This window comes from Coleofasciculus sp. G1-WW12-02 (genome assembly GCF_040219735.1).
In the GTDB taxonomy this organism is placed as follows: domain Bacteria; phylum Cyanobacteriota; class Cyanobacteriia; order Cyanobacteriales; family Coleofasciculaceae; genus Coleofasciculus.
Window position 1 is genome coordinate 1 of the sequence record NZ_JAVJRX010000019.1, and the last position, 57,671, is coordinate 57,671.

The 57,671-nt window shown below is 45.4% G+C and carries 46 protein-coding genes and 1 pseudogene (1 of these 47 running past the window's edge); 25 read left to right on the forward strand and 22 right to left on the reverse strand.

Features of this window, described 5'->3' with window-relative positions:
* Positions 1 to 501 precede the first annotated feature (501 nt).
* Entirely contained in the window at positions 502 to 1,269 is a 768-nt protein-coding gene (locus RID09_RS02595) for a DUF928 domain-containing protein (RefSeq protein ID WP_446334393.1), read from the forward strand.
* Positions 1,270 to 1,323: 54 nt separating this feature from the next.
* On the opposite strand, the gene RID09_RS02600 is transcribed toward RID09_RS02595, so the two are convergent.
* Positions 1,324 to 2,799: an anthranilate synthase component I gene (locus RID09_RS02600; RefSeq protein ID WP_446334446.1), complete on the reverse strand. Its 1,476-nt coding sequence runs from the start codon at positions 2,797 to 2,799 to the stop codon at positions 1,324 to 1,326.
* Positions 2,800 to 3,021: 222 nt separating this feature from the next.
* Here RID09_RS02600 and RID09_RS02605 point away from each other — a divergent pair, with 222 nt between their 5' ends.
* On the forward strand, positions 3,022 to 5,106 hold the full coding sequence (locus RID09_RS02605; RefSeq protein ID WP_446334394.1) for a cation:proton antiporter: 2,085 nt from the start codon (positions 3,022 to 3,024) through the stop codon (positions 5,104 to 5,106).
* 76 nt (positions 5,107 to 5,182) lie between these two features.
* Here the strand turns inward: RID09_RS02605 and RID09_RS02610 are convergent, their stop codons facing one another.
* From RID09_RS02610 to RID09_RS02620, 3 genes are all read right to left on the reverse strand, one after another.
* On the reverse strand, positions 5,183 to 5,764 hold the full coding sequence (locus tag RID09_RS02610) for a PEP-CTERM sorting domain-containing protein (protein WP_446334395.1): 582 nt from the start codon (positions 5,762 to 5,764) through the stop codon (positions 5,183 to 5,185).
* A 461-nt stretch (positions 5,765 to 6,225) separates the two neighbouring features.
* On the reverse strand, positions 6,226 to 6,807 hold the full coding sequence (locus RID09_RS02615; protein ID WP_446334396.1) for a PEP-CTERM sorting domain-containing protein: 582 nt from the start codon (positions 6,805 to 6,807) through the stop codon (positions 6,226 to 6,228).
* Positions 6,808 to 6,941: 134 nt separating this feature from the next.
* A complete protein-coding gene (locus tag RID09_RS02620) occupies positions 6,942 to 7,067 on the reverse strand; it encodes a hypothetical protein (RefSeq protein WP_446334397.1) in 126 nt (41 codons plus the stop codon).
* Positions 7,068 to 7,387: 320 nt separating this feature from the next.
* Here RID09_RS02620 and RID09_RS02625 point away from each other — a divergent pair, with 320 nt between their 5' ends.
* The 10 genes from RID09_RS02625 (at position 7,388) to RID09_RS02670 (ending at position 21,043) form a co-directional block, all read left to right on the forward strand.
* Positions 7,388 to 8,161 (forward strand): peroxiredoxin-like family protein, encoded by a 774-nt coding sequence (locus RID09_RS02625; RefSeq protein ID WP_446334398.1) that lies wholly within the window; start codon positions 7,388 to 7,390, stop codon positions 8,159 to 8,161.
* A gap of 202 nt (positions 8,162 to 8,363) precedes the next feature.
* A complete protein-coding gene (locus RID09_RS02630) occupies positions 8,364 to 11,192 on the forward strand; it encodes a two-partner secretion domain-containing protein (protein WP_446334399.1) in 2,829 nt (942 codons plus the stop codon).
* Between the two features lie 24 nt (positions 11,193 to 11,216).
* Positions 11,217 to 14,012, forward strand: a complete 2,796-nt coding sequence (locus tag RID09_RS02635; protein WP_446334400.1) for a two-partner secretion domain-containing protein — start codon at positions 11,217 to 11,219, stop codon at positions 14,010 to 14,012.
* Complete coding sequence (locus tag RID09_RS02640) at positions 14,005 to 14,238, forward strand: hypothetical protein (protein WP_446334401.1); 234 nt, start codon at positions 14,005 to 14,007, stop codon at positions 14,236 to 14,238. The genes RID09_RS02635 and RID09_RS02640 overlap by 8 nt, the downstream gene beginning before the upstream one ends.
* A gap of 22 nt (positions 14,239 to 14,260) precedes the next feature.
* A complete protein-coding gene (locus tag RID09_RS02645) occupies positions 14,261 to 17,107 on the forward strand; it encodes a CHAT domain-containing protein (protein WP_446334402.1) in 2,847 nt (948 codons plus the stop codon).
* Positions 17,108 to 17,453: 346 nt separating this feature from the next.
* Positions 17,454 to 18,077 carry a DUF928 domain-containing protein gene (locus RID09_RS02650; RefSeq protein ID WP_446334403.1) on the forward strand — a complete coding sequence of 208 codons (624 nt, stop codon included), beginning with the start codon at positions 17,454 to 17,456 and terminating at the stop codon, positions 18,075 to 18,077.
* Positions 18,078 to 18,088: 11 nt separating this feature from the next.
* Positions 18,089 to 18,307, forward strand: a complete 219-nt coding sequence (locus RID09_RS02655; RefSeq protein WP_446334404.1) for a hypothetical protein — start codon at positions 18,089 to 18,091, stop codon at positions 18,305 to 18,307.
* A gap of 223 nt (positions 18,308 to 18,530) precedes the next feature.
* Positions 18,531 to 19,265, forward strand: a complete 735-nt coding sequence (locus RID09_RS02660; RefSeq protein ID WP_446334405.1) for a sterol desaturase family protein — start codon at positions 18,531 to 18,533, stop codon at positions 19,263 to 19,265.
* Between the two features lie 159 nt (positions 19,266 to 19,424).
* The gene (locus RID09_RS02665) at positions 19,425 to 20,561 is read left to right on the forward strand and encodes an AAA family ATPase (protein WP_446334406.1); all 1,137 of its coding nucleotides are present in this window, start codon (positions 19,425 to 19,427) and stop codon (positions 20,559 to 20,561) included.
* Complete coding sequence (locus RID09_RS02670) at positions 20,558 to 21,043, forward strand: hypothetical protein (protein ID WP_446334407.1); 486 nt, start codon at positions 20,558 to 20,560, stop codon at positions 21,041 to 21,043. The genes RID09_RS02665 and RID09_RS02670 overlap by 4 nt, the downstream gene beginning before the upstream one ends.
* Before the next feature lie 178 nt (positions 21,044 to 21,221).
* Here the strand turns inward: RID09_RS02670 and RID09_RS02675 are convergent, their stop codons facing one another.
* The 4 genes from RID09_RS02675 to RID09_RS02690 all read right to left on the reverse strand — a co-directional run bounded on the left by RID09_RS02675 (position 21,222) and on the right by RID09_RS02690 (position 29,056).
* The gene (locus RID09_RS02675) at positions 21,222 to 23,276 is read right to left on the reverse strand and encodes a response regulator (protein WP_446334408.1); all 2,055 of its coding nucleotides are present in this window, start codon (positions 23,274 to 23,276) and stop codon (positions 21,222 to 21,224) included.
* The gene (locus RID09_RS02680; RefSeq protein WP_446334409.1) at positions 23,269 to 27,201 is read right to left on the reverse strand and encodes a GAF domain-containing protein; all 3,933 of its coding nucleotides are present in this window, start codon (positions 27,199 to 27,201) and stop codon (positions 23,269 to 23,271) included. Before RID09_RS02680 ends, RID09_RS02675 begins: the two co-directional genes overlap by 8 nt.
* A 71-nt stretch (positions 27,202 to 27,272) precedes the next feature.
* Positions 27,273 to 28,034: a tetratricopeptide repeat protein gene (locus RID09_RS02685; RefSeq protein ID WP_446334410.1), complete on the reverse strand. Its 762-nt coding sequence runs from the start codon at positions 28,032 to 28,034 to the stop codon at positions 27,273 to 27,275.
* Positions 28,035 to 28,087: 53 nt separating this feature from the next.
* The gene (locus RID09_RS02690; RefSeq protein ID WP_446334411.1) at positions 28,088 to 29,056 is read right to left on the reverse strand and encodes a homogentisate phytyltransferase; all 969 of its coding nucleotides are present in this window, start codon (positions 29,054 to 29,056) and stop codon (positions 28,088 to 28,090) included.
* 155 nt (positions 29,057 to 29,211) lie between these two features.
* On the opposite strand from RID09_RS02690, the gene RID09_RS02695 reads away from it, so the two are divergent.
* Positions 29,212 to 29,889 (forward strand): lecithin retinol acyltransferase family protein, encoded by a 678-nt coding sequence (locus tag RID09_RS02695; protein WP_446334412.1) that lies wholly within the window; start codon positions 29,212 to 29,214, stop codon positions 29,887 to 29,889.
* Between the two features lie 76 nt (positions 29,890 to 29,965).
* Here RID09_RS02695 and RID09_RS02700 read toward each other — a convergent pair whose 3' ends face one another.
* From RID09_RS02700 to RID09_RS02725, 6 genes are all read right to left on the reverse strand, one after another.
* On the reverse strand, positions 29,966 to 30,655 hold the full coding sequence (locus RID09_RS02700; protein ID WP_446334413.1) for a Bax inhibitor-1/YccA family protein: 690 nt from the start codon (positions 30,653 to 30,655) through the stop codon (positions 29,966 to 29,968).
* Positions 30,656 to 30,929: 274 nt separating this feature from the next.
* Positions 30,930 to 31,523: a hypothetical protein gene (locus tag RID09_RS02705; RefSeq protein WP_446334414.1), complete on the reverse strand. Its 594-nt coding sequence runs from the start codon at positions 31,521 to 31,523 to the stop codon at positions 30,930 to 30,932.
* 498 nt (positions 31,524 to 32,021) lie between these two features.
* The gene (locus RID09_RS02710) at positions 32,022 to 32,618 is read right to left on the reverse strand and encodes a reverse transcriptase-like protein (RefSeq protein ID WP_446334415.1); all 597 of its coding nucleotides are present in this window, start codon (positions 32,616 to 32,618) and stop codon (positions 32,022 to 32,024) included.
* Positions 32,619 to 32,902: 284 nt separating this feature from the next.
* Complete coding sequence (locus tag RID09_RS02715; RefSeq protein WP_446334447.1) at positions 32,903 to 33,610, reverse strand: ROK family protein; 708 nt, start codon at positions 33,608 to 33,610, stop codon at positions 32,903 to 32,905.
* Positions 33,611 to 33,697: 87 nt separating this feature from the next.
* Positions 33,698 to 34,597, reverse strand: a complete 900-nt coding sequence (locus RID09_RS02720; protein WP_446334416.1) for a S1 RNA-binding domain-containing protein — start codon at positions 34,595 to 34,597, stop codon at positions 33,698 to 33,700.
* A gap of 85 nt (positions 34,598 to 34,682) precedes the next feature.
* Entirely contained in the window at positions 34,683 to 35,423 is a 741-nt protein-coding gene (locus tag RID09_RS02725) for a dienelactone hydrolase family protein (RefSeq protein WP_446334417.1), read from the reverse strand.
* 597 nt (positions 35,424 to 36,020) lie between these two features.
* On the opposite strand from RID09_RS02725, the gene RID09_RS02730 reads away from it, so the two are divergent.
* Positions 36,021 to 37,004, forward strand: a complete 984-nt coding sequence (locus RID09_RS02730; protein ID WP_446334418.1) for a GntR family transcriptional regulator — start codon at positions 36,021 to 36,023, stop codon at positions 37,002 to 37,004.
* A gap of 273 nt (positions 37,005 to 37,277) precedes the next feature.
* Here the strand turns inward: RID09_RS02730 and RID09_RS02735 are convergent, their stop codons facing one another.
* Positions 37,278 to 37,625 (reverse strand): DUF4870 domain-containing protein, encoded by a 348-nt coding sequence (locus RID09_RS02735; RefSeq protein WP_446334419.1) that lies wholly within the window; start codon positions 37,623 to 37,625, stop codon positions 37,278 to 37,280.
* 330 nt (positions 37,626 to 37,955) lie between these two features.
* Complete coding sequence (locus tag RID09_RS02740) at positions 37,956 to 39,347, reverse strand: sensor histidine kinase (RefSeq protein ID WP_446334420.1); 1,392 nt, start codon at positions 39,345 to 39,347, stop codon at positions 37,956 to 37,958.
* A gap of 91 nt (positions 39,348 to 39,438) precedes the next feature.
* On the opposite strand from RID09_RS02740, the gene RID09_RS02745 reads away from it, so the two are divergent.
* From RID09_RS02745 to RID09_RS02770, 6 genes are all read left to right on the forward strand, one after another.
* Positions 39,439 to 39,591: a hypothetical protein gene (locus RID09_RS02745; protein ID WP_446334421.1), complete on the forward strand. Its 153-nt coding sequence runs from the start codon at positions 39,439 to 39,441 to the stop codon at positions 39,589 to 39,591.
* Between the two features lie 145 nt (positions 39,592 to 39,736).
* Entirely contained in the window at positions 39,737 to 41,365 is a 1,629-nt protein-coding gene (locus RID09_RS02750) for a peptide chain release factor 3 (RefSeq protein WP_446334422.1), read from the forward strand.
* 339 nt (positions 41,366 to 41,704) lie between these two features.
* A complete protein-coding gene (locus RID09_RS02755; RefSeq protein ID WP_446334448.1) occupies positions 41,705 to 42,502 on the forward strand; it encodes a TIGR04255 family protein in 798 nt (265 codons plus the stop codon).
* A gap of 91 nt (positions 42,503 to 42,593) precedes the next feature.
* Positions 42,594 to 42,857, forward strand: a complete 264-nt coding sequence (locus tag RID09_RS02760) for a hypothetical protein (protein ID WP_446334423.1) — start codon at positions 42,594 to 42,596, stop codon at positions 42,855 to 42,857.
* 18 nt (positions 42,858 to 42,875) lie between these two features.
* The gene (locus tag RID09_RS02765; RefSeq protein WP_446334424.1) at positions 42,876 to 43,262 is read left to right on the forward strand and encodes a hypothetical protein; all 387 of its coding nucleotides are present in this window, start codon (positions 42,876 to 42,878) and stop codon (positions 43,260 to 43,262) included.
* Between the two features lie 131 nt (positions 43,263 to 43,393).
* On the forward strand, positions 43,394 to 44,194 hold the full coding sequence (locus tag RID09_RS02770; RefSeq protein WP_446334425.1) for a DUF4058 family protein: 801 nt from the start codon (positions 43,394 to 43,396) through the stop codon (positions 44,192 to 44,194).
* Positions 44,195 to 44,258: 64 nt separating this feature from the next.
* Here the strand turns inward: RID09_RS02770 and RID09_RS02775 are convergent.
* Positions 44,259 to 45,558: pseudogene (locus tag RID09_RS02775) on the reverse strand (RNA-guided endonuclease InsQ/TnpB family protein).
* A 728-nt stretch (positions 45,559 to 46,286) separates the two neighbouring features.
* Between RID09_RS02775 and RID09_RS02780 the strand changes: the two are divergent.
* Positions 46,287 to 46,853, forward strand: coding sequence for a hypothetical protein (locus tag RID09_RS02780; RefSeq protein ID WP_446334426.1), 567 nt, complete (start codon positions 46,287 to 46,289; stop codon positions 46,851 to 46,853).
* 51 nt (positions 46,854 to 46,904) lie between these two features.
* Here RID09_RS02780 and aroB read toward each other — a convergent pair whose 3' ends face one another.
* Positions 46,905 to 47,999 carry a 3-dehydroquinate synthase gene (aroB, locus tag RID09_RS02785; RefSeq protein WP_446334427.1) on the reverse strand — a complete coding sequence of 365 codons (1,095 nt, stop codon included), beginning with the start codon at positions 47,997 to 47,999 and terminating at the stop codon, positions 46,905 to 46,907.
* 88 nt (positions 48,000 to 48,087) lie between these two features.
* On the opposite strand from aroB, the gene petL reads away from it, so the two are divergent.
* Positions 48,088 to 48,189, forward strand: coding sequence for a cytochrome b6-f complex subunit PetL (gene petL / locus RID09_RS02790; protein WP_446334428.1), 102 nt, complete (start codon positions 48,088 to 48,090; stop codon positions 48,187 to 48,189).
* Positions 48,190 to 48,265: 76 nt separating this feature from the next.
* Here the strand turns inward: petL and RID09_RS02795 are convergent, their stop codons facing one another.
* Positions 48,266 to 49,492, reverse strand: a complete 1,227-nt coding sequence (locus tag RID09_RS02795; RefSeq protein WP_446334429.1) for a DUF1501 domain-containing protein — start codon at positions 49,490 to 49,492, stop codon at positions 48,266 to 48,268.
* Between the two features lie 190 nt (positions 49,493 to 49,682).
* Here RID09_RS02795 and RID09_RS02800 point away from each other — a divergent pair, with 190 nt between their 5' ends.
* Together RID09_RS02800 and RID09_RS02805 are read left to right on the forward strand one after the other, a co-directional pair.
* Positions 49,683 to 50,315 carry a hypothetical protein gene (locus RID09_RS02800; RefSeq protein ID WP_446334430.1) on the forward strand — a complete coding sequence of 211 codons (633 nt, stop codon included), beginning with the start codon at positions 49,683 to 49,685 and terminating at the stop codon, positions 50,313 to 50,315.
* Positions 50,316 to 50,446: 131 nt separating this feature from the next.
* Complete coding sequence (locus tag RID09_RS02805) at positions 50,447 to 51,634, forward strand: TIGR03032 family protein (protein ID WP_446334431.1); 1,188 nt, start codon at positions 50,447 to 50,449, stop codon at positions 51,632 to 51,634.
* Positions 51,635 to 51,679: 45 nt separating this feature from the next.
* On the opposite strand, the gene RID09_RS02810 is transcribed toward RID09_RS02805, so the two are convergent.
* From RID09_RS02810 to RID09_RS02820, 3 genes are all read right to left on the reverse strand, one after another.
* Positions 51,680 to 53,545, reverse strand: coding sequence for a choice-of-anchor Q domain-containing protein (locus tag RID09_RS02810; protein WP_446334432.1), 1,866 nt, complete (start codon positions 53,543 to 53,545; stop codon positions 51,680 to 51,682).
* Positions 53,546 to 54,295: 750 nt separating this feature from the next.
* Complete coding sequence (locus tag RID09_RS02815; RefSeq protein WP_446334433.1) at positions 54,296 to 55,618, reverse strand: peptidoglycan-binding protein; 1,323 nt, start codon at positions 55,616 to 55,618, stop codon at positions 54,296 to 54,298.
* 380 nt (positions 55,619 to 55,998) lie between these two features.
* On the reverse strand, positions 55,999 to 57,099 hold the full coding sequence (locus RID09_RS02820) for a DMT family transporter (protein ID WP_446334434.1): 1,101 nt from the start codon (positions 57,097 to 57,099) through the stop codon (positions 55,999 to 56,001).
* A 337-nt stretch (positions 57,100 to 57,436) separates the two neighbouring features.
* Between RID09_RS02820 and sppA the strand changes: the two genes are divergently transcribed.
* A protein-coding gene (gene sppA, locus RID09_RS02825) for a signal peptide peptidase SppA (RefSeq protein ID WP_446334435.1) crosses the window boundary here: on the forward strand, positions 57,437 to 57,671 show its beginning. It continues 590 nt past the right edge of the window; the window shows 235 of its 825 coding nt (coding positions 1-235); it begins with the start codon at positions 57,437 to 57,439; the stop codon falls past the right edge of the window.

Consider the following 57,671-nt stretch of genomic DNA (forward strand, 5'->3'; position numbering starts at 1 on the left):
ACCGGAGGGGCAACCATACCCCTCCACCCCGAAAGGGGTATGCTTCTTAAACCGCTACCGCGTGTTCCTCCCTGGTCTAAAGCTTGCCCGATAAGCGAAGCGAAGGGACACAGGGTTTCCCACAACGAAGGATTTTTATGAGGAATTTCATTGGGGGGCAAGTTAAACTGAAATTTTGCACTCCAGCGAGCAATGGGGATTATTGGGAATAATCCAATGGAAAAACCCGGCTTTTTCACGAATACCCTGGTTTTTATTGAGAATCGTGCCAGATGGGAGCTAAGGTTCATCAAAAACCCTTTCTGGGGTTCATCCCACGACAAGATATGTCTTTTTGTGAGCAATCCTACATAGAAAGACTTATTCCCAAATAATTATTCTTAATTTTTAATACTATGGGTTGAGTGAAATCTGCCAGTGAAGACTGGATATTATAAACAAAATTGTTTAAGATAATAGTGTCACTCGCCAAGGCATTCACTGTTGAAGAGGATTATTATCGTGACTTGGCAACGTTACTACATTTATATAAGCTTATTTCTCCTCAGTCTGTTGTTGAACATCCTGCCGATTGAGGGGTTATCCGTGCAGGCGCAAGAGATTGCGCCGAGTAGAAGCCTATCTAGTCGTTCGATAGTGACGGTAAGATTCTCACCGCCACCGACAAGTGAGCAACCCTTACCCGGTAATCGGGAGGGGGGAGGGACTCGTGATGGCGGATGTCCTCAAGATGCTAAAGGACTCAATCTGGCGATTACTTCTGTAATGCCCGCGACTCACCAAGGATTGACCGTGGCTGAACGCCCGACCTTTTTTGTTTACGTTCCTAAAACCACGGCGAAGCAGGCACTCTTTGTGCTTAAGGATAAAAATGAAGATTATTATTACGAAACAACCTTGCCCATGCCCAAACAAGCAGGGATTCTCCGCGTAAACCTCCCGGATGAGGCATCAGGGCTAGAAGTTGGTAAAACGTATCATTGGTCATTTCTGATGATTTGTGGCGAGCAAGTCATGCCAGATAGTCCCGGAGTTCAAGGAGTGATTAGACGGATTAAGCCGAATGGAACATTAAATCAGCTAGACGGAGAACCTCTGCTGGAACAGGCTCTCCGGTATGGGGAAAATGGTATTTGGTTCGATACTCTGACAACCCTGGCTCAACTTAGACAATCTAATTCAGAGGATTCCTCCTTTCAAGTGGCTTGGGCAGACTTGTTAAAATCGGTAGGACTCGACGCGATCGCGACTCAACCCCTGGTTAATTAATAGGATGTAATGATGAAAATATCCCATCTGTAGGGGCGCACCGACGTGCGCCCTTTATCCAATGGTGTTTTTGCTGCCCCGATTCAACGCATTGAGTTGAGCTTGGGCTTTCTGTAGAGATTCATACCATTCCTTTTGCGGATCACTGTCGGCAACAATCCCCGCACCAACTTGTCCCCAAACCGTTGCCCCAGGTTGAGAATTGCCCGATTTACGATACAACAACGTGCGAATCAAAATATTTAAGTCCAGGTTTCCCCGCCAATCTAAATAACCGCAAGAACCATAAAATAAGTTGCGCTTGACAGGTTCAAGCTCTTCAATAATTTCCATACAGCGAACTTTCGGACAACCCGTAATGGTTCCCCCAGGAAATACACCGCGAATCAAGTCTATCGGGTCACACTTGGGGCTGAGTGTACCAATAATATTACTAACCAAGTGCATGACGTGGCTGTAGCGTTCAATACTAAGAAGTTCATTCACTTGTACAGTCCCCCATTCACAAACTCTGCCGATATCATTGCGCTCTAAGTCAACTAACATGATATGTTCGGCTCTTTCCTTAGTATTGGCAATTAACTCTTGGGCTAACTGTTCATCCTGAGTTGAATTAGCGCCCCGTTTTCGCGTTCCAGCAATCGGTCTAGTCTCAACTTTTTTGCCTGATAATTGAATCAATCGTTCAGGTGAACAGCTAATCATTGCCCCCCACGGAGTTTGCCAATAACTGGCAAAAGGGGAAGGATTGATCTGTTGCAACGCTCGATAGATTGACCAGCTATTCAAAGCAGTATACGCTTCAAACCGTAACGACAAATTTGCCTGAAAGATATCGCCAGCTTGAATATAGTTTTTCGCTTGCTGCACCGCTGCTATATAATCGTGCTGAGAGATTTGGAAAATAGGAGTAATGGGATTACTTTTGCCCGGTTTTGGTAAATCCTGTACTCCTATCTCTCTATCAGCTTGTTTTAGCTGACGTTGCAAGGAGTCAAGTTGAGCCGAATCTGTCGTCGCTAACCAGAGAACTTGCTGGTGATGATCTAGCACAGCAAAGGATTCCGGTTCATACCAGTAGGCGATGGGGAAAGGAAGGGAATCGGTGTTTAGTTGGGGGAGTTGCTCAATCTCCCAGGCTAAATCATATCCCAGCCATCCTAACCAACCCCCTGTAAAGGGAAGGAGAGCAGGAACCAGTGATTGAGCCTTTTGCACTTGAAGCAGGCGGCGTAGGAAGGGTAGAATGTCTCCCACAGACGGTGTCCAGAGCTGAGGTTGATGCTCAATAAAGCGAGGAAAACCCGCACAAATAGAATATCGAGCTAGATGGGTATTATTTGGCGTCACGGGGCTTTCTAGGAGAGTAGCAATGTGATAATTTTCAGCCAAGTTTCTTTCTAGAGCTGAATCTCCTGTGGGATGAAGAAATAGCGCCTCGAAGACGTGGGAACCACTACGCTTAGCCAAAGGAAGCTTGCGCCAATGCCAAGGTTGTATGGGTTTGAGGGAGGATGGGCTAGGGAGCATGTCAGGGGCGATGTCGGACAAGTTTTTTCCTTATTTTGCGCCTTTTGGTTACAATATTTTTATACATCAATCCTCTATAGACAATAACAATTTAGCAGTTTCCTGGGCGAGTCAATATACCTATACGTCTTTACGCTAATAATTCGGAAGCAATAGGTTAAACAGAACTTGATTGAAGAACCTGTGTCTATAAAATAGCGGCGATTTTTAAGCCAAAAGGTGATGAATGAATCGATAGCATTTTTCCAAACAGGGCTACCCGAAGGTCCAATTGTAGCGTTTACTATTCTGCTGTTAGTCAGTTTAACCATTCCGCCGTTGTTCGAGCGTCTGGGATTGCCTGGGTTAGTCGGATTGCTGTTGGCAGGAGTCATTCTGGGTTCCAATGGTTTGCAGCTATTGGATGGTGACAGCGAAACCATGAAGCTGCTATCAGATATCGGCAAAATTTACCTAATGTTTGTGGCTGGGCTAGAAATTGACTTGGTGCAGTTCCGCAAGAAAAAACATCGCTCCTTAGTTTTTGGATTAATGACCTTTATCGTACCACTTGTCACCAGTATGATGATTGGACGATTATTTGGTTTTGGGTGGAATACATCCCTGCTGATGGGTTCTTTATTTGCCTCCCATACTCTATTAGGGTATCCCATCGTCCAGCGCTTGGGTTTAGTTGAGAAAGAATCAGTCATTGTTACCATTGGCGCGACAATCTTTACCGATATTAGTGCGCTGCTTGTCCTAGCACTATGCGTTTCGATTAATGCGGGAGAGTTTTCTCTCTATAGTTTGATTCAGCAATTGGTTTCATTAGCCATTTACACAGCCATCGTTTTATTTGGCTTTGACTGGGTGGGGAAGGAACACTTTCGGCGGACGGGAGATGATGAGGGTAATCAGTTTTTGTTCGTACTTCTGGCGGTGTTTCTAGCGTCAGTGGGGGCGGAGATTATTCAGATTGATCAGATTGTTGGTGCATTTATGGCGGGTTTGGCGGTTAATGATGTGGTGGGAAACTCACCCGTTAAAGAAAAAGTGGAGTTTGTGGGCAGTGTTTTATTTATCCCCTTTTTCTTTGTAGACATGGGTTTACTCCTAGACATTCCCGTGTTTGTCGAAAGCCTCACCACCAGTTTTTGGCTAACCCTGGCAATTGTCGTGGGATTGCTGGGGAGCAAATTTTTCGCTGCCGCGATCGCGAAATTCCTCTATCATTACAGTTTTGACGAGATGATGGTAATGTGGTCTCTGTCTGTACCCCAAGTCGCCGCCACACTAGCCGCCGCCTTGGTTGGTTTGCAGGTGGGGTTAATCACGGAAACCGTATTTAACAGCATCATTGTTTTAATGCTGATCACCTCTATCCTCGGTCCCCTACTCACCGGAAAATTTGCCCCGAAACTTCCTTTACCCAAACCCAGCCCGAAAACTAACCAGTCTAAACTGTGGTGGGAAAATCATCGCTTTGAACGTTTAGAGGAACAAGAACCGGTTCCGTTTACGATAGTTGTGCCTGTTAGCAAAAGTCAAACCAAGGGGTATTTGATGGAAATGGCAGCACTGCTAGCGCATCACCAATCCGGTCAAATTATACCTCTATCTATCTCTCCATCTCATACCTACATGGATGAACCCCAGATGCAGGTTAACCTGCGCCAAAGTCGGCGACTCCTGAACAAAGCGCTAACAGTTAGTTCTGAGTTTGAAGCCGAGGCGAAACCTGTACTGCGAATTGAGAATGACATCGCCTCTGGAATTGTTCACACCGCCCGGGAACAAGATGCCAGTTTAATTGTCATGAGTTGGCGCAAAAATACAGGATTGCGGGCACGTTTGTTTGGTACGATTATTAACCGGGTATTTTGGGCATCTCACTGTCCAGTTGCGGTGATGCGACTCTTAGATGAGCCAGTCAACCTGCGTAAAATCTTGGTACCCGCGAAAAACTTCTCGCCGCAGACAATCCGCACGGTGAGGTTTGCTCAACTCCTGGCTGATACCCATCAAGGGGAGGTGAAACTGCTACATGTTTGTCCGGTTAAAACAGCATCCTCCGAAATGGCGGCGATTGAAGACGAGTATATTAATGTGCTGAATGTTACTGGAGATCATGTAAAACCAACAGTGCAAGTGATTCAAAGTGACGATGTGGCGCTGGCGATTCTGAAGGTGGCTCAGTTAGCGGATATGGTAATTTTGCGCTCTTTGCGTCGCCGTACTATTGCTGGGTTAGCGGTGAGCGATATTACCACACAATTGATAAAGGAACTCACCTGCTCATTGGTGTTGTTTGGGGAACCGTATTGAACAGGTATGTTCTTGTTGCGATCGCCTCCTCCTAATCAAGATTTATGAGAAGAGCGATCGCATTCATTTTATCGCTCTACGCCTGCTTTTTCTTCAGGATTGAACCGACTCCCATTGCACCGAATGCCAATACACCCAAAACAGAAGCAGGCTCTGGTACTGATGTTTTGGCACTAACTGTAATCTCCCCAGAATTTCGATCTAATTCAATTGAAGTTCCCATTTGATCGACATTCTCACGCAATCGCAAGAGGCTACCAATCTCTCCAGATAAGAATTGTTCTCCGGTTACGCCCGTACCCCCTCCGACGTTAAAATTACCAAACAGGGTTTGAGTCGAAGTATCAAAATTAAATTGGAAAAAAGGAGATTCAGATACTCCGTCAGTCACCGTATTAAACGACTGGAGCGGATTGTTGTTTGGATCGAAGAAAGAAACCATTAAGGATTGTAGGTTGTTCGTCGCTCCAGCACCACTTTCGGAAATAATGGTTGGAGCTGTGGTTTCGTCGTAGCTGAACATCCCCGTTGCTGAATAACCCGTATCCCCCTGCCAATTAAAGTTGAACGAGATCGCTTGGGCTTGTTGAGCGATCGCCATCGATAAAGCCGCCGAAGTCGCAGCGGTAACGGCAATTTTTGTGAAAATGTTTTGCATGACTTTAATTCAAATGGTGCTGTAAACGGAAAAATATACTATGGATTACTTTACTTCGCCAACGCCAAGGAGTCAAATAAAGATTTGATGAAGTTGCGGTCAAACTAGGAAGTTTTGTGAATCGATAATTAATCTTAAGTTAACCTGGCGGGTTCGATGGGCTGGAAGGGTAAACGCATATTGTCAATAAGCAGGGTTTCTAGCACAATAACTCGGCACCCATCTGTAACTAGGGTCTGCTGAATAAGTCTGGTGGAGGGAGCATGTAGAGACGTGCCATGGCACGTCTGGAAGCCGGGGCTCTCGTATTTACGGATAAAAGTTATGGAACTTATTGCGATCCTTGCTCCGTAAATGCGAGAGTCCGTATACCTGATAATACAAGCCGGGTATGTTCTTGTAGCGATCGCCTCCTCCTAATCAAGATTTATGAAAAGAGCGATCGCATTCATTTTATCGCTCTACGCTTGCTTTTTCTTCAGGATTGAACCGACACCCATTGCACCGAATGCCAATACACCCAAAACAGAAGCAGGCTCTGGTACTGATGTTTTGGCACTAACTGTAATCTCCCCAGAATTTCGATCTAATTGAATTGAAGTTGCTATTTGATCGACATCCTGACGCAATTCCAAGAAGCTACCAATATCTCCAGATAAGAATTGTTCTCCGATTACACCCGTACCCCCTCCTACATCGAAAGCACCAAACAGGGTTTGAGTCGAAGTATCAAAATTAAATTGGAAAAAAGGAGATTCAGAGACTCCGTCAGTCACCGTATTAAGCGACTGGAGCGGATTGTTGTTTGGATCGAAGAAAGAAACCATTAAGGATTGTAGGTTGTTCGTCGCTCCAGCACCACTCTCGGAAATAATGGTTGGAGCTGTGGTTTCGTCGTAGCTAAACATCCCCGTTGCTGAATAACCCGTATCCCCCTGCCAATTAAAGTTGAACGAGATCGCTTGGGCTTGTTGAGCGATCGCCATCGATAAAGCCGCCGAAGTCGCAGCGGTAACGGCAATTTTCTTGAAAATGTTTTGCATGACTCTCATTAAAATGGTGCTGTAAACCAAAGAATATACCATGGATTACTTTACTTCGCCAATGCTAATGAGTCAAATAAAGATTTGATGAAGTTGCGGTCAAACTAGGAAGTTTTGTGAATCGATAATTAATCTTAAGTTAACCTGGCGGGTTCGATGGGCTGGCAGGGTAAACGCATATTGTCAATAAGCAGGGTTTCTAGCACAACAACTCGGCATCCATCTGTAACTAAACCCGCCCCGATGTAGAGACGTAGCATGCTACGTCTCTACTGTTTGGTTTATCCGTAGACTCCCGGCTACGAACTCAACATCAAACACCCGACCTTTTATTTGCAAATTTTATATCCCGATGACCCGCTTATTTGTATTTCCTGCTTCGTGGATTACAGAGGCTTGAGGTTGAAGAACCAATACTAGCAAAAAACCTAATGCAGCAAGAGGAACTAATTTCTCTAGAATTTTTTTCATATTTGTGGCGGTTTACCTGAAAAGGAAGCAGTCAAGCCCGATTATATATCAGTCATTGTTATCATTAGCACAACAATCTTTACTCATCACAGTACAGTTTTAGCCTAATATGAATCCCTACGCTATTATTCATCAAACTCAACGCCAACGAGTCAGCGATGGTATGACGCGATCGCTCCTGGAAGACTGCGAGAATACCCCCCGCATCCTGGTACTCGTTTGGTCTCAACTGGGTGACTTTGACAGCCTCGAATACGCCTTCTGGTTACAGCGAGAGGCTGAACAGTTGCGGGCGAAGGGAATCGCCATTCGCGCTGTGGGGATTGGCAATCTCGATTCAGGAAAACAGTTTTGTCACTATACCGGATTTCCGGCGGAGTGGTTGTTTGTTGATCCAAATGCCCAATTGCATCGCCAGCTTAACCTTTATCCGGGGTTGAATTTTAAACTTCCTGGACTTTCTACCACTCAAACGGCTTGGCTCAACTTATTATTGATGTGTGCGGGTATTGGTAGCCCAGGTACACTGGCTGAAGTGTTTCGCGGTTATCGGGGCGATCGCAACGCACCTCAGCTGATTGGCGATGAGGAAATCATCAAGGCGAAACCCTTACCCCCTCTCAAAGGCTCATTTTTTCAATTCGCTGGGGGAAGTGGATATCAGCGCCCCTTTGAATTAGCTACCTTGAGACTACGGAATATGGTGGAAGTTTTGGGCAATTGGAAAACTTATGTTCCTAATCCCGCCTATATGACACAGCGAGGTGCCACATTCCTATTTGATGCAGACGGTAACGTATTGTATGAACATCGCGATCGCGCAATTCTCGGCTTTGCTGCAAATATGAGTCGCCCCTTATCATTTTTATATGAAAAAGGGTAGGAGGGTAGAAGGGTAGCGATCGCATCGATTCCGGAATAAAAGTGCAGACAATTGGTGATTGAGTAAGAAAGAAAGTTTTATGTAGGGGCGGGTTTTACTATTATCATTTTTTACCTCACCCAGATGTAACGAAACCCGCCCCGATGTAGAGACGTAGCATGCTACGTCTGGAACAGTTCCTCTTCACAGATATACCCTAATCATGAACTATTCTTTTCCCAAACAAAAATACCATATCCTCTGGATTCCTAGCAATATTATCCTCACCCTTCTCACCCTCATCAGCGCAACCAATGCCGAAATAATCCCTGACACAGATAATTTTTCAACCAATACCAACGTTACCAATGGTGTAATTCAAGGAGGAATCAGAGTCGGGAATTCTCTCTTCCACAGTTTTGATGAATTTTCTATTCCGACAAATTCACAAGCCGTCTTTCAACTAAACACCCCAAACCTGGACATAGAAACTATTATCAGCCGCATCACGGGTGACAAGATATCCCTTATTGATGGCATCATTGGTGCGGATGGCACAGCTAACCTAGTGCTGATTAATCCCAACGGAATTATATTTGGTGCCAATGCTCAACTCAATATCGGTGGCTCTTTCTTAGCCAGTACCGCCAACAGTGTTATCTTTCCTGATGGCAGTGAATTCAGCACCACCAATCCCCAATCACCGCCCCTTTTAACCATTAATGTACCAATTGGCTTGCAGTTTGGTTCCAATCCGTCGCCGATTATTCATCAAACAAATAGTAACTTATCAGTAAACCCCGGTCAAACCTTGGCACTTGTGGGCGGAAATTTATTATTAAATGGAGCAAATCTAACAGCAGCGCAAGGGCGAATTGAATTGGGGAGTGTGGCGAGTTCGGGACGAGTTAATCTGACTCCTCTAACCACAGGTTTTGCCTTGGACTATTCAGATATACAACAGTTTGGCACCATTGACTTAACCAATGGAACCGCTGTCAATACCAGTGGTTTAGGTGGTGGCAAAATTCGGGTTCGGGGAGGAGAAGTCACCCTGACTCAAAACTCAAACCTAGTGGCGGAAACCCTCGGTAATGTGAACGGCGGCGGGATTGATATTCAGGCGAATCAGGTGAAACTGCAACAAGGTGCGTTTGCTTCTACCTCTACATTTGGTGCAGGTACAGGAGGAAATCTTACCATTCAGGCTGAGCGAGTGGACGTGACTGGTACAACCCCTCTAGAACCCTCACAGCAGTTTCTATCCGGAACCTTTGACCCATTTAATTTAAGTAATGGTTTATTTAGTTTTAGTGGTGGACAGGGTGATGCTGGACATTTAACCCTTGAAACCAATCAATTGATTGTACAAAATGGCGCGACTCTCATCACCACAGCCTTTGCAGAGGGGAATGGTGGTGACTTAACCTTAAACGTCTCAGAGTTCGCAGATTTAACCCGTGGGTCTCTCTTACTAACCGGAACTACGGCGAAAGGAAACGCCGGGGATTTCCAAATTACCGCGAATCAGTTGCGAGTGCTAGAGGGTACATCATTAAGCACCACACCTAGCGCGATGAGTCAAGGTCAAGGGGGGAATTTAACTGTAACGGCTGAATTCGTGGAACTCAGAGGAACCCCAGCCAACGCCGTTGTTCCAGGAGGGTTGTTCACAGCTACCCTGGGTGCAGGGGATGCGGGTGATTTTACCCTAAATACAGGTCAACTCATTGTTGCTGATGGGTCACAAATCTCAGCCGCTGCGGCGGGTGGAGGACGGGGAGGAAATCTCCGGGTTAACGCCGATACGGTGGAATTGAGGGGTGTTTCTGCTGATGGTCAGTTTTTGAGTGGTTTGTTTACCTCGTCATCGCTGTTAACCGTAGCAGGACAAAGGGGAACAGCACCCGCCGGAGATTTAATGATTACCACGCGACGCTTAAGTGTGCGGGATGGCGCTCAAATTTCCGCCGCTACAGGGAGTGCAGGTACAGCCGGAACCTTAAATATCAATGCTTCTGAATCGGTAACGGTGGCGGGTGTGGCGACGGGTGTTGCTCCCTCTGTCGAAGGAGTCTCCTTTGGCATTATTGGTGATGGTATCGTACCGAGTGCAATTGAAGCCAACACCAGTGGTGCAGGCGGTGCTGGGGATTTGCAGATTCAAACGGGACGGTTAAATGTGTGGGATGGCGCGGAAGTTGGCGTCAGGGGGACAGCATCGGGTGCTGCAGGTAATTTAGATATAATAGCCGATTCGATTTGGCTGGACAATCAAGGGGCAATTAGTGCAGCTACAGTGGCGGGGACAGGGGGAAATATTCGACTCGAAGCATCGAATGTGCTACTGCGGCGCAATAGTCGGATTACGACGAATACAGAGAACAGTGATGGGGGTAATATAACAATCGATACCAATACTCTAGTCGCGATCGATAATAGTGATATCACGGCTAATGCTCGTCAAGGTCGAGGCGGTCGTGTTAGTATTACGGCTCAGGGTATTTTTGGCATTCAGTTTCGGGATGAACTTACCCCAGATAGCGATATCACCGCCACATCAGATTTAGGACCACAATTTAATGGTCTGGTGACTTTAAATATTCAGGGGATTGACCCGAATCGGGGATTAGTTCAGTTACCGGAAAATTTTACTCAACCCAGTAATCAAATTGCCACAGGTTGTGTCGCTGAAACAGGAAATTCCCTTGTCATGACTGGACGAGGTGGACTACCCGAAGACCCCAGCCAAATTTTACGCGGTCGAACCCTTTGGCAAGATTTGCGTTCTCTTGATTTGGATGAAGAAAATCTGGGGGAGACGGGACGTGCAGAGAATCGACAGCAATTCCCATCGATAGGTTTTTTGGGAATCGAATCCTCACTTTTAACGACCTCACCAAGAAAGAAAATACATCCAGAGAAAAACTTGACCCCTGTGGAAGCTCAAGGATGGGTGATTGATGCAGATGGCAATGTCGAACTGGTGGCTAATATGCCCAATGATAGACTGGGTGTTGTTGATTTGCCCAGAATGTCTAATTGTTATTAAATAAGACGGTAGGTTGGCACTTTTATGCAGCAAAGACTATTTATCTGGTTAACAGGGAATCTGTTTGTGGGTCTGCTGGCTTCGACTAGTATGGCTCAATCCCAGGTTATACCCGATGATACATTGCCCCAAAATACAGTTGTCACTAAGAATGGTAATATTACTGAGATTCAAAGTGGGACAAGAGTAGGGGATAATCTCTTCCACAGCTTTGAGGAGTTTTCTGTTCCTGAACGTTCAACAGCATTTTTTAATCTGGAAACGATAAATCAGGATGTACAAAATATTATTAACCGGGTTACAGAAACTAAGCTATCAGAAATTAATGGCACAATCCAGATTAACAATACAGCTAATTTATTTTTAATTAATCCTCAAGGCATTCTCTTTGGCGCGAATGCGAAACTCGATATTAGCGGCTCATTTTTAGCCAGTACTGCCAATAGTATCCAATTTCCAGATGGGCGTGAATTTAGCGCCACTAATTACTCAACCCCACCCTTATTATCAATTAATGTTCCCATTGGCTTGCAATTTGGTTCAAATCCGGCTCCTATTGAGAATCAATCGACTGGTGGCTTACAAGTTAAACTGGGTCAAACCTTAGCCCTAGTCGGTGGTGAACTGCGGTTTCCGGGAGGGCATTTGACAGCCCCCCAAGGGCGAATTGAATTAGGTAGCGTTGGTGAGAATAGTTTCGTCCAGATTACGCCAACTATTAATGGCTTCACTCTGGGATATGAGGGGGTAGAGAATTTCCAAGATATTCACCTTTCCCAACAATCTGTCGTAGACGCCAGTGGTACAGGTGGCGGTTTTATTCAAGTCCAAGGCGCTCAAGTGAACCTGACACAAGGGTCACAAATTCGTGCAGATACACGGGGTAATATTAACGGTGGTGATATTACGATTCAAGCTGAACAATTGAACCTCCAAGAGGGCGCTTTTGTTTCCGCGTCTACCTTTGGTGATGGCGCGGCTGGTTCGTTGATGGTGAATGCTTCATCTGTGGAAATTATTGGGACGAGAAATCTACAAGAGGTGTTGGATAAGCTTTTTAAGACAAGAACCATTACTCTAGATGAGTTGGGTAGTGGTCTATTTTCTCTAAGTTTCGGTTCTGGTGCTGCGAATCACTTAATTATTAATACTGAAATATTGAATGTGCGGGAGGGAGGTTTTATTTCCACTTCTTCCTTTAGCACGGGTTCGGGCGGCGATATGATAGTGAGGGCATCTGAATCGGTGGAACTGGTGAGTTCAGAACTGTTTGCTGATAGTTATGGGCAGGGAAATGCGGGTAAATTGACCGTACAAACCCGACAGTTAATAACTAGAGACGGGGGTGGAATATTTAACTCTACGTTTGATACAGGGCGTGGCGGAAATGTGTTGATTCAAGCATCGGATTCTATTGAACTGATTGGTACAACACCAGATGGTCGATTCAAAAGTGCTATTGCTTCTAATGCTTTTGAGGATGCGACTCAAGCCACGGGAAATGTGAGCATTGAAACTCGACGCTTAATCATTCGCGAGGGGGCGGGAATTGGCGCGGCTACATTCGGTACAGCTCAAGGCGGAACGGTGAAGATTCAGGCGTCAGATAGTGTGGAACTGATTGGTACTTCAGCGAATGGTCGAGAATTGAGTAGTTTGAATACACAAAGTTTTGGCAAAGGCGCTGCGGGTGATATTGAAGTCTATACTAGACAATTAGTGCTGCGGGATGGCGGAGTTATCTCAACCACGACGCAAAATGCTGGGCGGGCGGGACGATTGGTGGTTAGAGCATCGGAGTTTGTGGAACTGAGTGGTATTTCCGCCGATGGTCAGTTTTCCAGTAGTATGCGCTCAGATGCGTCTTCTGATTCTGTTCCCAGTGGCTTTATTCCGCCACCTCGGACTGAGGTATTGGGGAAAGCGGGGGATGTGACGATTGAGACAGGACGTTTAATTATCCGAGATGGAGCCGAAGTCACGGTTAATGGGGAGAAGTTAGCCGCCGCAGGGAATTTGAGAGTTGATGCTGACTTGATTTGGTTAATGAACGGTGGTGCAATTTCAGCGACTACGCGGGCGGGGACAGAGGGAAATATCATTCTGCAAACGCAGAATTTGTTGCTACAGAATCAGAGTCAAATCAGCACGAATGCTGAGAATGCTAATGGTGGTAATATTACAATTGATACAGGTAATTTAGTGGCACTTAATAATAGCGATATTAGTGCGAATGCTCAAGCGGGAGCAGGGGGTCGGGTTACGGTTAATGCGTTTGGTATTTTTGGTACGCAATTTCGAGAAGCGTTAACTCCAGAGAGTGATATCACGGCGACATCAGCACTTGGAGCTGAGTTTAAAGGTAGGGTCAATATCAATATAGAGGAGATTGATCCCAATCAAGGATTAGTCCGCTTACCCGAAAACTTTACTGAACCCAGGAACCAAATTGTCACAGGTTGTGCTGCGGATCAAGGCAATTCTTTTGTGGTGACTGGACGGGGGGGTTTACCTGAAGATCCCACTCAAACTCTGCGAGGTCGAACCATTTGGCGGGATTTGCGGACGCTGGTGTTAAATGAAGATGAAGGAGATCAGGTAGAGACGTTCTCTGGAACCTCTGGGAGCGGGGCTAGTAGAGACGTGACCGTGGAACCTCTGGGAGATAGGGGAGAATCTCCTTCTGAGCGTCGCTCGTCTATTGTAGAAGCTCAAGGATGGATCATTAATGCTCAAGGTCAGGTTGAGTTAGTGGCTCATGTCCCTGAGGTTAATCCCCACAGTCCCTGGTATAAATCAGCAACATGCTTAAATGAGTAATCACCATGTTGTCATGGCGATTAAAATCGCTGCTACACAAACAAAGTCCGCCTGCGCGGACTGGATTAGAAAGGGGATAGTTAAACCGGATTTGGTATTACTCAAAACTTTTTCATCCTTTCCCTCAGATCATGTCCAGCTTTATTGTTCGCCTATCATACCCATAGTTATTGGTACAGCAGCATTAAAAGCATTACCCTTCTACCCCCTCACCAAGATGCAATGACAATGCTATTGGATTTGATATTATGACATTGTTGCCCCGCATCAGACTGAAAACAGTTATTATAAGGCGATCGCGAACTCAAACAATAGCGTCAGTCTCCTCACGGCTCAAGGCTTTCAGTCGCTGTATCGGGTTAGGATTACTCACATTGTTCCTGATAACGTGGGTTTTTCCCACCCAAGCGCAGTATCCGCCGATACCGCTTACAGAACTAACTCAGACTCAATTCTTGAGTAGGGAACAGGGAATAGGAAACAAACAACAGGGGGATTTGAACTCAGTTCAAGAGAATGACAATGCTTTAACTCAACTTGAACAAGGCAAAGCTCTCTACTCGGCGGGGCGTTTTTGGCAAGCGATTACGGTTTGGCAACAGACGATGCAAGCTTATCAAGATCGAGGCGATCGCATCCACTATGCCCTTAGTTTAAGTTATCTCTCCTTAGCCTATCAAGAGTTGGGACAATGGCAGGAGGCGGAACAAGCGATTACCCAAAGCTTAAATCTAGTCGCTAATCTCCTCAAACCCACCCGCAATCATCAACGCCTTCTCGCTCAACTTCTGAATACTCAAGCCAGTCTCCATTATGCTCAAGGACAAATGGAAGCGGCTTTAGAAACGTGGAAACAGGCAGAACAGGCGTATCAAGAGGCGGGTGATCAAACGGGTGTATTCGGGAGCCAAATTAACCAAGCGCAAGTCTTACAAGCATTGGGACTCTATCGGCGATCGCAGATTACCTTAGAGCGAGTGAAAACCCAGCTCCAAACTCAACCCGATTCCTTACTCAAAGCCGCCGGATTACGAAGTCTGGGCGTTGCGTTGCAAGTGGTGGGTAATCTAGAGGAATCACAACAGGTTTTGCAACAAAGTTTGGCAATAACTCAGGGTTTCGATGCAATAGCTGACCAAAGTGCGACGCTATTTAGCCTGGGAAATACAGCGAGAGCGCAACAAGACTTTGAAGATGCGATCGCCTATTATCAACAAGCCGCCTCAACAGCAACCACCCCTCTGACTCAAGTTGAAGCCCAACTCAACCAACTCAGCCTGCTGATTGAAACCCAAAATTGGACAGACGCCCAAACCTTAGTCCCCCAAATTCAAGCTGAATTATCTAATTTACCCCTAAATCGGGCGGCGGTTTATGCTCAAGTGAATTTCGCCGAAAGCTTGATGAAAATGGGAAGCCATGTAGAGACGTTGCATGCAACGTCTGGGAGCCAATCTGTAGGGGCGGGTTTGACTGATAACGTTACCCAAGAAACCGCTAACTTGACTAAACCCGCCCTACCTAGGGAACAGGGTATAGTATCTCAATCTCCACCCAATTTTACCGGCGCTAAAGCGCAACTACAAACGATCGCACAATTATTAGCCAGAGCGATTCAACAAGCCAGACAGCTTAATGATAAGAGATCTGAATCTTACGCCCTCGGTCAATTGGGACATCTTTATATGCAGACACAGCAGTGGTTAGAGGCGCAAAGGTTAACTGAGGAAGCATTAAGTTTGGCGCAAGGAATACAAGCCACTGAAATCACCTATCGTTGGCAATGGCAATTGAGTCAGATACTCCAATACCAAGGTAATCTGACAGGCGCGATCGCGGCAAATCGGGACGCGGTTTATACCCTGCAATCCTTACGCAGTGATTTGATGGCGATTAATCCTGATGTGCAATTTTCTTTTCGGGAAACCGTTGAACCCATTTATCGGAATTTAGTGGAATTGCTCTTAAGCAATCAGCCCACACCAGAACAGCTTCAACAAGGGCGTGAAACCATTGAATCCCTAAGATTGGCGGAATTGGAGAACTTCTTCCGGGAAGCTTGTTGGCAAGTTCAACGCCAAACCATTGACCAGATTGATCCCCAAGCTTCAGTCATTTACCCGATTATTTTACCGAATCATTTTGCCGTTATTGTCTCCCTACCCGGAAAACCCCTGCGCTATTTCCAAACGGAGTTAGCTCAAACTCAAATAGATAGTACCATTGAGCAACTCCTACAAGCCTTAAATCCAGCTTGGTCAAACAAAGAACGGTTACGCCTTTCCCAACAACTTTATGATTGGTTAATCCGACCGATTGAGACTGAGTTAAGGGAGAATGAGATTAAAACCCTCGTCTTTGTTTTGGATGGTGCTTTACGGAATTTGCCCATGGCGGCGCTTTACGATGGACAGCAGTATCTGATCGAGAACTATAATATTGCTTTATCCCTAGGATTACAACTAATCGAGCCGCGATCGCTCTACCCGAAGCAACTAAAAACCTTAACGGCTGGACTTAGCGAGGCGCGGGATGGTTTTCCGGCTCTCCCCGCCGTGGAGTTGGAAGTGCAAAGCATCGCCGCACAAATTCCTTCGACTATCCTCCTGAATCAACAGTTTACCCCTCAAACTCTGCAAGAGCAAATTGAGGCGAATCCATTCCCAGTGGTTCACTTAGCGACTCATGGACAGTTTAGCTCCAAAGCAGAGAACACCTTTCTACTCACTTGGAATGGTCGCATCAAGGTGAAAGATTTGGATCAACTCCTGCAAGTCAGACAGCGACAGGATACCAACCCGATTGAACTCCTTGTCCTCAGCGCTTGCCAAACGGCGACAGGGGACAAGCGAGCGGCTTTGGGACTTGCGGGATTAGCCGTGCGATCGGGCGCTCGTAGTACCCTAGCAACCTTGTGGTCAGTTAATGATGAATCGACGGCTCAGTTAATGGTTGAATTTTATCGACAACTCACCCAATCTCAAGTCAGTAAAGCCCAAGCCCTGCGTCAGGCTCAACTTACTCTCCTACGTCAATCTAATTATCAGCATCCCTTTTACTGGGCGCCCTTTGTCTTAGTCGGAAATTGGCTTTGACTCAAATCCTGTTCCCTGTTGCCGATTACCTCATATTTACAAAAATAAAGATAGGTACGGCTCATCGAACGTTATGATACGATACTTAGTATTAAAAACTCATGAGGGGTGTGACCCCACACTCCAAAATAAAAACTAACTGTTATAAGGGGTGACACATCCAGGGTGGTAGGTACTCTCTAATCCTTCAGTTGCTCTACTAGGGAATTGGTATGCTCAAAAACAAATAGACAAATTGTAATGAGTTTAGTATAATATCGGTCTTATTTGTCTGTCTTTGATGGGATGCCGCTTAAAATCCCTGTGATGCACTACAGCTCATTCTTCTTCACGAGGGTTTTTTATCATGGCTTGGAAATATACACCTCAACCTCTTGCACTCGTTTCAGTCAGTCTTTTCCTGAAGCTTCTACTGGTTGGTAATTTACCAGTACCATTACATGCTCAAACCATACCCCTGTCTCACACAGCCAGTGTGACCTTTATTCCTCAAAGGCAAGGAACCCCCAGAGATTCAGCCGGGGGAGCCTCACGAGATGGTGGTGTATGTCCCAATGACATAAGTAATCTGGGAACATCAGTTACGCCCTTTGAGTTAGCGACAAATCACGGATTTACGGTGGCGGAACGTCCCACATTTTTTGTTTACATCCCACCAACAGTGGCTCAAGACGCTGTATTTATTCTCAAGGATGAAACAGAAGATTATTTCTACAAAAAAACCGTATCACTTCCTAAGCACAGAGGTTTAGTCAGCTTTAAACTGCCCCTTGATGCACCAACCCTGGAAATTGGCAAGACGTATCAGTGGTCGTTTTTGCTAATTTGCGGACAATCCCTGAGACCTGATAGTCCTAAAGTAGAAGGGAAAATTCAGCGCATTCAACCTGACCCCGCCTTACTCAGCAAGCTTCAGCCATGGTCTCCTGTGGATAGAGCGGCTTTTTATGGAGAGGAAACTATTCAGTAGAGCGCCGCTTGATGTCACCACCGTTCGCGGGAGCAGGGGGAGCTGGGGGAGCAGGGGGAGCAGGGGGAGCTGGGGGAGCAGGGGGAGCTGGGGGAGCTGGGGAAGCTGGGGGAGCTGGGGAAGCTGGGGAATGCTCTTTCTCCTGTAATAGCTTAGGGAGCAAGCAATACGCCCCAGTTTGTATCGAACTGCTCGAAACGATAATTGGCAAGGGTTGTGGCTTAAGTTGACACGGATGACGCGACCTGCGCCCTCTTCATCGACGTGGGATGAAGAAGACCCAAAATCTATCTTTGGGCATTTTTTATTAATTAGTTATCTGTGAGACCATAAGTAAGTCATTGATCATAACGTAAATAGCAATAGTTTTATTCAGCCTATACCTCTTTGCAGAAAGTCTCTGAAGGAGATTTAATTAGCTAAAGCCGAATTTAAAACTAAAAAGGAGGAAACTTGAACTTTGCAAAGGAGTTGACAAACCACTCATTTGGGTATTATTACTTGGTATTTTTTGGAGTCACTCTTGCCCGATACTTTATTATCGCTGGGGGAGCCTACTGGCTCTTTTATGTCGTTCTGGAGAAGTTCCTCGCTACACAGAGTTTGCGTCTGAAGCCTCTGATGAGCGCTTCGATTAGAAATGATATCAAATTATCAGTTCTCTCGGCAGTGATTTTTGCCTTTTGTGCAGCGCTAATTATATCAGAGTACGGTTTGGGAGTAACGCTCCTTTACACTAACCCAGATGAATATGGACTGTGGTATATAGGAGTTAGCTTTGTTGCGGTGCTTCTCCTCCAAGATACGTACTTTTACTTTATCCATCGCCTCTTTCACCACCCTTTGCTTTTTAAATGGATGCATTCTGGACACCACCGTTCGGGAGAGCCAACACCATGGAGTTCCTTCGCATTTGACCTACCAGAAGCAATTATACAATCACTCTTCTTTGTAGCGATAATCTTTATCGTTCCCCTCCATTTTATCACCTTGGCTACTGCACTGATAACGATGACCGTATGGGCAGTGGTATCTCATTTGGGATTCGAGCTATTTCCCTCATCATTTCCTCACCACTGGCTGGGAAAGTGGTTTATCGGGGCAACTTATCATTCGATACATCATCGCCAGTACACTGTACACTACGGATTGTACTTCACGTTCTGGGACAAGCTGCTCGGTACTTAACTGCCTTGGATGTTTAGCCGACACCTCCTAATTAAGGTGTTGGTGCTTGGCGCGAAGGGATAGTTTTAAAGAGCGGAATGTGGGTTAATCAATATCGTTGACAATGAGTGCATTCCATCACAAGTTATTTCAATTTAAACTGCTGAGAATCATTGGGTTATGCTGCAAAGACTATATGTACACAACTTCAGATGCCTAGAAAACTTTGAACTAACTATAAAAGAAATGCCATCTGTTCTGTTGGTTGGAAAAAATGGTTCAGGTAAATCAACTATTGCCGATGCATTAGAGGGACTTCAGAAAATTAGTCAAGGTATTAATAGAATGCGAGACCTTGAAGAATTAAACCTTATTAGCCCAAAAGATTTCGCTCGGGGAAGATCTGATGTTCCGATTCGCTTTGAAATAGAAGTATTCCTTGACAATAAATTGTACAAATATGTCCTGGCATTGGAGTTGCCAGAAAAATTTAGAGAACTGCGAGTTTCTGAAGAGCAATTGCTAGTTTCAGGAGAGCCAATTTACTCTCGAAAAGAAGCCCAAGTCATTCTTTACAGCAGCTTGCAAAATCGTGAGGCTCAGTTTCGGTTAGATTGGCATCTTGTTGCTCTTCCCGTAATTCAGGAGCAATCTGAGACTGACCCACTTCATATTTTCAAGACTTGGCTGGCTCACATGATCATCTTAGCCCCAATCCCAAGCTTGATGACAGGAGATTCCAAGGGCGACACCTTGGAGCCAAGGCGAGATGGTTCAAACTTTGGAGAGTGGGTTTCTGGATTACTCAGTCGCTATCCTGCTGCCTACACACGGGTTGATAGGTATCTCCGAGACGTTATGCCAGACATTCAGGATTTTCTGAATGAATTAATTGGCAAAGACTCCAAAAGCATGATTGTTCGGTTTGAAGCAAATAGTGCAAATCTGAATGTTGACTTTAAAGACTTATCTGACGGCGAAAAATGCTTTTTTATTTGTGCTGTGGTCTTAGCTGCCAACGAATTTTATGGACCACTTTTTTGCTTCTGGGATGAACCTGAAAACTATCTATCATTATCAGAAGTTGGTCATTTTGTCATATCATTGCGACGCTCATTTAAGCAGAAGGGACAAATTTTATTGACATCACACAATGAGGAAGCCATCCGAAAGTTTTCAGATGAAAATACTTTTGTACTCGATCGAAAAAGCCACTTGGAACCAACTTTGATCAGATTGCTCCGTGATATGCGCGTGACAGGTGACGTGACAGGTGATCTGATAAATACCTTGATTTGTGGCGATATAGAGCTATGAGTCCAAATCAGTATAAACCTCACATTCTTGTATTACCTGAAGACGATGCGAATCGCCAGATTGCCAACGGATTTATTCAATCTCCAAACCTTAATAACCGTGCTATTCAAGTCCTGCCGCCTGCTGGTGGGTGGCAAAGAACTGTGGAGCAATTCACGAACGATTATGCGCCTACAATGCGAAAATTATCACAAAGAATGATGGTTTTACTCATTGACTTTGATAACCGTGAAAATCGGTTAAGTTATGTAGAGAGTCAGATTCCAGATGTTCTAAAAGAAAGAGTATTTATTCTGGGAGTGCAATCTGAACCTGAGAATTTAAAGCGAGACATCAACAAGAGTTTTGAGGAAATTGGAGACGTTCTGGCACAAGACTGTTCGGATAAGACGAATGAGTTGTGGGAACATGAGCTTCTCAAACATAACAAAACTGAGTTAGAGCGGATGATTGTATCTGTTAAACCATTTCTGTTTAATTAAAAGCGTTTGACCCTAAGTTACCAGTTTTGGCTGACAAGTTATCCGTAAAACCCGCCCCTACAGACGGTCGGGTCGCCCTCTCCTCTAATTTAACTTGACACTATGGCACGTCAGTAGGGTATATCAAAGATTTAGGCAATCTAAAAATGCAAATTTTCAGTGCCATTCGTATTTCGGATTAAGGTGTTGGCGCTTGGCGCAAAGGAATAGTTTTAAAGACCCGAATCAAATCAGCTTGGCGAATCGGTTTACTAATATAATCATCCATCCCCGCCTCTAAACAAGTTTCTCGGTCTTCCTGCATCGCATTAGCTGTCAGCGCAACAATCCAAGGACGCTGGGAGTAGTTTTGGCAGATGTAACGGGTCGCGGTTAAGCCATCCATTTCTGGCATTTGTACATCCATCAATATTACATCGTAAGATTGACGGGAGATGGCGTCAAGAACTTCCTGACCATTAGTAACCAAATCGGCTTGATAACCTAAACGTTTTAACAGTAACAATTCTACTTTTTGATTGACTATATTATCTTCAGCCAAAAGAATTCGTAACGGTAACTGTTGGGCAAGAGGCAAATCTTCAGATTGTGGTGAAGCCGATTGAGACTCAATAGAAGCCGCCTGTTTTACCAAAACTTGAGTCAGAACGTTATAAAATTGTCCAACTTTAATCGGTTTAGGGAGACAGGCAGCAAAATGCCGCTCAATCAAAGAGGTTTTTGTTGTCAAGTTTCCCACAGCGGTTAGTAACACCAAAGGCAATTCTTGACAAAGGGATTGGTTATGGATTTGCAGCCCTAAAGTTAGTCCATTCATCTCTGGCATTTGTCGATCAATAATTGCCACATCAAAAGCTTCTTCTTGATTGAGCCAAGCTAGGGCTTCATCACCGGATTGAGTACTCCGGGCAACCATACCCCAACATTCGGTTTGCTGGGTTAAAATTCGGCAATTTGTCAGATTATCATCAACAATTAAAACTCGTTTACCCCTAAGCTGTGGTTGAGTAGTACTTAAATTCTCTTCCGACGCATTTTGGGCTACCCTTAAGACGACACAGAAGGAAAAAGTAGACCCCTCACCGAAGCTGCTGTCTACCCAAATCCCCCCCCCCATCATTTCACTTAATTGTTTAGAAATAATTAAACCCAGTCCCGTACCACCATACTGACGAGTGGTTGAAGAATCTAGTTGACTGAAGCGTTGAAACAAGCGGTCAAAGCCGTCTTGAGGAATACCAATGCCCGTGTCTTTTACCGAAAACAAAAGACAAACAGTCGGCGAGGTATTGCTATCCTGGTTTTGAGTCGAATCAGTGACGTATTCCTGTTTAACCTTCACCAAAACGCTAACTTCCCCCACATCTGTAAATTTAATTGCATTACTCAGTAAATTGATGAGGATTTGGCGCAGGCGGGTGACATCTCCGATCACAGTAGTGGGAACTTCTGGGTCAATAAAGTAAGTTAATTCCAATCCCTTTTGCACTGCTTTTGGCGAAAACAGATCAACAGAGGTTTCCAGAAATTCCCGCAGATTAAAGGGTTTGAATTCAAGCTCTAGTTTACCCGACTCAATCTTAGCAAAATCAAGCACATCATTAATCGTAGTCAGCAGCGTTTCACCACTTTGACGAATCGTTTCGACTAAGTCCCGTTGGTGGTTATCCAGCTTCGTATTCTCCAAAATTCCCGTTAACCCAATCACCGCATTCAGAGGGGTGCGGATTTCATGGCTCATGGTTGCCAGGAATTCACTTTTAGCCCGGTTAGCGGCTTCTGCGGCTTCTTTTGCCTCTGCTAGTGTGGCATTTTGAACTTGCAGTTGCTGTTGGATATGGCGTAAACTCAGTTGAGTTTTAACCCGTGCGATCACTTCTTCGAGTTGAAAGGGCTTGGTAATATAGTCTACGCCACCCACTTCAAAGGCTTTCACTTTATCCCAGACTTCATCAAGGGCGCTCAAGAAAATTATCGGAATTTCGGCACTTTTTTCGCAGGCTTTCAAGTGTTGACAAACTTCATACCCATCCATTTCCGGCATTTTAATATCCAGCAAAATCAAATCCGGCGGATCAGTATTAACCGCATTAAGTGCCTGTTTCCCATTAATCACCCGACGAACTTCATAGCCCTGGTTCGTCAGCATGGTAAACAAAATGCGTAAATTATCAGGGATATCATCGACAATTAATATGTCTCCCTTGATGGCTTGAGATTGACGTTCACTCATGAATTAGGGCGTGTGTTAAATCCACTATGCGATCAAAAGAAAGGGTGTTCACCCATTGACTCAAGGTTTGAGCCAGAGATAGTTGCTCCTCAGGAATTTGGGCAATAAGCTGAATCATCACTTTCTCTCTAGCGCTGAGTGCGGCTTTGTGCAGTTGTGCCAGCCATTCAGTTGGCATTCGTGCCAATGCCTCTTGTAAGGCAGTTCCCTGCAAGGTTACTGGCGACGTATCCGGCGATATGACAGAGGCAGGTTCAGCTTGAGCATACAAATAACGCACCCCTAAATGTTGCGCCATTTTTTCAAAGATAACCTCTTCCCGAAACGGCTTGCTCACAAAATCGTCGCAGCCGGCTGACAAGACAACCGAGCGCTGCTTATCGAAAACACTGGCAGTCAAGGCTATAATTACCGTTGCTTGACCCTGCAACGATTGTCGAATTCGACGAGTGGCTTCATAACCATCCATCACAGGCATCCGCATATCCATCCAAATCAGGTGAGGTTCCCAACTCTGCCAACGTTCAACGGCTTGCCATCCATTTTCTGCTTCCTGCACCTCAAAACCCATCGGTGCGATTAAATTAACCAGCAGAACCCGACTTTCCCATTTATCATCAGCAATCAGAATCCGATAGCTCGGTTGATTTGGGGCTAAACTAATCACCCGTTTAGACTGTTGAATCTCAATGTCAGCCGCTTGGGCAGGATTAATCTTAATCGTAAACTGAAACGTTGTTCCCTGACTTAAAATACTGCTGACGGCGATGGTTCCTCCCATCAGTTGTACAAATTTCTGGCTGATGGGTAAACCTAATCCTGTACCTTCTTGAGATTTGCGACCGGTTTCCGTTTGGATAAAGGCTTCAAACAAGGTATCAAGTTCTGCTGGGGCAATTCCTGGACCGGTGTCTTCGACTTCAAAGGTGATTAGGGATTGGGGATTGGGGATTGGAGATTGGGGATTTATATTCCGTTCCCCAAGCAGGGCGGGTTTAGTCAAGTTATCGGTTTCTTGGGTAACGTTATCGGTAAAACCCGCCCCTACACATTGGTTTACAGACGTGCCATGGCGAGACATACCATGGCGAGACATACCATGGCACGTCTCTACATGCAAGGTGACACTCCCTTCCCCTGTAAATTTAATCGCATTTCCCAATAAATTAATTAAAACCTGACGTAACTTGCTCTCATCAGTCCGCACGTATTGAGGAACATCTGGATCACAATTAAAGATTAGCTCTAAGCCCTTTGATGCGGCTTTTAGCTGGAGCATTTCTTCTAAACTTTTGAGTAAACGATAGAGATCAAAACTTGTTTCATTCAGCGTAATCCGACCTGCTTCTATTTTAGACATTTCTAATACATCATTGAGCAGCGTGAGCAAATGTTCACCACTGCGAGCAATAATTCCTAGATATTCCTGTTGAGTTGGAGTTAAAGTAGAGTCGCGGGTCATAACTTGGGCAAAACCAAGAATCGCATTCAGGGGAGTCCGTAGTTCATGACTCATATTCGCCAGAAACTCGCTTTTGGCACGGTTAGCCGCATCAGCCGCTTCCTTCGCATCTTTGAGTTGAGCCATGAGGGCGGCTTGTTGCAGCGCCACACCTAACTGATTACTGACCTGTGTCAGTAAACTAATTTCTGCGGCGTCCCAGTGACGGGGACTGGAGTTTTGATATGCACCCAGTAATCCCCACAGTTTATCCCCGACAAAAACGGGGATTAAACAGTAGGCTTTGATATGAAAAACCTCCAACAATTTGACATGACATGTCGAGTAAATTATTGGGTAAATATCATTAACGACAACGTTTTCATGATTCCGAAATCGACCGCCCTGAGTTTTTTGTAAACAGGTATCTGACCATACCGTTGTCAGATCAGAACTGACTAAGGGAGACCAACCTAATGCCACCGATTCGGAGACAAAATCCCCACTCCAGTCGGGATTAAATCGATACACTACGACGCGATCGCAGTTAAGAATTTGCCGTACTTCTTGGGTAGTCGTACTAAAAATCTGATCAATATCTAACGTTTGACGAATGCTTTCAATCACCCGTGCTAATGCCCGCGCCTGTTCAGCAGCCTTGGCTTGCTGGACAGCTTGAGCTTGCAATAATTCTAAATATTCTGACTGTTGCAGTGCTACCCCTAATTGGGCTGCCACTTGCATGAGTAACTTAACTTCTCGTTCCTGCCAATAGCGGGATTGACTATGTTGAAAAGCACTCAGTAGTCCCCAAAGTTTTTCCCCTTTAAACAAAGCCACGACAGCAAAGGATTTAATCCCAAAAGATACCAAAGCTTCGATATGGCAATCACTTAAATTAGCTCTATAGATATCATCAGCAATACAAGGTTCGTTATCCCGTAACTGACCCCCTTTTTGTTCGCTTAAATAGGGATCTTCCCACGCACTACCCACCAGTTTTGGTAAGTCTCCTGCTTCCGATTCAAAAATAAAATCACCGAAATAATTCTCGCGGAATTTATAAATAGCAATTCGTTCAACATCCAACAATTGACGGACTTCTGTTGCCGCCGTTTGGAAAATCGTATCTAAATCTAAAGTTTGGCGAATTTTATCAATCACCTGAGCTAACGCCCGTTCCCGTTCTGCTTCCTGGGCTAATTCATCTGCCCGTTGTTGTAATTGCGCCTCCAGTGTGGTTTGCAGTTCTGCCGATCGCCGTTGAGCTTTTCCGAGGAGTTCAGCTTGTTGAATGGCTACCCCTAATTGAGCACCAATTTGCACGAGAAAATTAATATCCGTCTCCTGCCATGATCGCGGTGCTGAATTTTGAAAAGCGGCTAAAAGTCCCCAGAGGGTTTTGCCTTTGTAAATTGCAATAATCGTGTATGCTCTTACCTGATAGCGTTCTAAACTTTGAATATAGCAATCTGAAAACCCGGCTGTGTAAATATCACGACAAACTCGGAAAACTTCACCTTTGATAAAGTCACCGCCTTCAGTTTGCTGTAAATAGGTATCAATAATTTGAGGATTGGCAAAGGACTTAATACTACAATTACTAATATTTTGGCATAAATGTGGGTCTTGACATTGCTCTTGGACTAAGGATTTCCAGCCCCCAGCCACGGATTCAACCACAAATTCACCACTCCAATCGGGATTAAACCGATAGATTGCCACCCGATCAACATTGAGTAAGTGTCGCGCTTCCTGGGTTGTGGTCTGGAATATAGTATTAATATCGAGCGATCGCCGAATCTTATCGATAATAGCCGCAACTGCTTTTTCTCGTTCTACAGCTTGAGCCACAGCTTTCGTCAATAATTCCGACTGCATCCGCAATTGAGCCACAAACTCCGCTTGCTGCAACGCCACGCCTAAATGAATGGCAATTTGATGGACAAACTCTATTTCGTCACTGCGCCATTGGCGTGGGCGCGAACATTGGTGAATACACAGCAACCCCCAAAGCTGATTCCCCTTGAGTAACGGCACAACTAGGTTGGCTCGAACTTGAAAACGTGAGAGAATAGCAATGTGACAATCGGGTAAATTCAGGGCATAAATATCTTCAGCCGCCCAAATCCGCCCTTGCTGATAATGGGTAGCATGTCTTTCTCCAAAACAGTCATCCTCTACTTTGGTGGCGATGGCTGATGTATAGGGTGATACAACATCTTCGGAGACAATTTCCCCACAGCGACAGTCAGACTCTGGATCAAAGCGAAACATCCCCACCCGATCTGCATTCAGCAGTTGACGCACTTCTGTGGCGGTTGATTTAAAGATACTCTCCAAATCCAAAGATTCCCGAATTTTAGTCACCACCGCCAACAGCGCCTTCTGTTGGGCAACTTGAGTCGGTTCTGGCATTCTCATCGCTTCCAATTGCGCCACACGCGATCGCAGATAGGTTAATTCGGCTTCGTCATTTGTCATTTGTAAGGGTTTGAGGAATATTTACAGAATTTAATCATGCAACCCGCCCCGACTTTTTGAAAAACACCTTTTTATCCAAATTTACCTTGTTCTTTAAGTGCTTGTCGAATTCTTAACTGAGCATCCCGATCATTAGGATAACGGCTAATTGCCTCTCGCCAGACGCTGAGTGCTTCATCCAATTGACCCTGTTGCCTCAATGCATCCCCTAAATACCAATACGCTTGAGGCTTTTTAATATTAAGGCGAATAGCTTCGCGATATTCACCTATAGCAGCTTCCCAGTTTTCTTGAATCATCCAGCTATTGGCTAGGTTCAAATGTAATATAGGCTTTTCAGGATGCTGCTGGCTCAACGTCTGATACGACTCAATTAGAATTTCCAGTCGATTAACTTTTGCTAGCATTAAACCGACACTAAAAGGAATGTCTGTATTCTTAGGATGGCGCTGGAGCAACTCCTGAACAACATGCATGGCTTCATCCGGTTTTCTTTGTTCAATTAGCGCTTGAGCTAACTTAATATACCCATCCACAGTTTTCGGCGATCGCGCGATTAGATCCCGGAATACAGCTACCGCTTCATCCCATTTATTTTGTGCCAGGAGTGTATTACCGAGCAGTAAGCGCACCATGTCGTTACTGCGTTGTTTCTGGATAACTTGACGAAACACCGTTTCCGCTTCTGGGTAATCCTTTTGCTGGTAAAAGGCGATACCCTTTTGGAACAGCGACGCGATCGCAATTGTCTTACCAATCAAAAAAATAACAGTGAATAAACCGACACTGACGACTATAGCCGCTATCCAACTTGAATTCTGAACAATTCCCATCGGGTACATTTCTCAAACACAGATTACACAGATTGTAATCAGCAATCAGTGTTTCAGGCTAACAAAAAAGCGGCGGGAAACATCAGATATTCTAAAAAGAAGAGTTTCCAGATAAATTGATAAAAACTCGCGATCGCGAGTTTATCCTGCAAATCTACATCCTGACTACGCCACCAGACGAGAAGTAACGCCGCCAGGTGTGTTATCCCCAAAATAACCGGGTTAACCACGTCAAACAGTAGCACTCCACCGAGAATCATACCCAAATAGCAGAGGGTGATAATCCATCGGGTGATATTAAACACCGCTGGCTTACCCAGTCGAATCGTGAACGTGGTGATATTATATAGCTTGTCTCCATCAATATCCGGGACATCTTTGAAAATCGCGATCGCAACGGTAAACACCAAAACAAATAACGTCAGTCCCCACACCGCAGGCGTTGGTGTCATCGCTTCACCTTGTTGCCACACCCAGCTAAAATGCAAGAATAGTCCTAAATTGACCACAGCACCCCGCACCGAGAAGATACAAAGTGCAGCCCAAAAGGGAAACCGCTTCAACCGGATGGGTGGTAAGGAATACGCCGTACCAATGGCTAAACTGACGCTAACCATGAGAAATAACCACCCGCCAAGTAACCCGCCTAACAGCAGCGCAAAGAGTCCAGTTACGGCAATAATCAGCTTAGCTTGTCCTCTGGAAAACTCCCCCGCTGCGATGGGAAGATGAGGTTTATTAATTTGGTCAATCTCCACATCTTCGAGTTGATTGAGTCCCACGATGTAGATATTACCGCAGCAGCAGGATATCCAGGTACCCAAGAGTTGAGCTAAATTGGAGGGTGCGATCGCACCGTCGGTAATCGCTAAGGCAATGACATATAATGCCAATACACTTAGAGTAGTACCGATGATCGTGTGAGGACGCGAAAACTTCCACAAGGCATAAAACCAGTCTGCGGGTTGCTTAAGCGGGTTGAGAGGGGAAGAGGTCAAGGTTGATGGAGAAATTTGGCTCATTCTGGAGTGTAATAGGCTTTCCCGTTCGATTTTACTCTCTTCGCTGGCTTCGTTCTATATTTTTTGTGCGATCGCGTCTTTTATCCAGCTTGTTTATATTTATTAGTATTATTAGCAACTAAGCTGGCACTTCTACCCTTCTACCCAAGGCAAGTATGGCACGAGGCGATCTAATTTACGCTTATCGAGAATTTCTCAACCTGCAAGGCGTCTACAAACATTATGGAATTGACTGCGGCGACGGTACGGTTATCCATTATCGCAAACCCAGTGAAACCATTGAACGTACTTCTTTACCTACATTTGCTAGAGGTGGAAAAATCTATGTAAAACAGTATCCCACTCATTTTATTCCTGATGTAGTTGTTCGCCGCGCTGAGAGTCGTTTAGGTGAACGGAAGTATAATCTGCTATACAACAACTGCGAACACTTTGCCATCTGGTGTAAAACTGGCGTGAGTAAAAGTCCGCAAATTCAAAATTTTATTCCCATTATTACTCAGATGAATACTGAGAACTTATACGAACCGATTAAACGAGCGCTGGAAGAGAAAGATCCTGACAAAGCTACTCGGTTATTGACTCAAGCGTTAGCTGAAATTAAAGGAGTTTGGAATACTCTGCAACCGCAGTACAACCAAGATGTTCGTGAGATAAGCGCTTGGCAGAAAGTCGCCATTCAAGCACTGAAACAAAACCGGGAAGACTTAGCGCGGGCGGCAATTATCCGGAAAAAAGACTATGAGAAACGGGCGCAGGAGAATAAAGAGAAGTTAGATCAGCTTGCTCAGATGACGGAAACACTGATCCGTAATCGGCTGAATGTGAAATAGATTTTGTCTTAAGTTTACAAAGAGCTATCAACTAAGACTATGACACCCATTGAATTGGAAATACGATAGAACAGGTTTAGCGACGAGACGATAGCGCCATCACAATCCGCAGCAAATACCAGAATAGTAATGCGACTGACGCAAATAATTCTAGTGAAGCCGCAACATAGTGATGGGGTGAGTAATGATGCATCACCTTAGAGGTATCGTAGAGAATCGCGGCGGAAGCAAAAGCAACCATAACCACGGAAAAGAATAAGCCCAAGGTGAAACCAAAAATCACGCTACAGATGATTAGTCCCAAGGCTACTAATCCGCCAACTTTTAAGATACCACCCAGAAAAGTAAAGTCTTTGCCTGTGGTAAAAGCAACGGCGGTTAAACCAGCAAACATGAGAAGGGTGAGTATTCCCGCCGTTGGGATAACAGTGGGATCTGAGAAATAAGCCGCAATGTACAGAATCGGGGCAAAAATTAGGGCTTCCGCAACAACGTAAATCCCCAGTCCAGCATACTGAGTTTTGACCGAATCCGCCTTAGCAGCTAACTCCCTGGAGAACCAACCGAGTACCGCAAAACCTGCCAGAATCGCTAGCCAGCTAAACCGACTTGCCGTGACAAACTGGGTTAATACGGCGGCTATGCCAGTTTGAAAGAGTATAAACTCTAAAGCAATAAACGCTCCCACCGCCCCAGCCAGATGCATGTAGGTTTTCTGAATAAATTGAGCGCGTTCACTGGGGGGTGCTTGTGCAACTGTAACCATAGATTTCCTCCTTACTTGGGTAAGTTCTCTTGGTCTCAAAGCTGATTTATAAATACTATTCTAGTACTTGAAAAAATCAGTTTTGCATATCCCCTGAGCTCGGTGAGTCTATAGACATCCTCTCCTAGGATAAATAACTCGTGTAGGGGCGAACTGCTTGCATTAATTAACAACTCCAGAAACAGGGCGGGTTTATATAAGTTACCAGTTTTTGAAGGCATGTTATCGGTAAAACCCGCCCCTACAGATGATCGAGTCGCCCTTTCCTCAACGTTTACGCGATCGCACTCGATAGTTCTTGCCAGCGCTGATGCCACAATTGCTGCATCTTTTGTATTATCTCAGGTAAATCCCGAAAGTCCTGACTTTGTTGATTAATTTCCGAGGCTAATCCTTGGAGTCGGCTAAAATCTCGGCAACAGTACAGTACTCGTTCCCAAGCCCCATACCAATCCCTTCCGGCTTCCTGATGGGCGCGAATGGGTTTCAGGCGTTCTTCCTCGTTTCTCAGGTATTCAGCTTGTTTTGCCCAAGCCTGACGCCACGGTTGCACCGCTTCCGGTTGGTCATGCTGATCATACCAGTCGCGTTCCCTACGGAAGATTTCGCCTAATTCATCAAGCTGGGAACGAGAGGTACAGCGCCCAATCGCTGCCAATCCTGCGTCAATCCAAAGGGGCAAGTTGCGATAACTGACAAAGATGGCACGGGATTCAACTAGCTTAACCCAGATTTGGTGGTGCCAGCATTCGACGCGATCGATTTGCTGAAGGGGAATGTTAAGAAATGTAGCGACTTGGTGGCGTATTTCGTCCAGAGAAAATTGGCGAGGATCAACAATTCCAGCGGTGATTAAGTTCTCAGACATGGTGAATCACTCCTGATTTGGGTATGAGCGGTAGCGTTGGCTTGATTTAGGAAGGTTGATGTTGGATTTGTGGCGATATCGGCTGTTTTGCCAGGAAAACGCTCAAATCCTCAACCCTAAATCAATTGACCCAAAGTCTTAGCCACCCCGTATAAGTTGCCTTAAGAAGTCGGAGTGGCTAGAGGAGTGTTAATATTTCTTCTAGCTTCCAGACTGGCTCCTGCAGTTTGGGGGTTAGCTGCTCAGAGCTGCGCGAACAGCTTTGAGTGGCGCTAAGAGTTTTAAGTTTAATTTGGATTATCTTAGCAGATTGAGGGATTTCTGATCCGGAGTCAAGGCTTTGTTACAAAACTTTATTGGTGGGCATGGCTGAAGCTACGTTGAGGTAGTCGTTGGGAATGTGATTCAGGAATGCCTACCCGACAACTACAATTGGAGAATGTTGAGATTAAATTTTGCAAGGAAGCGTCAAAATGGAAGACAAACAAGACAATTATATCAGCTATTACTGGCAATGCTCATCGCTGCTTGAGCGGCTAACTTGTGAGTGGCTTGATGGCACCCAAGTAACACTAGATTAAATCTTTCGGTTTGTATGTCTTGTAGAGATAGGATTTGACAGGGTTGCAATTGTAAGTAAAGATCGGCTAATTCTCGTAAGGGAGACTTTTCCATCTCTTTAGTGTAACGTTTGGCATTTTTGAGTCCTAGCTCGATGACTAAAAGCTGGGTGGGAAGAGTGCTAACGGTGTAGTGATCACTAATTAAATGAATTCGTTTTTGTCCAGCCACTGATGCGACGAGTTCTAAACCTTTGATGGCGGCTAAAATTTCAGCATCGGTTGAATTACTACAATTTTCCAGCGGATAGCTATAGTGTTGCCAATCAATGGAAAAATTTGCCTCAGATTGTTCCTCCGGTTGAGAGAGGCGTTTCAGGATAACCACTCCAGCCCCAGCACTATTGTGTGACTGTAGATAACTCCCATCTACAACCACCCAAATTTCCGGTTCAAATAATGCAAGTAATTTGATGCCTGTTCGTTCTTGAGGAGTGACAAATTGTTCCTCCGCTTTTAATTCCTCAGTATTCATGAATGGTTATTTAGTCAGTTTTAGCCTCGTCGGTTGGGTTGGTAAACGTAGGCGCAGACTTCTCGCACTCCGGAGGAGAACCCGAAGGGTAGATTAACCTAACACCTAACTCAGTAATCTTTGTTGGGTTTCACTTCGTTCAATCCAACCTACCTTTATCAATACTACAAACCTGTGTTACGTCACGACAATTGAAAAAGGGCTGGTTTTGAAGCAACGTTATTATCAATAGCGTAATGAAAGTCCATAAACCCGCCCCTACAGGGGTAAACAATTAGGAAAAATTAATCCCGCCACAAGGCAATTCCGCCTAATAATCCGTTGATATTGGGGACAATTTTTACATTCGGTGGTAACTCGAAGGTGATTTTTTTCGCTTCTCCGCCACCAATATAAAGATAGTCGTAGTTAAATAAATGTTCTAGGGTTGCGATCGCGCGTTGTAAACGATTGTTCCATTTCTTCTCTCCCTTCTTCTCTAACGCCGCCCGCCCTAACTGTTCTTCGTAGGTGTCTCCCTTGCGAAAGGGGTGATGCGCCATTTCTAAATTGGGGACGAGTTTACCATCCACAAATAAGGCTGAACCAAATCCTGTCCCTAGGGTAATCATTAGTTCCACCCCTTTACCCTGAACCGTGGCTAATCCCTGCATATCTGCATCGTTAGCCACACGCACCGGCTTTTTCAAGGTTTGAGAAAGGGTAGTCGCCAGATCAAATCCTTGCCAAGCTGGATCTAAATTCACCGCCGTTTTCACGACTCCAGCCATAACCACGCCAGGAAAGCCCACAGATACGCGATCGCATTCCCCTTGGGCGGCGGCTAATTGTGCGATCGCATCAATGACAGCATCCGGCGTCGCGGGTTGCGGTGTGGTGACTCGATGGCGTTCAGTGATCGGATTTCCCGCCGGATCTAAAACGATCACCTTAATCCCACTTCCACCAATATCCACGCTAAGAGTGCGGCTGGATTCCTCTGCTTTCGCCATCGGATTTTGATCCTCCTGTTTCAGATAAAAAAATAGGAAACGGCTAAATATGTAGAGACGTTGCATGCAACGTCTCTACATGCATGACTAGATCATTTTTGCCCTCGCCCGTTCTGAACGTGCCTCAGCACTTTCCATCACGTCTGCCATTTTATGCACCATTTCTCCGGGGTAGTTTTCTAACACTTTTGTCGATAGAGAAACACGATTAGTGCCTTCATCCAAGCCAATCACGATTGCTTTAATGGATTGACCCACCTGAAACATATTCGTCAACGATTCCACCATGTTTTGGCTAACTTGCTTAATATGCAATAAGCCCGTAATCCCGTCCAATTCTACAAACACACCAAAGGGTTTGATATTGGAAACCGTGCCATCCACTAACTGTCCTACCTCTAACATAGAGAAGCTTTCAGCGCGAGTGGCTTCTCGTTGAGAAAAGACTAACTTGCTGCGATCGCGATCGGCTTCCAGGATGCTGGCGGTTAAGCTTTGACCAATCAGCGACTCTAAGTTCCCCCGTTGATTCAGGTGCGATCGCGGAATAAATCCTCGCAATCCCTGCCAATCCACAGTCACACCGCCTTTATTCACACCGGATACCTGCACCTGTAGCGACTTGCCACTGTCTTGGATTTGCGCCAGTTGATCCCAAATCTTATTGATTTCCAACTGACGCCGTGATAGAGTTATCTGACCTTCTGCATTCTGTTCCCGAATAATCAGAAACTCCAACTCTTCCTGCAACGGTAGCACCTCTGACCAATCTTCTACTGGTGCCACTGACACTTCTTGCCCTGGAACATAAGCCAGGGATTTCCCGCCAATATCTACATAAACACCATCCATCTCGTAGCTATGCACTTTACCTCGCACCACCTGCCCTTGACTAAATTCGTAGTCATACTCTTCTAGGGCTTTGGCAAAATCTTCCATGGAAAAAGCAGTTTTGCGGGTTTGAGAACGGGTTGATTCTGAAGTCATGAGTATTAGTTGTTTAAGAAAATAGATTTGTCATTTTTTACTTGTCATTTGGGGTTATTGATGACAAATAATCGATGACGAATAACTACAGTTCCTGCTGAAATAGCATCTTCACTTTTTCCCAAGCATCTTTTGCCGCTTGTGGGTTATAGCTGGCACGTTGATCGCAGAAAAATCCATGATCAGCACCTTCATAGCGAAAGATCTGGTGGGAAATTTGGTGCTTTTTGAGTTCAGCTTCAATCTGGTTGACTTGTTCAGCCGGGATGCTAGCATCATCCATGCCAAAGAATAGATGGATGGTTCCCGTAATATCCTGGGTACGGGTAATCGTTGGTTCATTCCCTCCGGGCGTCATCGTGGCAATTCCTGCACCATAGAAGGAGGCTGTCGCTTTGATGTCTGGCAAGGTTGCTGATAGATAGGCGACATGACCCCCAAAACAGAAGCCAATACAGCCGATCGCATTGGATTTAACAGGTGTTTGCCCTCTTAAATAGTCGATCGCGCTTTGGATATCACTCAGCAGTTCCTCCGCCTGGGTTTGCGCCTTATACTCCTTGCCGATTTTCAGGTCAGCTTCTGTGTATCCTGTTTCAAAACCGGGGGCAACTCGTTGATAGAGGGCGGGTGCGATCGCGACGTATCCCTCCTGGGCGATCCGCTGGGTCACATCTCGGATATGGTCATTCACACCAAAAATTTCCTGCAACACAACCACGCCCCCAACAGACTCCTCTCCCACGGGTATCGCTAAGTAAGCGTCAATTTGTAGAGAGCCGTTTTTAATCTTAACCCAATCGCTTTTGATTTCTCTAGCCGTCATAATTCAGGTTTACGCTGTGTTCGTCTATCTATCGCAGTCCTCGCTGCTATGGCTTTTGACCTTCTGGTCAACGGTCAAACTTCTGCTTAATTTTAACCCTCACGTCCCCCTCATTCAGCAAATTATTTACGGATTGTTATAATTATATTAGTTTACTTGTTATTTTTCAAGAATTTATTATCTATCTCTTTTAATTATTCTGATACTCGAAGGATTCGCGAAAACCTGAATCGGGCTTGAATTGTCAAGGGGGTGGTTGGTTGAATATTTTTTTAAATCTCCAACTCCATTGTTAAGCGGCTTCGACTTGAACTTAAATGAAAGAACAAAAGTAAAAATACGGCATGTTGGTTTAGTTTTGGGGATTAGGATAGGTAATTCAAATGCACAATAGCATAGTGAAGAGAGTATTTTAGTAAGGGAAGCCGAATGATACATCAGATTAAGAAAACCGCAGTTGTTGTAAAGTTTAGCTATGATAAATGCTTAGAGAAATGCCTAGGTCAGGACTAGAGGGTCAGCCACCCACCATCTGATCTTAAACTGTAAGTTATACTCTGGTGTCTATTGAAAAGCAAGTGCTTGGGAGACTTTATAATGGTTCAGTACCATATCCAGCCTGATAGCGAAATCCCTGCCTCAAAGCAGCTATTCGACCAAATTCAGTTTGCGATCGCCTCTCGTCAATATCCACCGGGACATAAATTGCCCAGTACCCGTCAATTAGCCATGGAGACGGGGTTGCATCGTAATACCATCAGTAAAGTGTACCGCCAGCTAGAAGAAACGGGACTCGTCGAATCCATAGCCGGATCAGGGATTTATGTGAAAGCCCAAGGTCATGAAGGCGGAACTCAACGTCAATCTCCGATTCTCCAACAATATCCACAAGCATCAAGAGTTGTCCAGCAGAGTTTGGACGAATTACTCTCTCAAGGGTGTTCCCTTAATGAAGCCCGAGAACTATTTTTAGCCGAAATTGACTGGCGGTTGCGCTGTAGTGCCAGGGTACTTGTTACCGTAGAGTCACGAGATATGGGCGCTGGGGAGTTAATGGTGCAGGAATTGGAATCCGCCCTAGGAATTCCCGTCCAGTTAGTCCCCTTAGAAGAATTAGAACAAACCCTAGAACGCACCAATTCCGGTACAGTCGTCACCAGCCGCTATTTTATCCAAAAAGCCGAAGCGATCGCAGCGCCGAAATCCGTGCGGGTTATTCCTGTCGATATTCACGACTATGGACAAGAAATCGAGATTGTCAAAAATCTCCCCAAAGATAGCTGTCTGGGTTGTGTAAGTCTCAGTGGGGGTATTTTACGGATTGTAGACGTGATTATCCACAGTCTGCGCGGGGATGATTTACTCCTGATTACCGCTCAGGTTAGTGATAAATATAAACTTAACGCTTTAGTCCGCAGTGCGCGAACGATTATTAGCGATCAAGCCAGTTATGATACAGTCAAACGGGCAATTTTAGACGCCAGAGATGATCTGATCCGTCCGCCTAAGCTGGTTTGCAGTGAAAATTATATTGGTACAAAATCGATTAATTTACTCAAACGTGAACTGGGTTTGGGGTAATTAGGGTCTGCTGAATAAGTATTGTGGTGAGGATAGGGAACCGGGAACGGTTGTAGTGCGAGCGTCTCGCTCGCTACTAATACCCAATTTAAATGCATTACAGCATACCGCTTCAGTGAGGAGATTGACACCATTGGGGAAATTGGTTTAGTTACATTTAGGTGAAGGAAGAAACGATAGTAGTGAAAAGAACCCCTACACACTCAAAACTTAAAGGACTCCACCTTTTAACTTAAATGGAGTCCAAATAGATGTGACTAAATGAAGCGGAAATTATAGAATACGGAAGATAAAGGGATAGCGGAAAGATTGATCGGGATTTTTCAACACTTGCCAAATCGCCATAATTGGCATGACGACATTCAGGATACCCAAAAGACCCAGTAGGGGCCAACCGATCAGCACAACCGTCAAGAGACCAAAGATTAAGCCGTAGATCCAAAGGTTCAGGTGAAAGTTCAGCGATTCTGTCGCATTTTCCTTCACCACTGGGTCATCAGACACTAACAAAACGGCAATCGGAATACCGATAGATACCAACGCCGCACTAATAAAAATTGATCCATGACAGAGGGCAGATAAAAGCTTGCGTTTGTCGCTATCATAAACATCATACGTCATGGGACAGTCCTCCTTCCCCTCAAGGGAAACTAACTCTTCATTCTGACTGTAACAGGTTCGCTGAACAATACAGGTCGTGAATTCCGTCCTACACAGGGGGGATATTCCTCTCGGTAAGCTGTCACGCATTTAATTGGCAATACCCCCACACCCATCCGTGTCAACTTAAGCCACAACCCTTACCAATTCTCGTTTCCAGCTTTAGGGTAGAAATGCTATTCAGCGGCTCTGCCACTAGTAGGGGAGGCAGAGCCTCTCCTGTAGCGTTCCCAGGCTGAGCCTGGGAACGAGAGTTTCCCTGGAAGCCTGCTCACTAACTGGTTGTTCCGCTTAAGTTGACACCAATGCCCCACACCCTACACCCCCTTTAAGTAGGGGCTGCTGAATGGGAATCTCGATCGCAAATTCTGCGCCTTGTCCTGGTGCAGAGCGACATTTAAGCTGACCTCGATGTCTATCGACGACGATTTGATAGCTAATCGATAGTCCTAATCCGGTTCCTTGACCCACAGGTTTGGTGGTAAAGAAGGGGTCAAAGAGTTGACGCTGAGTTTTCTCGCTCATTCCCGGACCATTATCAATAATCCGAATCGCGACTTGGTTGGGTGCGATAGCTTCGGTACGAATGCGAATCGTGGGAGTGGGATGCTGGTGTCCGTTATCTGTTGTTCTTGATTCCTCTAACGCATCTATCGCGTTACTCAACAGGTTCATAAACACCTGATTGAGTTGTCCCACGTAGCATTCCACTGCGGGTAAGTCTTCGTACTCCTTGACAATCTGAATTTCCGCATATCCAGGTTTTGCCTTGAGTTGATGTTGCAGAATCAGCAATGTACCTTCTAACCCTTCGTGCAAATCTACTGCTTTCACCTCAGCTTGATCTACCCGGGCAAAGTTACGTAAGGATAGCACGATCTGGCGAATCCGCTTGGTTCCCACTTCCATCGATTCCAACAGGCGAGGTAAGTCCTCTCGCAAAAACGCTAAATCAATCTGTTCCGCCGTAGTTTTAATTTCTGGGACAGTTTGGGGATAATGCTTATCATACAGGGAAACTAAATTCAGTAAATCTTGAGCATAATTTCTGGCATGTACCAGATTCCCAAAAATAAAGTTAACTGGATTATTAATTTCATGGGCTAACCCGGCGACGAGTTGTCCCAGACTCGACATTTTCTCAGTATGAACTAATTGGGCTTGGGCATGTTGCAAGTCACGCAACGCCTGTTCTAAGAGGGTGGCTTTTTGCTGAATTTCATCTTGCGATCGCCTGAGGGCAAGTTCGGTTTGTTGGCGTTCCTGAATTTCAGCCTCTAAACGCTGGTTGGCAGCTTCGAGTTCCACCGCACTGGCAACATCAAAGGCTTTGGGCATTAATGGTATTAATTCTAGGGCAGTATAGACGGAAATTAATGCCGTGATTGCTTTGATTAATCCAAATAGCCAATAATCGGGATGCCAAATCGTCCAAATAGCCATAGTATGGGTAATACCGCAGGCAATGATAAAAGCGGCAAACATGAGAAAGACTCGCGAAAACGGCAAATCCCGTCGCTGGCAAACAAAATAGATTAAGGTTAGGGGAATTGAACCATAAGCCAGGGCAATAAACCCATCCGATAAGAGATGTAGCCAGACTAAACCGGGCTTCCAGAGGTAGCAGTTGCCATGAGGCATGAAAAGTGTGGCAGTCAAAACATTAGTGATAAACGACTGCATAATATCTCCTTCTAATCAAGAATTAGCTCTTATCTGGTAAAATGGAAACGCTTTGAGGGGACTCAATCAGTGATCTGGAAAACCATGAACCATGACTCAGCGTACAGTGGAGGATGTAACCCCCTACTCAGGAAATAACGAGGAAGCTCTCACCCTGTTAACGTTTGAACCTGAAGAAATTAGATTTATCCAAACGGCGCTGATTTCAGTATTCCCTAAAATTGATGGAAACTACACCTTCTAGAGTCATAACTCTATAGGGTTAATTTTTGTAAAAGAAACTTGACGATTTATGACTTAGGATATAAAAAATACAAACTCAAGCTAACCAACACAGAAGCTCAACTTCTATAATAGAAGGCTGAGTGTTGCTTAATTAGGCGTTTTGAATGTCCACTGAACTTCAGGCTGAACTGCAAACGGCGGTTGAACACCGACGAAATTTTGCGATTATTTCCCACCCAGACGCGGGGAAGACGACGCTGACTGAGAAGCTGTTGCTATATGGAGGTGCGATTCACGAAGCCGGGGCGGTGAAAGCACGACGGGCACAGCGCAAGGTAACGTCTGACTGGATGGCGATGGAACAACAACGGGGAATTTCGATTACTTCAACGGTGTTGCAGTTCGAGTATAAGAATCGCCAGATTAATTTGCTGGATACGCCGGGACACCAAGATTTTAGTGAAGATACCTATCGCACATTGGCGGCGGCGGATAATGCGGTGATGCTGGTTGATGCGGCGAAGGGTTTGGAACCGCAGACGCGCAAGTTATTTGAAGTTTGCCGGATGCGATCGCTGCCGATTTTCACATTTGTAAATAAAATGGATCGTCCGTCGCGGGAACCGTTGGAACTGCTGGATGAAATTGAGCAGGAGTTAGGGTTACAGACATACCCGGTGAATTGGCCCATTGGTATGGGCGATCGCTTTAAGGGCTTGTTTGACCGCCGTCTGCGGCAAATTCACTTATTTGAACGCACGGCACATGGGAGTAGGGAAGCAGGAGAGACGGTTCTCGATTTGGGGGATTCCCGGATTGAAAAATTACTGGATCAAGATCTTTATTATCAGTTGAAAGAAGAAATAGAACTGATTGAGGAGATTGGACCTGATTTAGATTTAGAGTGGGTGCATCAGGGTCAGATGACGCCTGTATTCTTTGGCAGTGCTATGACCAACTTTGGCGTCAAGCTATTTTTGGATGCGTTTTTAGAGTACGCCATGCAACCGGAAGCCTACAAATCTACAGAGGGGGAAATGCCGCCAACCTATCCAGACTTCAGCGGATTTGTGTTTAAGCTGCAAGCGAATATGGACCCCAAGCACCGGGATAGAGTGGCATTTGTCCGGGTTTGTACGGGTCGATTTGACAAGGACATGACCGTGAATCATGCGCGGACGGGGAAAACGGTACGTTTGTCAAGACCTCAGAAGTTATTTGCCCAAGGGAGGGAATCTCTGGACGTGGCATATCCAGGGGATGTGATTGGGTTAAATAATCCAGGGGTGTTTGCGATCGGGGATACGATTTACAATGGCAAGCGTTTGGAGTATGAAGGGATTCCCTGTTTTTCTCCGGAATTGTTTGCCTATTTGAAAAATCCCAATCCTTCTAAATTTAAGCAATTCCACAAAGGTGTAACTGAGTTGCGCGAAGAAGGGGCGATACAGATTATGTACTCGGTGGATGAGTCCAAGCGCGACCCAATTTTAGCCGCCGTGGGACAGTTGCAATTTGAGGTGGTTCAGTTCCGTTTACAGAATGAATATGGCGTAGAAACGTTGTTGGATATGTTGCCCTATAGTGTTGCCCGTTGGGTAGCTGGGGGGTGGCAAGCCTTAGAAAAAGCGGGACGGCTATTTAACACGGCGGTGGTGAAAGATAACTGGGGACGTCCAGTTTTGTTGTTTAAGAATGAGTGGAATTTACAACAGGTGATTGGGGATCATCCAGAGTTACAGTTGAATGCGACAGCGCCTGTGGCGTCGGGACAGGAACCTGATTCGTTGTGACCTCTCCCCTAACCCCTCTCCTGCGAGGAGAGGGGAATAAAGTTGTAAGCTTTATCACAAACCAATGCACAATTTTTATAGCAATTACAACCAAGAAACAACCGATGGCGAATGGAATGGACCTTACCGTCCCGCTTCGCTAACGCAGCTACACAAACCAAGTCCGCCTGCGCGGACTGATGTTGAGACTGAGTTGACTGAAACAACTACCTGGTCACAATTGACAGCCCAGCAATTCTTTTCCGAATACAGCGGGGCAGATGCTATCTATGACAACGTTAGGTGAGTTATAATTTAAGCTGGAATTACGATGGTTTATTTTGTGGCGAAAACGGGTTGATGTACTTACCTGAGTCCGAGCGTGTAATTTATGAACGCAATCCCCTTATTCAGGTTGCGTGCCAATTGCGGTTCCCACCCATACTTAAGATTTCTCGCCAAGAGCCAGTGGATTTTCAGGATGAGATCAGGTTTCAGTACCCACTCTTCGAGAGTACACAGCCGCAGGTTCCATCTGAAATCTCTCAAGCCATTCAAAAATTTGGTTTACCCCTATTGAGCGATATATCCTATAGCTTTAAATCTGAAGACCAGATATGGCACTTATGTATTAGCAAAGATTCTATTACTCTAAGTACATCTGCATACGAGAGGTACGAACATTTCCAAAAACGTTTTCGAGAAGCGGTTGAGCTTTTTGAAAGAATATATACACCATCTTTTTACACAAGGGTTGGGCTTCAATATCAAGACTTGATTATTCGCTCAAAGCTAGGGCTTGAGAATAAACAATGGTCAGATTTGATCACAGAACATATTGCTTCCGAGTTATACAATGCTAAACTTTCACCCTCAATTCAGTCAATTATAAAAGACCTAGTTTTGAAAACTGAACAGGGTCAAGTCCATTTTAAGCATGGACTTGTTTTCGTGAAACAACCAGACAGAAGTGACGATGAGCTTGCTTATTTACTAGATGCTGATTTTTATACAGAACGAAAAATAGAGAGAGGTGAAAATGTCTGGAACATACTCGGTAAATTCAACAAATCAGCTAGAAATCTTTTCAGATGGAGCATCACAGATACCCTCCATCACGCTATGCGACCCCAGACACTTGAAACCACAGAGATATAGTCAGACTTTAGCAGAAATTCCTACAAAAAATTTTATTGTTGATCGAGAAAGTGGGAAAACGCTTATAGTTCAGCATCCATCGTTTGAACTAATGATGTCCGATTCTTCTTTATCTTTCAGAAGTGATTGGAATCGCCTACCTCTCAGTAAATTTATCGCACTACTGAAATGTTTGCTAATCCTTCAATCTCTGCCGGAATCTGCTTTAGAAGAAGCGGCTGAGGAACTTCAAGGAATTGCTGATTTTTATTCTGATCGCTTTTCTCAAGCTAATCTGTCTACTATTCCAGCTAGCCGTGTTAAAGGTAAATTGAAATCCGCTCAAGTTAGACCACCTATTGTTGTGGAACCATAGCTTGTCTAACAATATTTGATGCATGAAAAAAAAGCTATCTACCAGCCGTCAATTAAGAATGCTTCTCTCAGGCAAGGAGAGATACTAACAGATGTGGTTCAGTACAACCCTGTTGTTAGTGAACTATCACGAGAGGCTGAAGAATTGTCTTTTGAACCAGTCATTCATCCTTATGCAATTATTGTTACACAAGATTGTGATTTAGATTGGGATTATAGAGCTAGGCAAAGTAATGATTTCAAGAAAATATTTGGAATTGATGCATCTACCTTATACTGTCAACTTGACCTAGGGATAGCCAAGCGACGCACCCTTTTATCGAGTCCTTACCTAGAACATTTTTCTCAACGGTATTATAGTTTTCACAGCAGAGTTGCATTGCCTTATCAATACGAAAGTGAATGAGAAAGTTAATAGTCGGCAGGTATAAAAACGAATAAATGGTATCCATCGGATGTTCTCATGCTCCTGACCCATCTGGGTAAATCCGCTACGATTAATAAAATAGTACAAAATAGTAGTTTTGAGATCGCACGATGCCTTCCCCCTTTCCTGGGATGAATCCATACCTCGAAACTCCCCAACTATGGTCAGAATTTCATAGTCGGCTAATTGTCGCGATCGCAGATTCGCTTAACCCCCAAATCCTGCCTAAATATAGGGCGGCGGTTGAACGTCGCATCTATGAAATGAGTGATGGAGAGTCTGTTTTAGTCGGAATTCCCGATGTCAGCGTCACTCAGGGAATAAATCGTCCCAGCCAAGACGAAATATCCAGCAATATCGGAACGCTGACACCACAACCCACGATTGTTACGTTACCCATACCCGAAGAAGTTCGCGAAAGTTACCTGGAAATCCGCGAAATTGAAACTGGGCTAGTTGTCACCGTTATTGAACTCCTCTCACCCAAAAATAAAAAATCGGGTTCAGGGCGCATCGCCTACGAAACCAAGCGCCAACAAGTTCTACGCAGCCTTACTCATCTGGTGGAAATTGACTTACTCCGTGCGGGTACACCGATGGCCATGCGGGGACAATTTGCACCATCCCTTTATCGTATCCTGATAAGTCTTGCTGATCAGCGTCCTCGTGCTAACTTATATTCTTTATCCTTGCAAACTCCAATTCCTATTTTGAAAGTCCCTCTTCGTAAAGGAGAGAATGAACCTACACTCGATTTACAACGTTTAATTCACGAGGTCTATGATCGCGCGGGTTTTGCCTTTGTCATTGACTACAATCGTCTGCTTTCCCCGCGTCTTACTCAAGCCGATCAAATCTGGTTGACGGAACATCTAAAATCTCAGAATTTGATCAACTCATCTGATTACTAACTTTTCACTCGAAGCCTAGAAAGCTGAGAAGTTGACTTCTCCCCCGGTTAAAACGCGGGGGATTCTAAGCAGATACTTTGGGACGAGCTGAAGCCGCGTCCCGTCGTTTTATCTTTTTAGAGTTCCAGAGGAAGACTCTGGATGGCGCAGTCAAAAACGCCCTACTGACGCAAGGCTCAATCAAGACCTAGCTGTATCTCTACTTTGCGGAGAATGTTAGCAGCACCATTAGCATCGGCGTTGACAAATTCTCCGTTTTTGGTGCGGTACATTCCCCGTTTTACTCGCTTTCCACCCTTGCTCCACCCTTCCGGGCCTGAGCCGAATACAGGCAGAGGGTCATTGTCAACAAAACTAGCTTTAGAGGTATAGCTTTCTTCAGTTTCTACGAACTGAATCCCATACTGCTCACACAGTTGCTCAATCCTGTTTTTGAGACGAGCGGTAGGGATTTGAACAAATTCCTGGTTCGTCTTTTTCCCTAACTCAATTCCGTCTTTGCTGCGTCGATTCCAGCCGAAAACAACTGTTCCAATCCGATATTGGAGACAATGGTTGATAACGACACGAGCGGCTTTGTTAACCGCATCTCTTATTTGTCTATTACGCCTTTCTGTGAGAGAGGCTAATTCTTCATTCCAAAACCCTTGAGCTTTACCCAATTTAATGATTGCAACCCGCTTGTTGTAGAGCTGGTTAAGGCTCTTTAGTTTGCGTCCATCAACGATAAAGCTGGTCTCTACGTTAGAGACACAGGTGATCCAATTATTAAGTCCGGGGTCGATTCCTATCACCCGCGAGGGATCTACATCTGCTGTCACAGAAGGCAGAAGGTAGACAAACTCAGCGTAGAAGCAACCGTTGCGGGGGAGGATTCTCAGCTCCTTGATGTCTTTGAAGTTGAGGTTAAATAGTATTGGGATAAAGAAATTCGCTATCTTGAACCATGTTTTAACCAACTTTCCTAGCGGTATTCTGATTCGACCATCTTTAATCTTCAAAGCCTGCTTAGGATAACTAACAACAGAAAGACCGCCTTTCTTTAAATACTTAGGCAGTTTAGGACTATCTGCTATCTTTCCTTTTATAAATGCCTTTATCAATCCACCGAAGGACTTAAAAGATTCGCTAACGGTTCTTAGCGCTTGTTGAGCTGCTTGAGAATAGAGGGCTTGGAAATGTTTGTTGTTTTTATACTCCTTTTCTAGGTCGTATTTACCGATAATCCGCCGACGCTTGAACCAGATTTGACGAGCATAATAGATGCCGCAGTTCATCAAGTTATTCGTTTCAGCGCAAATAAACTCTAAAACTGCGGCTAGCTCTTTATCTGGATTTAACAATACTTGCTGACAACCGTACAAGAATATCACCTCCCTGTTTATGGTTCTATTATATATATCACTTGAGGAAGTTATTGCGGGATAAATCCCGCTGTCTTTACGACTTGCTCGGTTTCATCCCTCGGATAAATCGCGAGGGAGCCTGCACCATCGCTTGCCTGTAATATTCTCGTTAACCCAACAAGACCACTGTTTGCTGAGGATAGGTACGCCTATACATAAACCTACGCTACAGTCACATTTACCGCCACCAAGACTAATATTCATTCTATTGGGACTTACGCCAACTAGCACTGCAAGCGCTACCTGTAGAGAGAATTCATGAATTTCCCCTACTATGGCTAAAGTTGCGGCGTAAGTGTTGTCTACGTTGGCACATTGGGACATTAGCGATGCTGTTTATGACATAGCAACAAGGGAGGGGTTGCGCTCCACAGAGGAGGTTGAACAAAGAGATTAAGCATTAGGGTAACGTGCAAGTTTACGCTTACGAGGCGTTTACCGCTTCTGATCAGGGGTTAAGTGCTACGATCTTAACCAATTTTAGGATAGCTTTATATTTTCTTCATAAAAACGGCTGGGGTGGGGGAAGCGGGGAAGATGGGGAAGCTGGGGAAGCGGGGGAAGCGGGGGGAGAGAAAGTTATATCTTTTGAATGCAACTTGCTATAAACTGCCTCAACCGATGAGAGATAAAAAGTTTTAAACTAAAAATAGTCAAGAATCTATTGAAAACCTGATTGAGTCAAAGTGTTATACCGAATTTGGCAAAGCTGTTTCTGGGGGGTGTCATTGTTCCTCGGTGTTTTCAGTCTGGCGGTAACGGTTGAAGCTCAACCTGCACCCGTGTTTATTCCGTTTATGGAACGTATCCAAAAAAATTTGCCTGTCGGGTTAGCCATGCGCTTACCCACCCAGTTACGAGTGAATGATCTTTTGGATATTGATCCAAACCAATTAATTGTCCGTGTCTTTCCCTCACAAGCCCCCCCTAGTTATATGGTAAGTCTGTTTACCTGCGATCGCAGCCCGAATTCTTGCTTATTAGGTAGCTTTTCAGTCAACCCCAAGGAGTCGGCGAGTGCGAGGCGTGATCTGGAGCGACATGAAACTCTAGGCGATCGCATTACATTGGCGCCTAATGTTGCTGGATATCTGATTGAAGGACCATCTCAAAATCCATCCTACTCCTTCTCAACCGTGATGTGGCAGCAAAACGATATGATTTATACGATTAGCTTTCCTGCCATTGAACGGCAGAATATTCTCTATATGGCGCTTTCTATGGCAAGGGAACAAGGGTTTTATCGTCGTTAGTCATTTGTCATTTGTCATTTGTCAGGGAATAGGGAATGGGGAATAGAAAACTCATAAGTCATGATTCAGAACTTGGCGAATTACATCGGCTGGAACTTGATCGGTTATCGATACCTGACCAATTTGCGTGGGTAAAACAAATCGTACTTTACCATCTTTCACTTTCTTATCAGTTTGCAGGGTATCAATAATCGCATCAATATCCAATCCCGGTGGTAACTGAGTGGGTAATCCGGCTTTCTCGATTAAAGCCTTCTGACGTTCTGCTTCCTGGGATGTCCACATCTGAAGTTCTACCGCAATTTGACCAGCCGCAACCATGCCAATCGCCACCGCTTCCCCATGATTAACGACTTTATAGCCAGTTAAACTTTCGACCGCATGACCAATCGTGTGACCATAATTTAAAATAGCTCTTAATCCGGCTTCTTTCTCATCCTGACTGACGACATCGGCTTTGGCTTGGCAGGAGGAGGATAAAATAAAAGACAATAATTCATCATCCAAATACCGCCGCCCGTCGAGACGTTTAGTATTCTCTAACTTAGCAAATAAGTCAGCATTCCAGATTACGCCATATTTAATCACCTCTGCCATTCCCGCCCGTAATTCTCGTGGGGGTAAGGTTTGTAAAACTTGCGGATCAATTAAAACAAAGCGGGGTTGGTGAAATGCACCAATTAAGTTTTTGCCTTGAGGATGGTTTACCCCTGTCTTACCGCCAATGGCTGCATCTACCATAGCTAAAAGGGAAGTGGGAACTTGGACGACATTGATCCCCCGTAACCAGGTAGCCGCCGCAAACCCCGTCATATCCCCGATTACGCCTCCCCCTAATGCCACCATAGTTGAAGACCGTTCTAAGCGGTTCTGGAGGGCTGCATCGTGGATTTTTTGAATAGACTTAAGGGTTTTATAACGTTCGCCTGCGGGTAAGGTACAGTGAGACACCTGATAGCCGACCAACTTTAGCGCCGCGATCGCCCGTTCCCCGTAGCGGCGAAAAATGGCTGGATTGGAGACGAGGAGAACCTGCTTCCCCAGTTTCAGCCGACTCATCCAAACACCTATATCGTCTAAGCTTCCCGGCGCGATCGCAATATCATAAGACTGCGGCGGTACTTCAACCCGAATCACTGACTTCATTTGATTTATCCTAAGCCACTCTGGGCTGTATTTTATCCCGCTCTGATGATTCAATGGATAAATAAGACTTTTTTTGGGAGAGTAGTATATGCCAGTCTCTGGAATCATCGCCTATTTTGTCATCCTCGGTGGCGCCACAGGTGTCGCCCTAGCCTTGTTTTTTGGTCTGAAAGCTGTCAAATTGATTTAGACCCAGGGATGAGACCCAACAAGAATCTGTTGGGTTTCACTCCGTTCAACCCAACCGACCAAAGTGCGATGATCCGTCAAAAAAGTGGCAAGGAATGATTAGAGGTAAAGCCAGGAAAAACTTGAGCAACTTGATTCGCCTTAAGTTGAATATGTTGTTCTAATATAGACGCGATCGCTTCTCGAAAATCTGTGGTGACGGCTAAATCTCGTCCTTGGAATAACGCCGATTCACTCAAACCTGACCATTCCCCATAAACCTTACCACCACGAATCCCACCCCCTAAAATCCACATCACGTTACCATGTCCGTGATCCGTTCCCCCATTACCATTCTCCTTCACCGTGCGACCGAACTCCGATAAGATTGCGATCGTGGTATCGGCATAGAGTGACCCTAATTCCTTGACTAGAGTCACTAATCCTTGGGCTAGAGATTTCAGTTTATTGGCAAACTGACCCTGACTGCTTCCCTGATTAATATGAGTATCCCAGCCACCTAACGCCATAAATGCCAATTGAGTCTGGGAATCTCCAACCATCAGCTTGGCGAGATTACGAGTATCTTTGGCAAACTGACTAGGAGGTGGTGCGCCTCGGTCAGCTTCCTGCATTTCAGCCGCCAATGTTGCTAACAGAATTTCCCGAGCTTTTTGCCCTTCCTGATAAGCTAGATGAATCGAATCATTTCCACTGTAAAGACGTTCAAATGCTGCATTAAGTTGAGAACGATCCACTGACAGAGAACGAGTAGCATTATTTCCTAGTGGTAGACTAGCCACAGAACTTTGACCCATCAGGATAGGTGAGATCATCGAACCGATATTTACGGCTTGAGTTGGTCTAGCTTGAGGGAGAGTCGCTAACAGGCGATTCATCCAACCATCAGATGTCGTTTTATCTCCAGGAGTTCCACTTTCCATATAATTTTGAGCATCAAAATGAGAGCGAGTGGTATCCGGTGATCCGCAAGCATGGATAAATGCTAAACTTCCTTGTTTCCATAAAGGAATTAGGTCAGCTAAAGCGGGATGCAAGCCAAAACGACCATCTAAATCTAGCACTCCTCCCTTTTCTTTGGGTTGGGGAATAGCAATTCTGGGTCTAGCTTCGTAATAATCTGGGTCTTGGTAGGGAACCACCACATTTAATCCATCGATACCACCGCGCAGGAATATGACAATAAGTCGCTTGTTGGTATTCGTTGAAGCCATTCCTCTAGCCGCCCAACCATGGAACCCAATCGGGGTAAGTCCAGCAGCAGTTAAGAGGCTAGCGTATTGTAAAAATTTGCGTCGGTTCATGGGGTTGAAAGTCGGGGCGGTTTAGCTGTTCTAGAACGGATATCATTAATCACAGGGTAAAAGAGTCAGTTTGTCAAGGTGACGACGATAGAGATTTTTGGCGATCAGTTTTGGCATAGTACCCATTGTCGGGGCGGATTGACGTTAAAACTATTGTCTAATAGAAGTCTGAGATCGGGTAAAGTGAGGCTTGAGAGACTGCTACGGATGCCGACCGATTGAACAATTTCTGCAGAAAAAACCGGATATTTTACAGAGGATAAAAGCAATAGCCAAATGTCCTCTTAAGGACGCGGCTGCCGTCAACTCGACTCGATGGGCGTTGTATCATCAGCTAGCAGCTACGGGTTTACCAGTTGAAACGGGGACAGGTGGAATGACAAAGTTCAACCGCACCCGCTTAGGTTTACCGAAAACCCATTGGCTCGATGCTGCAAGCGTAGGACAATCAACCCCAGAGAATTTAATAACTCGAAATATTAATCCCTTGGTAATCAAGGCAACGGGACATGGGAGGAGGCAAATGGCACAAATCAATAAATTTGGCTTCCCACGCCGAAAAAAAGATGGCAGTCATAGCGTGAGAAAAAGCACCAAAGAGTTTCATGGATTTAAGACAGGCGATATTGTCCGCGCCATTGTCCCCACCGGGAAAAATCAAGGAACGCACATTGGGCGAGTGACAGTGAGAGCTGGTCGAGTCTTTGACTTGACTACAGCAAAAGGGAAACTGCAAAGCATCAACTGGAAGTATTTCGAGCCAATCTGGAAAGCTGACGGTTATACTTATGTCCACAAAGGAAAGAAATGTCCATTGATTTAACGATTAGAGCAATAGCGATCGCACTTTGCCGCCATCATCGCACCTTACCCCTCAACTTACATTAAATCGCGATCGGTGGTAGAGGCTTAAGTGGGAAAATATATCTGTTCTGACTGGCTTCATATCTTCAGATGACGAACTTTCCTCAGCACCAACCCAAGGACGACCCCATGCGGAGTGTCCATACCACGAACTTTCCCCAAATCCTCACCCAACTGGGGATTTCGTTAGTTGTTTCCACTTACCAAGCGGGTAAGTTAATCGTCCTCCGTGCTGATGGAGAACATATCAATACTCACTTCCGCGTCTTCCAAAAACCCATGGGTTTAGCAGCGGATCGAGGTAGAATCGCCATTGGTACAGCCAACCAAGTTTGTGAACTCCGCAATGTGCCAGCCGTTGCTCAAAAGTTGGAACCTATCGGTAAACACGACGCTTGCTATCTTCCCCGTAATTCTCACATTACTGGGGATATTGATATCCATGAAATGGCATGGGCACAACAAGAACTCTGGTTTATCAATACCCGTTTTTCTTGTCTATGTACCCTTGACTTTGACCACAGCTTTGTCCCCCGTTGGCGACCTGATTTTATCAGCGCCTTATCACCAGAAGACCGTTGTCATCTTAATGGTTTAGGTATGGTAAATAATTACCCTAAGTACGTCACGGCATTAGGAACAACAGATAGTAGAGGAGGCTGGCGAGAAAATAAGGCTTATGGTGGCGTATTGATGGATGTAGAGACAAATCAGGTGATTGTGCGAGGATTATCAATGCCTCACTCACCCCGTTGGTATCAAAATCGTCTCTGGGTATTGGAATCAGGGAATGGTTCTCTAGCAACCGTTGATTTGGCGTCTGGGAAATGTGAGACAGTGACTCAACTTCCTGGTTTTACGCGGGGTATAGATTTCTGGGGTCCCTTGGCGTTTATTGGTCTTTCCCAAGTACGGGAAACCGCAGTATTTAGTGGTATTCCTTTGACCGAAAGGCTCTCCGAACGAATCTGTGGGGTTTGGGTGGTCAATATTGAGACAGGGCAAACTGTGGCGTTTTTGCAGTTTGAAGAGGCGGTGCAGGAAATTTTTGCGGTTCAGGTATTACCCGGTATTCGGTTTCCTGAGATTATTGACTGGGATGAAAAACTAATTGCGACTTCTTATGTTTTGCCGGATGCAGCGTTGGTGGATGTGCCTGATGGACAAAAGCAGTTGGTAAGAGAAATTAGTACCTTTCAATCGCAGGTGGGGTCAGATATACCGAAGAAATCGGGGAAGTTTAAGCGGAAAAAGCGCGGATTTGATGTCAACAGTTAGTAGAGACGTTGCATGCAACGTCTTTACATAATGATGAAAGAAGCTTCACGATTTATCTTGCAGTTTCCGCTTCAGCAGTGAACCAGTTCCAATAACCACTAACCCAATTAAACCTAGCATTGACGAAGGTTCAGGAACAGAAGTTGATGGCGGTTGCTGTTGCTGTACCTCAAACGCGCCAATGTCAGTTTGACTGCCTGAAGTCCGGTTAAAGCCAGAACCACGTTGGTCAGTGAGCAGTCCGAGGGGGTTACTGCCTGCATCAATAGCAGGACTACCAGGGAGAAGAGCGTGAGTTTCGGTAGGACCGCCATTATTTTTTAACCCACCCAGCACAGGGTTAATGCCAATTAAGTTGTTACCACCGGAGGTGAAGCCACCAAAAATGTCATCACCCTTCCTGTTGCCAGCAACAATGCTACTGGTAATTGTTAGGGTATTTGTTCTGTAGATGCCGCTACCTAAGCCAATGCCGTTGCCAGAGTAGCAGTAGCTGCTGCCGCCGCTGGCTGCGTTGCGAGTGATGGTGCTGTTGAACACTTCCCCGCGACCGAATATGCCGCCGCCGTAGCCGTTGCCCTGGCTGCTTAAACAGCTTGTACCGCCTTGTGCTGTGTTACCGCTGATAGTGCTGTTGATCAGGGTCACTCGACCCGATATACCACCGCCATAGCCCTCGGAACCGCTGCTATAAAAGCTTGAGCCGCCTTGTGCTGTATTCTTACTAATGGTGCTGTTGGTTATTGTTCCACTACCCAATATGCCGCCACCTCCGGCACTGCCACCATCGCGTCCGAAAGCCGCGCCCCCGTAGGCGCTATTGCCGTTGATGGTACTATTGTTCACGATCAGGTTGCCGGAGCGATCCAAGATCCCGCCCCCGTAGGCGCTGCCGCCATAGTAGTCGCTAGACTCACCGAATGCTACATTGCCGCTAATGGTACTGTTGTCCACTATCAGGTTGCCGGAGCCATTCAAAATGCCGCCCCCGAATGCACTGCCAGGGCGAAAACGGCTGTCGCCGCCCTCTGCACTATTACCACGGATAGTGCTGTTAGTGATTGTTAGATTGCCGGAGCTGTTTAAGATTCCGCCACCGCTACCGTTGCCAGCGTAACCGTAACCGTAGTAGTTGCTAGGACCACCATTGCCACCTGTTGCCGTATTTCCACTGATGGTACTGTCGGCTATCGTTAAGTCGCCGGATTGGTTAAAGATGCCACCGCCACTCCCTTCACCACCGTACCAGCCGTTCGGGGCATAGCCACCTTCTGCCCTGTTACCATTGATAGTGCTGTTGACTATAGTTAGTTCGCCGGAGTTGTTAAAGATACCGCCACCTTTGCCTGTGCCACCGTAGTAGTAGCCTGCGCTGTCGGAGGATACTTTGTTGCCACTGATGATGCTGTTGGTTATCGTTACATTACCGGAGTCGTTAAAGATGCCACCGCCCCGACCTTCGCCAGAATAGGTGTAGCCGTAGTAGGAGAAGCCTATACCGAATGCAGTGTTGTTAGTAATCACAGCATCCACAAGGCTTAGATTTTCATCAGCATTGAAAATTCCACCACCTACAGTTAAGAATGGGTTAAAATCAGCGGCTTGAGCATTGCCATTAGTCAGAGTCAAACCAGAGATGAGAACATCAAGGATGTCGCTGCCTCCATCATTGATGTTAAAGATACGAGAGTTGTTATTTCCGCTAACCGTCAGCAGATTAGCGCCGGGACCGAGAATATTTACCGAGTCGGCAATATTAAGCGCTCCACTGGTGAGGGTGATGGTACTCGGAACACCACCTGTGTCAAAGATAATCTCATCCAAACCTGATTGGGCATTGGCATTGAAGATTGCCTGACGAAAGCTGCCTGTCCCTGAGTCAAAAAGATTGTTAACTGTGAAAGTAGCCATTTTCGTATTCTTTAAAGCCTGTTGAAAAAGTTTATAATCCGGTTTCCCTCCGCAGTAAGCGTACTATTGATTCTGACAAAAAGATCAAGCCAAGAAATGTCTTCATGAAATCTTTAAAAAGTTAACTTTGTAAATACTTATAGTCGTAAAGAATTATTACAATGTAAATTAACTTAATAAATGCGCTAAAGCTTTGATAGAGGGAAAACAAGTTAAATAACATTTAATATCAAAATAGCTTGATTGTGATTAAGTAATTATTATCAAAATCTTATCGCCTGAAAACACCATAAATACGTTTTAACCATCAAGAAAACTTATCAGAGAGTTCCGCGTCAGGTGAGGACGTTACTTCACAGAAGCTTCATACAGCGCGATGGCGTGTAAGTGAGGTACACAGACAGATCCCCGACTTCGTAGGAGTTGTCGGGGATCTTGCTTAGAAATTTTGGCCGAGAGACGAACCCCAATAAAAATCTGTTGGGTTTCACTCCGTTCAACCCAACCTACTGGCGTGGACCCAGCTAAAATTGTGGAGTAGATTTTACTATTGAATAGGGCGCACGCCATGCGCCCCTACGGTTTCTTTTCCGTAATTCTAATTCATTTTGACTTATACTAAATTCGGGTTAACTACCCCCGTTATCACCCAGTCCGCGCAGGCGGACTTTGTTTGTGTAGCAGCGATTTCAATCGCCTTGAAGGGGGTGATAAAGGCTCTAATACCGACGCGATCGCTCCTCGAAAATCCTATTCAAACATAGGCGGTTCTTTTAGCTGGTTTTCCGAAAAACTGAGGGGACTAGGGGAAGGGGGTAAACTATTCACTGTTGCAGGTGTACGAATTCGTTCTAGCTGACTCAATGCCCAACGCGCTGTTTCCTGAACATCAGCCTCCGGATCATCTAAGGCATAGGATAATAACTGACTCATTTGTGCCACTAATTCATACATCAATGTCAAATCTCGGATCGCGTTTTTACGCACCTGGGGATTATCATCCTGTAGGGAAAGCGCTAACGCCCGATTCATAGGTTTGAGTGTTTTCATACCAATTTGGGATAGCGCCTCTATAATTAAGCTGCGCTGCTGAGAATCAGACTCTAACATCAGATTTACCAACGGTTGTACCGCCCTGGAATCTCCCCGTTGTGCCAGTTCCCAAATTGCTTTGCGTCGTTTGGTTGGATCAGAATCTTGTAAGTCTTTAATTAATTGATTCACCCCATTTTTTTTCGCCAGCCGATTCTTGGGTTGAGTCAGTGGGGCGCTAGTTGAGGGTTCAAAATGGGATGGTGATTCACTGATGTGGGAGTCAGTTACGCTTAATCCTGAAGGATTGTATCCATTTTTATAGGGTTCAGATAGATGAGTTGGGGGGAGGTCAACCGATTCGGCGGGGGATGACTCTCGCCCATTGCTACTCGACATTACCATAGGCAGTTCCGGTTCCTCTGGAGGGGAAGAGGGCACAGAATCCTCTGCTTTTGCAGGGGCTTGACCTTTTTTGGGATTATCCAATACCTTGAGTAAAAAGAATAAGCCTCCACCAAATATTCCTAAGGTTCCACAAACACCTGCGACTATCCACAGGAGTTGTTGGCGATTGCTGTTGGGTTGAGCTTTGTCAGCGTTTTGGTTATCTTCCTCAGCGTTTTCTGCTGCCGCTGGAGAATTATCGGGATCAGGGACTTCCGCCGCTGCGGCTTGCAGCTTAGTCCATGTGCTTAAACCAACAACACCATCTGCGTCAAGATCGATTGACTCTTGGAATTCAATAACAGCCAGCCTGGTGGTGTCTCCATAGACACCATCGGTATCGCCCTCGTAGTAGCCTAGCTTTTTCAGACGAGTCTGCAAGGCTTGCACCGTTTCTCCTCGACTCCCCACTTGCAGGGGTAATTCCTCAATGCCTTTAGGACTGGGGGACTGAGCGAGGAGTAAGGGGGGGGATAGGTTAACCGATGGATGGGCGATCGCAGGCTCTAATCCTAGGAGAGAGCCAATGCCCATAAACCCGCCCACGCAGGTCATATAGGCAGCTAGAAGTACAGGGGAGCGATGGCAAGTCATAAGAAAATTAGGAACCTGAAGGGTTTGCCATGTCGGGACAGCCTCTTATCAGTCTCACTCCAAGATAGCTTAAATACTTACTCCTGAATTAAAACGGCGACCTAGATGATTCAATTTTAAAAGAGCCAAGAGTGTTTGCACCTGTTCCTCCCACTTTATCAAATGTAGGCGATCGCAAACGGCTGAAGGAAAGTGCATTTTTCCATAAACTGTATCTCAGAATACAGAAACTTAATAAAATATTTTCTTTCCCCATCCTCCAAAAGCGGGTTTAGTTAAGTTGTAGGTTATCTTCAGAACAAACGTTCAGGGTAAAACCCGCCCCTACCCCTGAAACTGTTCCTGTATCAACTGAAAACATTTCCAGCTACTGAAATTGGTTACCGAGGCAATCCTTCAACTTCAGAGTCTTGGACTTTCAGAGGTAAAGGAATCAACCCCATCGCTTTCAGGCTGCGGATGATGCGATCGCGAGGGGTTAAGGATTCGGCGGTAACGGTCTGACTGGCGGTACTCCAGGCTTGGCGGAATGATGCCAATCCCTGAGCAATTTCCTGACGCTGATTAATCAAATAGATACTAACTAACGTCAAACTGACGCCTACCCATTGCAGGGAACTCAAGACTTCCCCTAAAAACAGATTGCCAAATAGCAGGGCAAAGACAGGAGTCAGAAACGTCAAAGCACTGAGACTGGTGAGATTCCCCTTAGAAGCAAAATAGAAGAATAACCCATACGCGATCGCACTGCCAAATATGGTCGAGTAAGCCAGTGCCATCCAGCCACTCAAGTCAATGTTCACCCACTGTTGAGATTCCCACATCCCCGAAAGCGCAAACAAGGGTAATCCGCCTAAAATCATGTGCCAACCTGTCGCCACAACGGGATCGGCATATCGAGTGATATAGCTAATGCTCACCGTTCCACAAGCCATCGACAGGGATGCCAATAACATCAGCCATTCCCCACTTTGGAAAAGATGCTGCCAACTCAATTCCACAGTTGCCACCTTGCCATGCACAAGGCTCAAAATCCAGGCATCTGGCAAACCAATCAAACTGATACCCACAATACCAATTGCCAGTCCTAAGCCACCCCACAGACCAATAATCTCACCAAAAAGCCAACCTGAGAGTAATGCTACAGCTAAAGGCTGAGAATCAATCATCACTGAACCCAAGCCAGCCCCCGTTCGCACTAAGCCCTCGGCTAAAAATCCTTGAAATAAAGCACCGTCTATTAGCGCAAACAAGCTAATCCATAACCAAGCAGCCCACCCTTTGGGTTGAGGACGCCCCATCATCGAAGCCGCGATCAGCACAAGCACTCCAGCGGGGACTAAGCGCACTCCTGCCATGAATAGAGGAGTTGTATGGGGAATGACCCCTTTCATTGCTACCATTGCCGTCCCCCACAGGAAAAACGGCGCAATCAACAGTAAGGAGGTGAAAGGGGATTGGTTCGTTATTTTTAGCTGCATGAGATTGTATTTATTATCAACGCTTGGGATAAACCCCGGATATTTTTTATGATTCTTTACATAGATTGTACTGAATTTTTACTTTATGTTAAGCAAATGATACAAAAATGTGATGGATCGCTGGTCATTCGTCCTTTGTCCTTAGCCCCCCTACATCTGTGCGCCTGTGTACCTGTGCTTAAAATAACAGGAGACAGATTCGGACAAAAAATCTTAGATCGTGCAAACTGGTAAAGTAATATAGCGGTTCTCACCAAGGTGAGATACACTAAACCCTTTAACTTGGCGGGACACCGCTTCGTGTCTACATCCCTCATCCCTAACTTTTGATAACGATATGCCCTGGCCCTTTAAGCCTAAATCGCGGAAACAGATTGCTCGCATCGAAATCACGGGTTTGATTGCTGGTAATACTCGCCAACGGGTACTAGAGGCGCTCAAAACCGTGGAAGAAAAGAAATTCCCTGCCTTACTTTTGCGAATTGACAGTCCCGGCGGCACCGTTGGCGACTCTCAGGAAATCTACAGCGCCTTGATGCGCCTGCAGGAGAAGGTGAAAATTATTGCCAGTT

What these genes read in the sequence shown, in the direction of transcription:
- RID09_RS02750 (WP_446334422.1), top strand. Translation starts at nt 39,737, where the DNA reads ATGTCCACTGAACTTCAGGCTGAACTGCAAACGGCGGTTGAACACCGA.
- RID09_RS02670 (WP_446334407.1), top strand. Translation starts at nt 20,558, where the DNA reads ATGAGTCCAAATCAGTATAAACCTCACATTCTTGTATTACCTGAAGAC.
- RID09_RS02770 (WP_446334425.1), top strand. Translation starts at nt 43,394, where the DNA reads ATGCCTTCCCCCTTTCCTGGGATGAATCCATACCTCGAAACTCCCCAA.
- RID09_RS02705 (WP_446334414.1), bottom strand. Translation starts at nt 31,523, where the DNA reads ATGTCTGAGAACTTAATCACCGCTGGAATTGTTGATCCTCGCCAATTT.
- petL (WP_446334428.1), top strand. Translation starts at nt 48,088, where the DNA reads ATGCCAGTCTCTGGAATCATCGCCTATTTTGTCATCCTCGGTGGCGCC.
- RID09_RS02655 (WP_446334404.1), top strand. Translation starts at nt 18,089, where the DNA reads ATGTCACCACCGTTCGCGGGAGCAGGGGGAGCTGGGGGAGCAGGGGGA.
- RID09_RS02765 (WP_446334424.1), top strand. Translation starts at nt 42,876, where the DNA reads ATGCATGAAAAAAAAGCTATCTACCAGCCGTCAATTAAGAATGCTTCT.
- RID09_RS02700 (WP_446334413.1), bottom strand. Translation starts at nt 30,655, where the DNA reads ATGGTTACAGTTGCACAAGCACCCCCCAGTGAACGCGCTCAATTTATT.
- RID09_RS02755 (WP_446334448.1), top strand. Translation starts at nt 41,705, where the DNA reads ATGTACTTACCTGAGTCCGAGCGTGTAATTTATGAACGCAATCCCCTT.
- RID09_RS02745 (WP_446334421.1), top strand. Translation starts at nt 39,439, where the DNA reads ATGACTCAGCGTACAGTGGAGGATGTAACCCCCTACTCAGGAAATAAC.
- RID09_RS02635 (WP_446334400.1), top strand. Translation starts at nt 11,217, where the DNA reads ATGCAGCAAAGACTATTTATCTGGTTAACAGGGAATCTGTTTGTGGGT.
- aroB (WP_446334427.1), bottom strand. Translation starts at nt 47,999, where the DNA reads ATGAAGTCAGTGATTCGGGTTGAAGTACCGCCGCAGTCTTATGATATT.
- RID09_RS02710 (WP_446334415.1), bottom strand. Translation starts at nt 32,618, where the DNA reads ATGAATACTGAGGAATTAAAAGCGGAGGAACAATTTGTCACTCCTCAA.
- RID09_RS02690 (WP_446334411.1), bottom strand. Translation starts at nt 29,056, where the DNA reads ATGAGCCAAATTTCTCCATCAACCTTGACCTCTTCCCCTCTCAACCCG.
- RID09_RS02640 (WP_446334401.1), top strand. Translation starts at nt 14,005, where the DNA reads ATGAGTAATCACCATGTTGTCATGGCGATTAAAATCGCTGCTACACAA.
- RID09_RS02760 (WP_446334423.1), top strand. Translation starts at nt 42,594, where the DNA reads ATGATGTCCGATTCTTCTTTATCTTTCAGAAGTGATTGGAATCGCCTA.
- RID09_RS02715 (WP_446334447.1), bottom strand. Translation starts at nt 33,610, where the DNA reads ATGGCGAAAGCAGAGGAATCCAGCCGCACTCTTAGCGTGGATATTGGT.
- RID09_RS02600 (WP_446334446.1), bottom strand. Translation starts at nt 2,799, where the DNA reads ATGCTCCCTAGCCCATCCTCCCTCAAACCCATACAACCTTGGCATTGG.
- RID09_RS02675 (WP_446334408.1), bottom strand. Translation starts at nt 23,276, where the DNA reads ATGAGTGAACGTCAATCTCAAGCCATCAAGGGAGACATATTAATTGTC.
- RID09_RS02625 (WP_446334398.1), top strand. Translation starts at nt 7,388, where the DNA reads ATGAATCCCTACGCTATTATTCATCAAACTCAACGCCAACGAGTCAGC.
- RID09_RS02685 (WP_446334410.1), bottom strand. Translation starts at nt 28,034, where the DNA reads ATGGGAATTGTTCAGAATTCAAGTTGGATAGCGGCTATAGTCGTCAGT.
- RID09_RS02645 (WP_446334402.1), top strand. Translation starts at nt 14,261, where the DNA reads ATGACATTGTTGCCCCGCATCAGACTGAAAACAGTTATTATAAGGCGA.
- RID09_RS02815 (WP_446334433.1), bottom strand. Translation starts at nt 55,618, where the DNA reads ATGACTTGCCATCGCTCCCCTGTACTTCTAGCTGCCTATATGACCTGC.
- RID09_RS02730 (WP_446334418.1), top strand. Translation starts at nt 36,021, where the DNA reads ATGGTTCAGTACCATATCCAGCCTGATAGCGAAATCCCTGCCTCAAAG.
- RID09_RS02610 (WP_446334395.1), bottom strand. Translation starts at nt 5,764, where the DNA reads ATGCAAAACATTTTCACAAAAATTGCCGTTACCGCTGCGACTTCGGCG.
- RID09_RS02820 (WP_446334434.1), bottom strand. Translation starts at nt 57,099, where the DNA reads ATGCAGCTAAAAATAACGAACCAATCCCCTTTCACCTCCTTACTGTTG.
- RID09_RS02720 (WP_446334416.1), bottom strand. Translation starts at nt 34,597, where the DNA reads ATGACTTCAGAATCAACCCGTTCTCAAACCCGCAAAACTGCTTTTTCC.
- RID09_RS02805 (WP_446334431.1), top strand. Translation starts at nt 50,447, where the DNA reads ATGACGAACTTTCCTCAGCACCAACCCAAGGACGACCCCATGCGGAGT.
- RID09_RS02630 (WP_446334399.1), top strand. Translation starts at nt 8,364, where the DNA reads ATGAACTATTCTTTTCCCAAACAAAAATACCATATCCTCTGGATTCCT.
- RID09_RS02680 (WP_446334409.1), bottom strand. Translation starts at nt 27,201, where the DNA reads ATGACAAATGACGAAGCCGAATTAACCTATCTGCGATCGCGTGTGGCG.
- RID09_RS02615 (WP_446334396.1), bottom strand. Translation starts at nt 6,807, where the DNA reads ATGCAAAACATTTTCAAGAAAATTGCCGTTACCGCTGCGACTTCGGCG.
- RID09_RS02695 (WP_446334412.1), top strand. Translation starts at nt 29,212, where the DNA reads ATGGCACGAGGCGATCTAATTTACGCTTATCGAGAATTTCTCAACCTG.
- RID09_RS02665 (WP_446334406.1), top strand. Translation starts at nt 19,425, where the DNA reads ATGCTGCAAAGACTATATGTACACAACTTCAGATGCCTAGAAAACTTT.
- RID09_RS02740 (WP_446334420.1), bottom strand. Translation starts at nt 39,347, where the DNA reads ATGCAGTCGTTTATCACTAATGTTTTGACTGCCACACTTTTCATGCCT.
- RID09_RS02605 (WP_446334394.1), top strand. Translation starts at nt 3,022, where the DNA reads ATGAATGAATCGATAGCATTTTTCCAAACAGGGCTACCCGAAGGTCCA.
- RID09_RS02620 (WP_446334397.1), bottom strand. Translation starts at nt 7,067, where the DNA reads ATGCTACGTCTCTACATCGGGGCGGGTTTAGTTACAGATGGATGCCGA.
- RID09_RS02650 (WP_446334403.1), top strand. Translation starts at nt 17,454, where the DNA reads ATGGCTTGGAAATATACACCTCAACCTCTTGCACTCGTTTCAGTCAGT.
- RID09_RS02725 (WP_446334417.1), bottom strand. Translation starts at nt 35,423, where the DNA reads ATGACGGCTAGAGAAATCAAAAGCGATTGGGTTAAGATTAAAAACGGC.
- RID09_RS02735 (WP_446334419.1), bottom strand. Translation starts at nt 37,625, where the DNA reads ATGACGTATGATGTTTATGATAGCGACAAACGCAAGCTTTTATCTGCC.
- RID09_RS02810 (WP_446334432.1), bottom strand. Translation starts at nt 53,545, where the DNA reads ATGGCTACTTTCACAGTTAACAATCTTTTTGACTCAGGGACAGGCAGC.
- RID09_RS02795 (WP_446334429.1), bottom strand. Translation starts at nt 49,492, where the DNA reads ATGAACCGACGCAAATTTTTACAATACGCTAGCCTCTTAACTGCTGCT.